52 protein-coding genes (1 of these 52 only partly in view) are annotated in these 57,318 nt (G+C 67.0%); 37 read left to right on the top strand and 15 right to left on the bottom strand.

The annotated features are described in order from the left end of the window. The 16 genes from ACFU5V_RS25055 to ACFU5V_RS24980 all read left to right on the top strand — a co-directional run. Positions 1-652, top strand: the 3' portion of a protein-coding gene (locus tag ACFU5V_RS25055; RefSeq protein ID WP_378702794.1) for a phosphonate C-P lyase system protein PhnL. 86 nt of this gene lie to the left of the window's left edge; 652 of the gene's 738 nt are visible here — the last part of the coding sequence; its start codon lies off the left edge, out of view; it ends in the stop codon at positions 650-652. Next, positions 649-1,884, top strand: a complete 1,236-nt coding sequence (locus ACFU5V_RS25050; protein ID WP_378702793.1) for an alpha-D-ribose 1-methylphosphonate 5-triphosphate diphosphatase — start codon at positions 649-651, stop codon at positions 1,882-1,884. The genes ACFU5V_RS25055 and ACFU5V_RS25050 overlap by 4 nt, the downstream gene beginning before the upstream one ends. 165 nt (positions 1,885-2,049) lie before the next feature. After that, a complete protein-coding gene (locus ACFU5V_RS25045) occupies positions 2,050-2,994 on the top strand; it encodes a phosphate/phosphite/phosphonate ABC transporter substrate-binding protein (protein ID WP_378702792.1) in 945 nt (314 codons plus the stop codon). Between the two features lie 42 nt (positions 2,995-3,036). After that, on the top strand, positions 3,037-3,858 hold the full coding sequence (gene phnC / locus ACFU5V_RS25040) for a phosphonate ABC transporter ATP-binding protein (protein WP_378702791.1): 822 nt from the start codon (positions 3,037-3,039) through the stop codon (positions 3,856-3,858). 5 nt (positions 3,859-3,863) lie between these two features. Continuing rightward, complete coding sequence (locus ACFU5V_RS25035; RefSeq protein ID WP_378702790.1) at positions 3,864-4,532, top strand: PhnE/PtxC family ABC transporter permease; 669 nt, start codon at positions 3,864-3,866, stop codon at positions 4,530-4,532. After that, positions 4,433-5,593, top strand: coding sequence for a PhnE/PtxC family ABC transporter permease (locus ACFU5V_RS25030; RefSeq protein ID WP_378702789.1), 1,161 nt, complete (start codon positions 4,433-4,435; stop codon positions 5,591-5,593). The genes ACFU5V_RS25035 and ACFU5V_RS25030 overlap by 100 nt, the downstream gene beginning before the upstream one ends. 122 nt (positions 5,594-5,715) lie before the next feature. Further along, positions 5,716-6,543 (top strand): inositol monophosphatase family protein, encoded by an 828-nt coding sequence (locus ACFU5V_RS25025; protein ID WP_378702788.1) that lies wholly within the window; start codon positions 5,716-5,718, stop codon positions 6,541-6,543. 137 nt (positions 6,544-6,680) lie between these two features. Continuing rightward, positions 6,681-7,178: an Lrp/AsnC family transcriptional regulator gene (locus ACFU5V_RS25020; protein WP_378702787.1), complete on the top strand. Its 498-nt coding sequence runs from the start codon at positions 6,681-6,683 to the stop codon at positions 7,176-7,178. 830 nt (positions 7,179-8,008) lie between these two features. Further along, positions 8,009-9,109: an aromatic ring-hydroxylating dioxygenase subunit alpha gene (locus tag ACFU5V_RS25015; RefSeq protein ID WP_378702786.1), complete on the top strand. Its 1,101-nt coding sequence runs from the start codon at positions 8,009-8,011 to the stop codon at positions 9,107-9,109. A 31-nt stretch (positions 9,110-9,140) separates the two neighbouring features. Beyond that, positions 9,141-9,341, top strand: a complete 201-nt coding sequence (locus ACFU5V_RS25010; protein ID WP_378702785.1) for a ferredoxin — start codon at positions 9,141-9,143, stop codon at positions 9,339-9,341. Then, positions 9,341-10,525: an NAD(P)/FAD-dependent oxidoreductase gene (locus tag ACFU5V_RS25005; protein ID WP_378702784.1), complete on the top strand. Its 1,185-nt coding sequence runs from the start codon at positions 9,341-9,343 to the stop codon at positions 10,523-10,525. The genes ACFU5V_RS25010 and ACFU5V_RS25005 overlap by 1 nt, the downstream gene beginning before the upstream one ends. A gap of 41 nt (positions 10,526-10,566) precedes the next feature. Then, the gene (locus tag ACFU5V_RS25000; RefSeq protein ID WP_378702783.1) at positions 10,567-12,081 is read left to right on the top strand and encodes an APC family permease; all 1,515 of its coding nucleotides are present in this window, start codon (positions 10,567-10,569) and stop codon (positions 12,079-12,081) included. Between the two features lie 30 nt (positions 12,082-12,111). Continuing rightward, positions 12,112-13,164: an NAD(P)-dependent alcohol dehydrogenase gene (locus tag ACFU5V_RS24995; RefSeq protein WP_378702782.1), complete on the top strand. Its 1,053-nt coding sequence runs from the start codon at positions 12,112-12,114 to the stop codon at positions 13,162-13,164. 173 nt (positions 13,165-13,337) lie between these two features. Next, positions 13,338-13,673 carry a putative quinol monooxygenase gene (locus ACFU5V_RS24990; protein WP_378702781.1) on the top strand — a complete coding sequence of 112 codons (336 nt, stop codon included), beginning with the start codon at positions 13,338-13,340 and terminating at the stop codon, positions 13,671-13,673. Positions 13,674-13,727: 54 nt separating this feature from the next. Beyond that, positions 13,728-14,570 (top strand): mycofactocin-coupled SDR family oxidoreductase, encoded by an 843-nt coding sequence (locus ACFU5V_RS24985; protein ID WP_378702780.1) that lies wholly within the window; start codon positions 13,728-13,730, stop codon positions 14,568-14,570. Between the two features lie 334 nt (positions 14,571-14,904). Further along, positions 14,905-16,311 (top strand): DUF2252 domain-containing protein, encoded by a 1,407-nt coding sequence (locus tag ACFU5V_RS24980; protein ID WP_378433880.1) that lies wholly within the window; start codon positions 14,905-14,907, stop codon positions 16,309-16,311. Positions 16,312-17,220: 909 nt separating this feature from the next. Here the strand turns inward: ACFU5V_RS24980 and ACFU5V_RS24975 are convergent. Next, complete coding sequence (locus tag ACFU5V_RS24975) at positions 17,221-17,799, bottom strand: hypothetical protein (protein ID WP_378702779.1); 579 nt, start codon at positions 17,797-17,799, stop codon at positions 17,221-17,223. Positions 17,800-18,691: 892 nt separating this feature from the next. On the opposite strand from ACFU5V_RS24975, the gene ACFU5V_RS24970 reads away from it, so the two are divergent. Both ACFU5V_RS24970 and ACFU5V_RS24965 read left to right on the top strand, forming a co-directional pair. After that, complete coding sequence (locus ACFU5V_RS24970; RefSeq protein WP_378702778.1) at positions 18,692-19,090, top strand: hypothetical protein; 399 nt, start codon at positions 18,692-18,694, stop codon at positions 19,088-19,090. A gap of 395 nt (positions 19,091-19,485) precedes the next feature. Continuing rightward, complete coding sequence (locus ACFU5V_RS24965) at positions 19,486-20,757, top strand: cation:proton antiporter (RefSeq protein ID WP_378433895.1); 1,272 nt, start codon at positions 19,486-19,488, stop codon at positions 20,755-20,757. A gap of 128 nt (positions 20,758-20,885) precedes the next feature. Here the strand turns inward: ACFU5V_RS24965 and ACFU5V_RS24960 are convergent, their stop codons facing one another. The 3 genes from ACFU5V_RS24960 to ACFU5V_RS24950 form a co-directional block, all read right to left on the bottom strand. After that, complete coding sequence (locus ACFU5V_RS24960) at positions 20,886-21,647, bottom strand: class I SAM-dependent methyltransferase (protein WP_378702777.1); 762 nt, start codon at positions 21,645-21,647, stop codon at positions 20,886-20,888. A 65-nt stretch (positions 21,648-21,712) separates the two neighbouring features. Beyond that, the gene (locus ACFU5V_RS24955) at positions 21,713-22,153 is read right to left on the bottom strand and encodes a VOC family protein (RefSeq protein WP_378433884.1); all 441 of its coding nucleotides are present in this window, start codon (positions 22,151-22,153) and stop codon (positions 21,713-21,715) included. 301 nt (positions 22,154-22,454) lie between these two features. Beyond that, positions 22,455-23,033, bottom strand: a complete 579-nt coding sequence (locus ACFU5V_RS24950; protein ID WP_124394022.1) for a dihydrofolate reductase family protein — start codon at positions 23,031-23,033, stop codon at positions 22,455-22,457. Between the two features lie 402 nt (positions 23,034-23,435). On the opposite strand from ACFU5V_RS24950, the gene ACFU5V_RS24945 reads away from it, so the two are divergent. Beyond that, positions 23,436-23,963 carry a hypothetical protein gene (locus ACFU5V_RS24945; protein WP_378702776.1) on the top strand — a complete coding sequence of 176 codons (528 nt, stop codon included), beginning with the start codon at positions 23,436-23,438 and terminating at the stop codon, positions 23,961-23,963. Positions 23,964-24,004: 41 nt separating this feature from the next. On the opposite strand, the gene ACFU5V_RS24940 is transcribed toward ACFU5V_RS24945, so the two are convergent. Further along, on the bottom strand, positions 24,005-24,820 hold the full coding sequence (locus ACFU5V_RS24940) for a dihydrofolate reductase family protein (RefSeq protein WP_378702775.1): 816 nt from the start codon (positions 24,818-24,820) through the stop codon (positions 24,005-24,007). Between ACFU5V_RS24940 and ACFU5V_RS24935 the strand changes: the two genes are divergently transcribed. Continuing rightward, positions 24,732-25,358, top strand: a complete 627-nt coding sequence (locus ACFU5V_RS24935) for a class I SAM-dependent methyltransferase (protein WP_378702774.1) — start codon at positions 24,732-24,734, stop codon at positions 25,356-25,358. The two genes, ACFU5V_RS24940 and ACFU5V_RS24935, sit on opposite strands and share 89 nt — an antisense overlap. 3 nt (positions 25,359-25,361) lie before the next feature. Here ACFU5V_RS24935 and ACFU5V_RS24930 read toward each other — a convergent pair whose 3' ends face one another. From ACFU5V_RS24930 to ACFU5V_RS24915, 4 genes are all read right to left on the bottom strand, one after another. Continuing rightward, positions 25,362-27,869 (bottom strand): polynucleotide kinase-phosphatase, encoded by a 2,508-nt coding sequence (locus tag ACFU5V_RS24930; protein WP_378702893.1) that lies wholly within the window; start codon positions 27,867-27,869, stop codon positions 25,362-25,364. Positions 27,870-27,891: 22 nt separating this feature from the next. Then, on the bottom strand, positions 27,892-29,328 hold the full coding sequence (locus tag ACFU5V_RS24925) for a 3' terminal RNA ribose 2'-O-methyltransferase Hen1 (protein ID WP_378433889.1): 1,437 nt from the start codon (positions 29,326-29,328) through the stop codon (positions 27,892-27,894). 85 nt (positions 29,329-29,413) lie between these two features. Continuing rightward, on the bottom strand, positions 29,414-29,620 hold the full coding sequence (locus ACFU5V_RS24920; RefSeq protein ID WP_378433890.1) for a hypothetical protein: 207 nt from the start codon (positions 29,618-29,620) through the stop codon (positions 29,414-29,416). Next, entirely contained in the window at positions 29,617-29,871 is a 255-nt protein-coding gene (locus ACFU5V_RS24915) for a hypothetical protein (RefSeq protein WP_378433891.1), read from the bottom strand. The genes ACFU5V_RS24920 and ACFU5V_RS24915 overlap by 4 nt, the downstream gene beginning before the upstream one ends. Before the next feature lie 270 nt (positions 29,872-30,141). On the opposite strand from ACFU5V_RS24915, the gene ACFU5V_RS24910 reads away from it, so the two are divergent. After that, positions 30,142-30,330: a ChaB family protein gene (locus ACFU5V_RS24910; RefSeq protein WP_012687742.1), complete on the top strand. Its 189-nt coding sequence runs from the start codon at positions 30,142-30,144 to the stop codon at positions 30,328-30,330. 63 nt (positions 30,331-30,393) lie between these two features. On the opposite strand, the gene ACFU5V_RS24905 is transcribed toward ACFU5V_RS24910, so the two are convergent. Next, positions 30,394-31,119 (bottom strand): GntR family transcriptional regulator, encoded by a 726-nt coding sequence (locus ACFU5V_RS24905; protein ID WP_378433892.1) that lies wholly within the window; start codon positions 31,117-31,119, stop codon positions 30,394-30,396. 51 nt (positions 31,120-31,170) lie between these two features. On the opposite strand from ACFU5V_RS24905, the gene ACFU5V_RS24900 reads away from it, so the two are divergent. Continuing rightward, positions 31,171-34,020, top strand: a complete 2,850-nt coding sequence (locus ACFU5V_RS24900; RefSeq protein ID WP_378702773.1) for an FAD-binding and (Fe-S)-binding domain-containing protein — start codon at positions 31,171-31,173, stop codon at positions 34,018-34,020. A gap of 70 nt (positions 34,021-34,090) precedes the next feature. Here the strand turns inward: ACFU5V_RS24900 and ACFU5V_RS24895 are convergent, their stop codons facing one another. Continuing rightward, on the bottom strand, positions 34,091-35,482 hold the full coding sequence (locus ACFU5V_RS24895; protein WP_378702772.1) for an amino acid permease: 1,392 nt from the start codon (positions 35,480-35,482) through the stop codon (positions 34,091-34,093). Between the two features lie 221 nt (positions 35,483-35,703). Here ACFU5V_RS24895 and ACFU5V_RS24890 point away from each other — a divergent pair, with 221 nt between their 5' ends. Continuing rightward, positions 35,704-36,834, top strand: coding sequence for a PucR family transcriptional regulator (locus tag ACFU5V_RS24890; protein WP_378702771.1), 1,131 nt, complete (start codon positions 35,704-35,706; stop codon positions 36,832-36,834). A 19-nt stretch (positions 36,835-36,853) separates the two neighbouring features. Here the strand turns inward: ACFU5V_RS24890 and ACFU5V_RS24885 are convergent, their stop codons facing one another. Then, entirely contained in the window at positions 36,854-37,771 is a 918-nt protein-coding gene (locus tag ACFU5V_RS24885; RefSeq protein ID WP_378439811.1) for a LysR family transcriptional regulator, read from the bottom strand. A 171-nt stretch (positions 37,772-37,942) separates the two neighbouring features. Here ACFU5V_RS24885 and ACFU5V_RS24880 point away from each other — a divergent pair, with 171 nt between their 5' ends. From ACFU5V_RS24880 to ACFU5V_RS24860, 5 genes are all read left to right on the top strand, one after another. Next, positions 37,943-39,406, top strand: a complete 1,464-nt coding sequence (locus ACFU5V_RS24880) for a VOC family protein (protein ID WP_378702770.1) — start codon at positions 37,943-37,945, stop codon at positions 39,404-39,406. Continuing rightward, a complete protein-coding gene (locus tag ACFU5V_RS24875) occupies positions 39,407-40,963 on the top strand; it encodes an aldehyde dehydrogenase family protein (protein ID WP_378702769.1) in 1,557 nt (518 codons plus the stop codon). 36 nt (positions 40,964-40,999) lie between these two features. Further along, on the top strand, positions 41,000-42,148 hold the full coding sequence (locus ACFU5V_RS24870) for a Glu/Leu/Phe/Val dehydrogenase (protein ID WP_378702768.1): 1,149 nt from the start codon (positions 41,000-41,002) through the stop codon (positions 42,146-42,148). Positions 42,149-42,196: 48 nt separating this feature from the next. Next, positions 42,197-43,363 carry an NAD(P)/FAD-dependent oxidoreductase gene (locus tag ACFU5V_RS24865; RefSeq protein WP_378702767.1) on the top strand — a complete coding sequence of 389 codons (1,167 nt, stop codon included), beginning with the start codon at positions 42,197-42,199 and terminating at the stop codon, positions 43,361-43,363. A gap of 89 nt (positions 43,364-43,452) precedes the next feature. Then, complete coding sequence (locus ACFU5V_RS24860; RefSeq protein ID WP_378702766.1) at positions 43,453-45,990, top strand: ABC transporter; 2,538 nt, start codon at positions 43,453-43,455, stop codon at positions 45,988-45,990. 7 nt (positions 45,991-45,997) lie between these two features. On the opposite strand, the gene gvpJ is transcribed toward ACFU5V_RS24860, so the two are convergent. Then, the gene (gene gvpJ / locus ACFU5V_RS24855; protein WP_378439799.1) at positions 45,998-46,366 is read right to left on the bottom strand and encodes a gas vesicle protein GvpJ; all 369 of its coding nucleotides are present in this window, start codon (positions 46,364-46,366) and stop codon (positions 45,998-46,000) included. A gap of 1,009 nt (positions 46,367-47,375) precedes the next feature. On the opposite strand from gvpJ, the gene ACFU5V_RS24850 reads away from it, so the two are divergent. Beyond that, positions 47,376-47,705, top strand: coding sequence for an ANTAR domain-containing protein (locus ACFU5V_RS24850; protein WP_378442621.1), 330 nt, complete (start codon positions 47,376-47,378; stop codon positions 47,703-47,705). A gap of 64 nt (positions 47,706-47,769) precedes the next feature. Here the strand turns inward: ACFU5V_RS24850 and ACFU5V_RS24845 are convergent, their stop codons facing one another. Then, positions 47,770-48,036: a hypothetical protein gene (locus tag ACFU5V_RS24845; RefSeq protein WP_378702765.1), complete on the bottom strand. Its 267-nt coding sequence runs from the start codon at positions 48,034-48,036 to the stop codon at positions 47,770-47,772. On the opposite strand from ACFU5V_RS24845, the gene ACFU5V_RS24840 reads away from it, so the two are divergent. Beyond that, positions 48,029-48,658, top strand: a complete 630-nt coding sequence (locus ACFU5V_RS24840; RefSeq protein ID WP_378440246.1) for a hypothetical protein — start codon at positions 48,029-48,031, stop codon at positions 48,656-48,658. The two genes, ACFU5V_RS24845 and ACFU5V_RS24840, sit on opposite strands and share 8 nt — an antisense overlap. Before the next feature lie 26 nt (positions 48,659-48,684). Here ACFU5V_RS24840 and ACFU5V_RS24835 read toward each other — a convergent pair whose 3' ends face one another. Next, positions 48,685-49,698: an alcohol dehydrogenase catalytic domain-containing protein gene (locus tag ACFU5V_RS24835; RefSeq protein WP_378702764.1), complete on the bottom strand. Its 1,014-nt coding sequence runs from the start codon at positions 49,696-49,698 to the stop codon at positions 48,685-48,687. 205 nt (positions 49,699-49,903) lie between these two features. On the opposite strand from ACFU5V_RS24835, the gene ACFU5V_RS24830 reads away from it, so the two are divergent. The 7 genes from ACFU5V_RS24830 (at position 49,904) to ACFU5V_RS24800 (ending at position 57,195) form a co-directional block, all read left to right on the top strand. Continuing rightward, positions 49,904-50,830, top strand: coding sequence for a cyclase family protein (locus ACFU5V_RS24830; protein WP_378702763.1), 927 nt, complete (start codon positions 49,904-49,906; stop codon positions 50,828-50,830). A 41-nt stretch (positions 50,831-50,871) separates the two neighbouring features. Continuing rightward, positions 50,872-52,404 carry a long-chain-fatty-acid--CoA ligase gene (locus tag ACFU5V_RS24825; protein WP_378702762.1) on the top strand — a complete coding sequence of 511 codons (1,533 nt, stop codon included), beginning with the start codon at positions 50,872-50,874 and terminating at the stop codon, positions 52,402-52,404. 104 nt (positions 52,405-52,508) lie between these two features. Then, positions 52,509-53,747, top strand: coding sequence for an ABC transporter substrate-binding protein (locus tag ACFU5V_RS24820; RefSeq protein WP_378702761.1), 1,239 nt, complete (start codon positions 52,509-52,511; stop codon positions 53,745-53,747). After that, a complete protein-coding gene (locus ACFU5V_RS24815; protein WP_378702760.1) occupies positions 53,744-54,529 on the top strand; it encodes an ABC transporter ATP-binding protein in 786 nt (261 codons plus the stop codon). The genes ACFU5V_RS24820 and ACFU5V_RS24815 overlap by 4 nt, the downstream gene beginning before the upstream one ends. Then, a complete protein-coding gene (locus tag ACFU5V_RS24810) occupies positions 54,526-55,233 on the top strand; it encodes an ABC transporter ATP-binding protein (RefSeq protein ID WP_378702759.1) in 708 nt (235 codons plus the stop codon). The genes ACFU5V_RS24815 and ACFU5V_RS24810 overlap by 4 nt, the downstream gene beginning before the upstream one ends. Before the next feature lie 16 nt (positions 55,234-55,249). After that, positions 55,250-56,134, top strand: coding sequence for a branched-chain amino acid ABC transporter permease (locus ACFU5V_RS24805; protein ID WP_378440232.1), 885 nt, complete (start codon positions 55,250-55,252; stop codon positions 56,132-56,134). After that, on the top strand, positions 56,131-57,195 hold the full coding sequence (locus ACFU5V_RS24800) for a branched-chain amino acid ABC transporter permease (protein ID WP_378702758.1): 1,065 nt from the start codon (positions 56,131-56,133) through the stop codon (positions 57,193-57,195). The genes ACFU5V_RS24805 and ACFU5V_RS24800 overlap by 4 nt, the downstream gene beginning before the upstream one ends. The last annotated feature ends 123 nt before the right edge of the window (positions 57,196-57,318 follow it).

The raw sequence follows: 57,318 nt of genomic DNA, 5'->3' as shown, positions 1-57,318 counted from the left end.
CGGCGTCGACCTCGACGTCGCGGAGGGCGAACACGTCGCCCTCGCCGGGCCCAGCGGTGCCGGCAAGTCCAGTCTGCTGCGTTGCGTGCACCGCAGCTACCTGCCCGACGGCGGCACCGTCACCCTGCGCACCGACGACGGCTCCGTCGAATTGACGTCGCTGCCCGACCGCGAGATGGCCCGGCTGCGCGGACGCGAACTGGGGTACGTCTCCCAGTTCCTGTCGGCGCCGCCACGCACCGGCCCGATGGACGTGGTCGCGGCCGCCGGCCGACGGCGTGGGATGAGCCGGTCCGACGCCCGCGACGTCGCCGCCGACTCGCTGCGGCGACTGGCCCTCGACGAGGCGCTGTGGGACGTCGATTGCAGCGTCCTGTCCGGTGGTGAACGCCAGCGCGTGAACATCGCTGCGGGAACCGTCAATCCGCCGCGACTACTGTTGCTCGACGAGCCGGTGTCGGCGCTCGACCCGGCCAACCGCGAACGGGCGCTGGAGCTGATCGCGTCGCTGTCCACGCAGGGGGTGGCCGTGCTCGCCGTCTTCCACGACCTCGACGCGATGCGCAGACTGGCGTCGCGGGTGATCCGGTTCAGCGAGGGCCGGATCGCGCAGCAGGGCAGTGCGCTCGACGTGCTGGGAGCGGCGGCATGAGCGAGACGGCACCGACCCTCGAGCAGTCCACCACCTGGTCGCTGCAGCAGTCCCCCCGCGACTACGTGCTCGGGCACGTGCGCGCCGTGCTGCCCGGCGGCATCCTCGACGACGCCCGGATCGTGGTACGCGACGGCCGGATCGTGGAGGTCGGCGAACCAGCACCCGGCACCCGGATCGACGTCGACGGCGGCGGATTGTTCTGCCTTCCGGGCCTCGTCGACGTCCACTCGGACGGCCTCGAACGGGAACGCCTCCCGCGGCCGGGAGCGGAACTGCCGTGGATGTTCTCGATGATGTCGTTCGAGGGCAAGCTGCGGGCGGCCGGTGTGACCACCGTGTTCCACGGGGCGTCGTTCTCCGACCGCGAAGCCGCCAAGAACCAGCGCAGTGTGCACGCGGCGATGGAGATGTGCGAGGCGATCGCCGCGTGGAACGAACGCGACACCGACGGCCGGCTCGTCGACCACCGCGTGCTGCACCGGCTCGACGTCCGGTCCGCCGCCGGTCTGGCCGCGCTCCGCAACCACTTCGACCACCTGGTCGTGACTGAACAGGTCGGCGCGGACCTACCCGCCGTGATCTCGCACGAGGATCACACCCCGGGCATCGGGCAGTACGCCGACCGCACGTTCTACGAGCAGTACATGGCCGGGATCCGCGGCATCTCCTTGGAGGAGGCCCGGCTGCGGGTGGACGAGGTGCTGCGTGAACGGGAGGGCAACATCGCGGTGCGTGAGGAGGCGATGGACTGGCTCGCCGGTCGCGGCGCGACCGGCTCGGTCCGGATCTTCGGGCACGACCCCGAGTCCGCCGTCGAAATCGCGGATCTGGCGCGCCGCGGCGGCAACGTCGCCGAATTCCCGACGACGGAGGAAGCGGCCCGAGAGGCCCGCGACCGCGGCATGTCCGTGGTGATGGGCGGACCGAACGTCCTGCGCGGCGGCTCGCACTCCGGCAACGTGTCGGCGGTGGAACTGGCCCGGCTGGGGCTGGTGACCGCGCTCGCGTCGGATTACCTGCCGTCGTCGCTGCTCGGGGCGGCGTTCACACTCGCCGCCGACGACACGATGCCGCTGCACGCCGCGGTGTCGCTGGTCACCAGCGGTCCGGCCACGGCGGTCGGGCTCTCCGACCGCGGAGCGATCGAACCCGGGCAGCGCGCCGACCTGGTGCTGGTCGGTCTCGAACACCGATGCCCGGTAGTCCGGTCCGTGCTGCGCGCGCAGTAGGTGTGCGCAGCGACAACCCGCTGGTCTCGCCCATCGCCGTTTCGCGGCGGTTCACCCGGGGTTGCCATTGAAGTCACCGTGGCCGACGAACCTCGACCCGAACGCGCAGGATCTCGATGCGCGCCTGCCATGCCCCACTCAGGGCACCCGAAGGAGACAACTTTCATGGGTAGCTTCATGCGCCGATCGTTCACCGCTGCCGCGGTGGGCGCGGCCGCCGTCCTCACCCTGTCCGCGTGCGGATCGAGTGCCGCCGACAACTCGGCGTCCGGGAATCCGGACACGCTCGTGCTGGCGTCCATCCCGTCGGAGGATTCCGAGAGCCTGCAGCAGCAGTACAAGCTGGTGGGGGAGGTGATCGAGAAGGAAACCGGCATCCCGGTCGAATTCCAGAACGCGACCGACTACGCCGCCGTCATCGAGGGACAGCGGGCAGGCAAGGTGCAGATCGCCGGGTACGGACCGTTCTCGTATGTCACCGCGAAGGACGCGGGTGTCGCGACCACACCGATCGCCGTGCCCGTCGACACGGCCGACGCCGAGCCGGGCTACAAGTCGTACGCGATCACGAAGGCAGGTTCGACCATCAAGAGCCTCGCCGACTTCCGCGGCAAGACGGTGTGCTTCGTCGACCCCTCCTCCACCTCCGGGTACCTGTACCCGTCGGCCGGACTCCTCGAGGCCGGCATCGACCCGCAGAAGGACATCACCCCCGTCTTCGCCGGCGGCCACGACGCCTCGGTTCTCGCCGTCGTCAGTGGTCAGTGCGACGCCGGCTTCGCCTACGACACCATCGTCGACAAGGTCCTCGTCGACAAGGGGCAGATCAAACCCGGTGACGTCGACGTGCTGTGGAAGTCGGAGACCATCGCCGCCAGCCCCATCGCGATCAGCACCGAACTGTCCCCCGAACTGCAGAACAAGCTCACCGACACCTTCCGCACCAAGCTCAACCGGCCCGCCCTCGTCGAGGCGGGATTCTGCACCGACGAGAGCGGCTGCGCGCTGCCGGAAGGAGTCGAATACGGCTACGTCGCCGTCGACGACGCCTTCTACGACGGCGTCCGCAAGGTCTGCGACATCACGAAGGCCGCGGCGTGCCAGGGCTGACCGCCCGGCCGCAACCGAACCCGACACAGTAGGGAGACCCCCATGTCCGACCCCGATCACTCCGCGCTCGGCGAATCGATCGACCGCATCCTGACACCGACCATCACCCTCGACCGGGTCACCAAGGACTTCGGTCCGCAGATCCGGGCGCTCGACGACGTGTCGCTGCAGGTGTATCCCGGTGAGGTCGTCGCGCTGCTCGGGCTGTCGGGGTCGGGCAAGTCGACACTGCTGCGTCTGCTGGACGGTCTGCATCTGCCCAGCACGGGGTCGGTGACGGTGCTCGGCACGGACGTGGGCGCCGCCCGGGGGCGTGAACTCCGCGAACTGCGACGCCACGTCGGCTTCGTGTTCCAGCAGTTCCACCTCGTCGGCAGCATGTCCGTGCTCGAGAACGTGTGTACCGGGGCCCTCGGTGCGCTGCGCGGTCCCCGGTTCGGGCTGTTCAGCTACCCCAGATCGGTGCGCCGCGCCGCGATGGAACAACTCGACCGAGTGGGATTGGCGGACAGGCCGTTCCAGCGCGCCGACACACTGTCCGGCGGGCAGCAGCAGCGCGTCGCGGTGGCGCGGGCCCTGGTGCAGCGTCCCCGCATCCTGCTCGCCGACGAGCCGGTCGCGTCGCTCGACCCCGAGTCGTCCGCCCAGGTGATGGCGCTGATCTCCCGCATCGCCGCCGAGGACGACCTCACCGTGCTCTGCAGCCTGCACCAGGTGGAGCTGGCGCTGTCGTGGGGCCACCGCCTGGTCGGGCTGCGCGGCGGCAGGGTGGTCCTCGACAAGCCCGTGTCCGCCATCGATCGGAACGAAACGATGTCCATCTACTCGAGCGTCGCCTCGCCGACCTCGCCGCAACTCGTCTGACCGCTGTGACCGCCCTCCTGCCCCCGCGCCCGAAGGAACGAGAACCCGAGGCGCGCACCGTTCCCCGGCCCTCGCTCACCTCGATCGGTGTCACGGCCGTGCTCGCCGCATGGCTGCTCGCGTCGCTGTGGTCCGTGGCCTCGCTGAAGATCAACGTCGCCACGTTCGCCGACAGTCTCGGCAACGCAGCCGATTTCGTGTCCCGCATCTTCCCCCTCGACTTCCCGCCGCTCGCCGAGATCGTCACCATGACGGGGCAGACCCTCGCTATCGTCACCTGCGCCACCGCCCTGAGCGTGATCCTCAGCGCGGGAATCGCGCTCGCCGCGGCACGGAACACGACCCCCGCCACCCCACTGCGCTGGGCGGCCCGTGCGACCATCGTCGTCACCCGGGCGATCCCGGAAATCGTGCTCGCCATCCTGTTCCTGCGACTGTTCGGGCTCGGCGCGGTTGCCGGCATCCTCGCGCTCGGCATCCACTCCGTCGGCATGGTCGGCAAGATGTACGCCGACGCCATCGAGGACACCGACGCCGGACCGCGCGACGCCCTCCGCGCCGCCGGGGCCACCTGGTGGCAGCAGGTGGCCCCGGCGGCGTCTTCCCTCAGGCCCTCCCCGCCTTCGTCGCCACCGCCCTGCACCGCTTCGACATCAACCTGCGCGCATCCGTGATCCTCGGCTACGTCGGGGTGAGCGGCATCGGCATGGAACTGTCGCTGGCGATGAAGACGATGAACTACCAACGCGGAATGGCTCTGGCGCTGTTCGTCGTCGCGCTCTGCGTCGTGATCGAACTCGTCTCCGGCGCCGTCCGGCGCTCCCTGCTCGGTGACCGGGCGCCGAAGCGTCGCGGACTGTGCGAGCGGGTGCTGTCCGCCCGCGGCGGCTGGGTGGAGAACGGTGACGCGACGTCCGACAAACCCGCCGCCCAGCGCACTCCCGGTGGCGACTACCGGATCAGCCCACCCTGGACGGGCGAGCGGATCCGGCGCACCCTCTATCTCGGCGCGACCGTCCTGGCACTTGCCGCCGCCACGTGGGCTTCCGACATCGACCTGTCGCGGATGGCCGACGGCATCGCGTCGCTGCCCCGCACGCTCGATCTGTTCTTCCCGCCCGGCACCGGCGGAATCTGGGACGAGCTGTTCGCCCAGCTTCTCGTCACGGTGCAGATCGCACTCGCGGCAACGCTTCTGGGTCTGATCCTGGCCGTGCCGATCGGAATCCTGGCCGCCCGCAACGTGGCTCCCACTCCGGGTGTCGCGAAGTTCTCCCGCATCGCCATCGTGGTAGTGCGCGGCATCCCCGACCTCATCTTCGCGATCATCTTCATCGTCGTCACCGGACTCGGTGCCACCGCGGGTGCGCTCGCCCTGTCCGTCGGTGCGGTCGGGTTGCTCGGCAAGCTGATCGCCGACTCCCTCGAGGAAACGGATGTGTCCGTGCAGCAGGCGGTGGCGGCAGGCGGCGCCAGCCGCTCCCAGGTGTTCACCGCCGCCACACTCCGGCAGGCGGCGCCCGCCCTCGTCGCGCACCTGTTCTACCAACTCGACGTGAACATCCGCGCCGCCACACTCCTCGGCGTCGTCGGGGCAGGCGGCATCGGCTTCTACCTGATGAACGCCGCCCGGGTCCTGCAGTTCGACGTCGTCACCACCATCGTCCTCATGGTCTTCGCCGTCGTGATGGCCGTCGAGGGCATCGCGATGTGGATGCGCCGTGCGATGTCCTAACGATGAAATCTGATCCGTCTGACTGTCGAGTGCGCCGCGGCCGTTTCGGTGGCAGGGGCCGGACTCCGGATGAGCGAATCCTTGTGACTGATCATCAACTACCTGTGTGGAGGAATCTCCTGATGAACCCGACCAATACGATTCGGACCGAGGCACATTCAGGGCTGATGGCGGCGGCCGACGCCGCCGTGGACGCCTACCGCCATGCATTGACCACCTACTCCCGCGAGAAGCTGCGATCCATCGCGAAGCAGGGGGCGGACGGCACCCCGACCATGTTCGTGGACGTCGTCGTCGAGGACGCCATCATCGATGCCGCCACCGCGGCCGGGGTCAACGTGCTGTCCGAGGAGCGGGGCTGGGTCGACGTCGGCTCGGCCGTCACCCTGGTGGTCGACCCGGTCGACGGCTCGGCCAACGCCGCCGCCGGCGTGCCGCTGGCCTGCTTCAGTGCGGCCGTCGTCGTGGACGGTGAGTTCACCGAGGCCATGACCAGCTGGCTGCACACGGACGAGCGCTGGTGGGCGTCGCGGACCGGCTCGCCCTACCTCACCAGCGGCTGCCGGTCCGTCGCGGATGCCGCCGTGTCAATGCTGCGCCCGCACCAGCGCAACTGGGACGCGTGGACCCGCGTCGCGCAGAAGGCGACCCGCATCCGGATCCTCAGCTGCAGCACCCTCGACGCCGTCCTGGTGGCCACGGGAGCCGTCGATGCGTTCGTCGACGCCGGAAGCGACACGCACCGTCTCATGGACATCGCCGCGGCTGTTGTCCTCGTCGGCGCGTCCGGTGGCATCGTCCTCGATGCCTTCGGCCGGCCCGTCGAGTTCGACACCGACCTCACCCGCCGCTGGAGCGGGATCGTCGCGGCCACCCCCGAACTCGGCGAGGAGCTCCGAACCCTCATAGCAGATCTCCCGGCTGGCGGGGTGCCGCACTCGCGCGCTTGATTGCCCCGCACCAATCATGATTGCGCAACGCCAGCGTTGATCGACCGATACTGCTTCATCTGTGTGGGAGCTCGGGAAGTTGGGTGTGGATCACCCACTCCGGTATGCGTAGCGAATACACTCATGAGGTGCGCAAAATGACGGTCACCGGTAATCAGGAGTCCTCGCCCGTGCTGCAAGGGTCGGAAGGACTCGACGATGTCGACCGCGGGATTCTGCGGATGCTGCAGGAGGATGGCCGGGTGCCGTACCGGCAAATCGCACGGGAGCTCGGTGTCTCCGAGGGCACGATCCGGATCAGGCTGGGGCGGCTGCAGGACTCGGGTGTGCTGAATGTGGTCGCGATCGCCGATCCGTTCCGGCTGGGGTACCGGGTGTTGGCGTTTCTGCTGCTCCGGGTCGAACCCGGCCGGCAGGATCATGTGGTCGAGGCGCTCACAGGCTGGCAGGAGGCCACCTACGTGTCCTCCTGCATCGGCCGCGCCGACATCTACGTCCAGCTCGTGTGCCGTGACAACGACCACCTGCACGAACTACTCCACCAACGTCTCCCCGACATCGGCGGCGTCCGGGAATACGAGACCTTCATGGAGCTGAAGATGCACAAGGTGTCCTACGAATACTCGCCCGCCTGACCCACCGTGGACCCTTCGCATACGGTCCCGACGCAGAACCTCGGAATCTGAGCTTGTGAAGTGACGCCTCCGGCCTTTGATGGTCGCGACTCGAAGGCCTTCGGAGGGAATTCGCAGCCACTGGTCGGCATCGTCCGATAATGGTCCGCGCCACTCTGCACGCCGCATCGTCACCGGGTAGCTCGATGATGCCATTCCGTAACGCGCCGAACGCCACGACCAACTCGGTCGATGCGTCCGCGGTCACCGTCGCCGCGGAATGGTCGGTCAGGTGTGACGTCGACACAAACGTCAAGGTGATCCCGCGGCCGGCACACCCTCACCGCGACGCAGGCCTCGAAACCTGACCCACCTGGGAACGCTATCTGCCGCAGAGGATTCCACTGTACTGCGGTGCGTTCGAGTCATTGCGGTACTGCGCGCAGGCTGATGGTCCGAGCGGTCCCGTGGAGGAAGCGTCGGCTGCGTCGGACCGAGGCCGCCGAGCCGACCTCGGGATCTCCGAACACGCCACTTACATTGATTACCAACTCTTTTCGCTGTCACTGCATCCACTCGACGTGGCGCACCGACCGGCTGGCCGCGCTCGCTGCGGTACGGGTGGTGCATCACCGATGAGGAATGCGCTTCGATGCCTGGCCTGCTGTCGGCGGCCTCCGTCTCGCTGGGTGGACCGCCGGCGAGACTCAACAGAATTGCAGTTTGCGTAGTAAGTATCGTCATAGTATTGACTTTGCGTAATTGATAGCTCATGCTTTTACGCAAGCTCGTGTGATCGGGGTTACATGAGGATTCGAGTCAGTTGAAGGGAACGGGATCCAATGCTGCAGATGGCCGACGTGCGGGAGCGGTACGCACTGCCGACGGAAAAGGAGATCCTCGCCGGCCTCGACGAGGGGGCGACGCTGCCGGCGGAGTTCTATCACGCGCCGGAGATATACGCGCTCGAACAGGAGAAGATCTTCGCCAAGTCCTGGCAGTACGCATGCCACGAGTCCGCGGTTGCCAAGCCGGGTGATTACGCGGTCACCAAGGCCGGATCCACACCCATCATCGTCACGCACGGAAAAGACGGAGAGCTACGGGGTTTCGTGAATGTATGTCGGCATCGCCTGCACTCGATCGCGGAGGAGAATGGAAGCAAACCGCTGTTGCAGTGCCCGTATCACGGCTGGACCTACGGCCTCGACGGAAAACTCAAGACCGCCCCCCGCTCGCAGCGTGAGGCCAACTTCGACTGCTCGACCATTTCGCTCGAACCGGTGGCCGTCGAACGGTGGGATCAGTGGGTCTTCGTCAATCCCGATCCAGCAGCCCCTTCGTTGGCGACCGTGACGGCAGACATGCGCGGATTCACCGATGACATCAACGCCGAACTCCGAGAGTACGAGTTCCAGGTCCGCTACGAATACGACATGACCTGCAACTGGAAGGTGTGGGCCGAGAACGCAGTTGAATGCTACCACTGCCCGACCCTGCACCAGTCGAGCTTCGGGAAGACGTACCACACCAACCCCGACGACTACGCTGTCAGATCCGGGGACAACACGATCTGGCACGACGGGCCGATCAAGTGGCTACCCGGCAATGTCGACCCCGCCGGACTTCGCGGCTTCCGATTCGCGTTCACGTTCCCCTCGTCCTTCTTCGCGCTCGACGACTACGTCGGATTCATCGGAAGCGTGCAGCCCGTTGGACCGGAAAAGTGCTGGGCGTTCGTCGACATGTACGCAAAGCCGGGTGCGGATCCGGTCGTGGTCAAGGAATGGCTCGAAATGTGGGACCAGACCCTGATCGAGGACAAGCGTGCGACCGACATCCAGCAGATCGGATACCGCTCCGGGCGCGTTCCGACCGGACGCCTGATGCTCGACAGCGAAAGCCCCTTGCAGGCATTCATGAAGACGACGCTCTCCGCGTTGTCGTTGTGAGGGCCCTCCCCACTGCACGAAGGACTGGACGATGGTGAAAATCTCCGTTGACCTGGACAAATGCCAGGGTTATGCCAACTGTGTCGTCGCGTCCCCCGATGTCTTCGACCTCTCGGACAACGGCAAGGTCGACCTACTGCAGACCCGAATCGCGGACCGCGACGTGGCCGAGGTCGAGGAAGCCGTACGCTCATGCCCCGCTGCGGCGCTGTCGATGACGGAGGAAGACTGATGCGCACCGTAGCCGTTGTCGGCGCAGCGTTAGCCGGTGTTCGAGTCGTGAAAGGACTGCGGAACAACGGCTTCGACGGCGCAATCACCCTTATCGGCGACGAACCGCACCTGCCCTACGACCGGCCACCGTTGTCGAAGGGTGTGCTCACCGATAACACAGGAATCGACACACTCGCCTATCACGCCCGCACCTGGTTCGACGACAATTCTATCGACCTTCGATTAGGGGAGAGCGCAACACATCTCGAGGTCGATGTGCGCCTGCTCACCACCGATGCCGGGACCGTACAATTCGATGACATCGTCATCGCCTCCGGCGCACGCGCTCGGAACCCATTCTCCGATGCCCCGCCCGGGGTCTTCACGCTCCGGACCTTCGACGATGCCGGACGAATCCGTGACGCCTTCAACAGCGCGGAACACGTCGTCATCATCGGCGGCGGATTCATCGGACTCGAGGTCGCCTCCGCGGCGCGAACGCGCGGCACCCGGGTCACGGTCGTCGAACTCGCGAAGATTCCGCTCTCCCGCAACGTCGGCGAGGATGTCGCGCCCACGCTCGGGGAACTCGCCCGCAGCCATGGCGTCGACCTCATCTGCGGACGAGTCGTCTCCGCCATCGAGGGCGGCTCCAGGGTCGAACGCGTCGTCCTCGACGACGGAACCGTGATCGCATGCGATGCCGTCATCGTCGGCGTCGGCGCCATACCGAACACCGAGTGGCTGAAGAATTCGGGACTCGACGTCGGACCGGCCGGAGTCCTCTGCGACTCCACCGGACGCGCGGGCCCCCAGGTGTGGGCGGCGGGTGACGCATCGGTCTGGCGCGACAGCGCCGGGGACCCGCATCGCCACGAGCACTGGACCTCGGCAACCGAGCAGGCGCGGGTGGTCGCCCACAATATCGTCGACAACGGCAACCGTACCGTCGATTCCGCCTCCTTCGTGTGGTCGGATCAGTTCGGCAAGCGCATCAGCATCGTCGGCGACACCACCGGCCACGACACGGTCCGCCTGCTTTCCGCCGGCACCGACGACCTCGCGGCACTCTATGCCCGCGACGGAATCCTCATCGGCGCATGCGTTGTCGACCAACTCCGATTGGTGCTGCGGTCCCGCAAATGGGTCGGCGCAGCAACCCTCACCTCCGAAATCCCCGAGTGGGACCTGGCTGACGCCTGACGGCGTTCAGTCGACCCGCAGAAGTCCCAAGGACAACCTCCATGAGTTCAGCGGAAAACCCTGAAACACCCCGACACGACAGCGCCAACGGCGAGTCCATGGTGCGGGCCCTCACCTGGCGCGACGGCTTTGTCTTCGCACTCAATATGCCCATCGGTCTGTTTCTCACCCTCGGCTACACGGTCGGCGCGATCGGCGGTTGGACTGCCATCGCCATCTGGGGCGTCGCCTGCGCGCTGGCATTGCTCCAGAACAACCTGTTCGCCGAGATGGCGGCCATGTTCCCCAACCGATCCGGCGGCATCTCGGTCTACGCATACGAAGGATGGAAACGACACTTCGCACCACTGGGCGCCATCGCCGCATTCGGGTACTGGATGGGATGGTCGCTCTCCCTGTCCGTCGAAGGCGTCGTCCTCGGAACCCTGATCGAACAGGCCTTCTTCCCCGACTCGCACATCGCCCTGCAGCTGCCGATCGGGCACGAACTGGGCCTGCCCTATCTGATCGCGATCGGGGCAATCTTCACCGCCTGGGCACTGAACTACTTCGGCGTGAAGATCGCCGCCGGCGTCGCCAAGATCACCGGCACACTCCTGGTGGTGGGACTGCTGGTCCTGATCATCGGGCCCTTCCTGACGCACGGCGACTTCGCTGCCAGTCGACTCAGCTGGACCGGTGCCAGCTCGCCGTTCGGGTGGAAAGAAATCGTGGTGTGGTTCTACATCACCGCCTGGACCACCTACGGCACCGAAGTGTGCGCCAGCTTCACCGCGGAGTACAAGGATCCGGTCAAAGACACATCGAGGGCCCTTCGCCGCTCCGCCGCCTTCATCCTCGGGCTCTACATTCTCGTCCCCTACGTCGTCGTCGGCGCGCTCGGCGAGGCCACGATCGGGCTGAACCCCGTCAACTACATCGGGCTTGCGTTCGATCAGATTCTCGGCGACTGCTCCTGGCTCGGCCAACTCCCCGTCATGGCAGCGTTCGTCATCGCCATGATGACCGCGACGGCGGACGGCGGACGCTCCCTCTACGGCATCTCACGCACCGGCGGCACCGTCAGGCAGCTCGGGGTGCTCAACAGATACGGAGTCCCCGGCCGGGCACTGACCACCGACATGCTGATCAACGTCACCGTGCTGGTCGTGCTCGGTGAGCCGATTGCCATCCTCCTGGCCAGCAACCTCGGCTATCTCACCGCAGTCACCCTCGCCGTCGGTGCCTTCGTCCTTCTCCGCCGAGACCAACCACACCTTCCCCGACCGATTCGACTCGGCCGACACTGGATTCCCATCGCCTGCACGCTCTTCGCGATCAACGTCTTCGCCATCGTCATCGGCATCTCCAATCCCAGCCTGACCGGATACGGCGGCCTCACCGAGACCGTCGCCGGCATCGGAATCCTGCTCTTCGCCTGCGTGCTCTGGTACTACCGCCAACGATTCCAGGACCGGCAACGCATCGAGTGGCGTGTCAAAGACCAACCGCCCCCACCAGCAAATCGGGGGCTGACCACCGCGACATCTGATGTCGTTGATCCCGAACGTATTTGACCGAAATCTCCAATCCGATAAGGACAGATCATGAAAGCAATCCGCGTCCACGAGTACGACCGGAAACCGTCCCTCGACGACGTCCCTGAGCCGGTAATCAAGAACCCGCTCGACGTGATCGTCAAGGTTCGCGGCGCCGGAGTGTGCCGCACCGACCTGCACATCATCGAGGGCCAGTGGCAGGACAAGAGCGGCGTCGCCCTGCCCTACACCATCGGCCACGAGAACGCGGGAACCGTCACCGAAATCGGCTCGGCGGTCACGAACATCTCCGTCGGCGACTCGGTGATCCTGCACCCACTCGCCACCTGCGGCCTGTGCCTCGCCTGCCGCAACGGCGACGACGTGCACTGCACCGCCTCCGACTTCCCGGGCATCGACGTCGAAGGAGGAATGGCCGAATACCTGCGCACCTCGGCGCGCAGCGTCGTCAAACTCGACCCCTCCCTCGAACCGGCCGACGTCGCGGCCCTCGCCGACGCGGGACTGACCGCCTACCACGCCGCACGCAAGGCCGCCGCACACCTGCGCCCTGGGCACAACGTGGTCGTGATCGGCGCCGGCGGACTCGGCCACATCGGCGTCCAGGTCCTGAAAGCCCTGGCCTCGGCACGCATCATCGTCGTCGACCAATCCGCCGCCGCCCTCGAACTCGCCAAGGACATCGGCGCCGACATCACCGTGGTCGCCGACGGCACGGAGGCGCAGCAGGTACTCGCTCTCACCGGCGGAGCCGGTGCCGAAGCAGTCCTCGACTTCGTCGGCGAAGGCTCCGCCCTGGCGTCCGGTGTCGCGATGCTCCGCCGCGCCGGAAACTATTACGTCATCGGCTACGGCGGCACGCTGGAAGTGCCGACCATCGACATCATCAGCACCGAAATCAACTTTGTCGGCAACCTCGTCGGCACCTACAACGACCTCGTGGAGTTGATGGTGCTCGCAGCGGAGGGCCGCGTGCACCTGCACACGGTGAAGTACCGTTTCACCGACTTCCAGCAGGCGCTCGACGATCTGCACCACGGTGCCGTCCGCGGCCGTGCGGTGCTGGTCCCCGACGACGAGTTCATCACCGCGTCTCACTGAACCCGGCGGCGTGGGTGCGGGTGAGGTGCCACCGGTAACGCGGATTCCTCGCCGGCACACACTCATCCGAACCGCCTACCTCGGCGGAATCCCACGCGCCCACATCGACGGGCCAACGCCGCCACGCCGGCGCGGCGCATCATCACACCACGCCCGAAAAGGGGAGCAGAAGAATGATCTTCATCGTCGTCAAGTTCAAGGTCCTTCCTGACTACAAGAACACCTGGCTGTCCACCACCCGCGAGTTCTCGGCCAGCACCCGCGCAGAGGAAGGCAATCTCTGGTACCAGTGGTCGCGCAGCGTCGACCATGACGACGAATACATCCTCGTCGAAGCGTTCCGCGATTCTCGGGCAGGCGAGGCCCACGTCGCCTCCGAACACTTCCGGAAGGCGTTGGAGGCGATGCGCCCCGGCCTGGCCGAAACCCCGCACATCATCCACACCGAGATCCCCGGGACCGACTGGTCGCGCATGTCCGAGCTCGCCATCGAGACAACCTCGCGCTGACACGCCTGCGCGAGTCGAATCAACCTGCATCACAACATATTGGATCGGAGAATCATGACAGGACGAGTAGCCGGCAAGGTCGCCTACGTCACCGGCGCCGCCCGGGGCCAGGGCCGCAGCCACGCTGAACGGCTGGCAGAAGAAGGCGCTGACATCATCGCCGTCGACATCTGCGGAAGCGTTGGACGCACATCCGACTTCTACCCGGCCGCAACCGAGGACGATCTCGCCGAGACCGTCAGGCTCGTCGAAAAGCATGGACGGCGCATCATCGCCTACACCGCGGATGTTCGCGACTACACAGCCCTCGAAGCCGGGCTGTCCTCGGCGGTCGCCGAACTGGGCCGACTGGACATCGTGGCCGCCAACGCCGGCATCTTCCAGTTCGGTGACGAGGTTCCCGACATCGGAGTCGACGACTGGCGCGATGTCATCGACGTCAACCTCACCGGTGTCTTCAATACCTGCAAAGCTGCCGTGCCGCATCTTGTCGGCGGCGGCCGAGGTGGATCCATCGTCATCACCTCGTCCGACGCCGGTGTCAAGGGCTTTGCCCGTTTCGGCCACTACGTGGCGTCAAAGCACGGTGTCATCGGACTCATGCGCACCCTCACCATGGAATTGGCACCGCACTCGATCCGGGTAAATGTCGTCGCTCCGACGAACTGCAACACCGACATGATCCAAAACGACGCCGTCTGGCGACTCTTCCGACCGGACCGCGAAAACCCCACATTCGAGGAATTCGCGGAGGCCTCCTCCACACTGCTCGCGCTGCCACAGCCGTGGGTCGAGCCAGTCGACGTCTCCAACGCGCTGGTGTTCCTGTCCTCCGACGATGCGCGCTACATCACCGGTGTCACGCTCCCGGTCGACGGAGGGTCCGCCGCGATCTGACACGCCGACGTCCCGTGTGACATGCGCACATGGTCCGCGCGCAGTCAGAGGACGGAGGCACCCGTGGCACTTCGTCGCTGGCAAGTCCGGCCGCAGACTCATGGGCCATGTGGTCCGGAAGATCGTGGTGCCACCTTCCGGACCACACGGCATGAACCGCAACAGCACGCGACCGTGGGCGGTGAGTGCCAGGTACGCGTCGATATGCTGCACGCATCCTTACTGCTGACAGCGAAGAGACGGTGATCGAGTTGTCTGATGCGCAACGTAACCAACCCGGACAGGCAGCACGCCGTGGCGGTCGGCCCATCCTCGACGTCGGCGCGCGGTAACCGTGGACGCGCACATCGTGTTGCCGACCATCGACGGGCAGTCGTTCGCGTCGTTGCGCCGCCGCGCCACGCCGAGAGCGGAGCGGTATTCGCTCGGCAAACGCCTGCGCAAGCAGACACCGCGGTCCGCTCTCGGCGAGTGGCGCGCACCGGACGATCGCCCCGATGTGGTGGATCAGATCGGTGTGTCGCACCGGGGTCGGGTGGAATCCCTGATACCGGTCAGGGTGGGGCGGATGGCGGCCTCGCCGTATGGCTTTCTGCGCGGCACCGCAATCGTGATGGCCCAGGATCTCGCCGGGCTGCCGGCGACCGGAATCCGGCCGGTGATCTGCGGGGACGCGCATCTGGGCAACTTCGGGTTCTACGCCTCGCCGGAGCGCGACCTGGTGCTGGACCTGAACGACTTCGACGAGGCGCATCCCGGCGGTTGGGAATGGGACCTGCGCCGCTTGACCGCGAGCATCTGGGTGGCGGGCCGGCAGAACTCGGCGACCGAGGGGCAATGCGAGAGTGCAGTGCAGTCCTGCGTCGCCACCTATCGCGAGCATGTGCGCTGGCTCGCGGATCAACCATTGCTGGCGCGCTCGTTCGAGCGACTCGACCTCGACCGGCTGCACGCGACGGCGTCGGACGAGTCGCTGCGCCATGAGATCACCCGCGCCGCGGAGCGGGCCCGGCGCCGTGTCAGTGACCGGGCGCTGCCCCGATTCACCGAGCAGGACGAAAAGGGCCGGCGCATCGTGGAGGAGCCGCCGCTGATCACCCGGGTGTCCGAGGCGGAGGCCGAGCATCTCGCCGCCGGGCTCGACGAATACCTCACCACGCTCCCCAGTCACTGGGCACGACTGCTCAGTGGCTACACCGTCGTCGACGTCGCGCACAAAGTGGTCGGCGTGGGCAGCGTCGGACTGCGTGCCTACGTCGTGCTGTGCGAAGGGAGCAGTGCCGACGACGTGGTGTTCCTGCAGCTCAAGCAGGCGCGTCGATCCGTCGTGGCGCGCTTCGTGCACGGCGAGTCCGCCTGGCACGACCATCAGGGGCGGCGCGTGGTCGAGTACCAGCAGGCCCTGCAGACGGTCAGCGATCCGTTGCTCGGCTGGACCACGGTGGAGGGCCGCCAGTATTACGTGCGGCAGTTCCGGAACATGAAGGGGGCGGTCCCGATCGACAACCTCAGCGCGGCTGCTCTGACCGACTACGCCGGCATCTGCGGGCGTCTGCTCGCGAAGGGCCACGCGCGGACCAGTGGTGCGTCGATGATCGCCGGCTACGTCGGAAAGTCGGACACGCTCGACGTCGCGCTGAGTCGGTTCGCGCACGCCTACGCGGATCAGACCGAACGCGACCACGCGACTTTGGTCGACGCGGTGAAGCGGGGGAAGGTGCCGTGTGAGCCGCCGAATTGAATCGGTGTGCCCCGCGCCCGCCAGAAACCCGACCCCCACCGAGACGATCGGCCCCTTGCGGGTCTGACCAACCGCCCGCCACGGTAGTCCGGAAAATGCCGGTGCGGTGAGATGAGCGCGCTGCTCGGCAGTCGGTCGAGGCCACGCGTGCCGATCTGGCGGTATACGGGACCCCGCCTTGCCATTTGGTGTCGGTTCTACACCGACACGGGCGAGGCGGGGTCGAGGTGCCACAGTCTGACGGTTCGTGATCGGTCGCCGCGACACTTCCTCAGCGTCGGCATCATCTAGAAGGGGCGGAGGCTACGTGTCAGGGAAGTCTGGGTGAACTTTCCCGCGCGCCTCGGGTGGCCGGATCCAGCGCTTGTCATTGGCCAGACGCGATCCGTGCCACGAAGTGCAAACCCTTCACCCGCTTGGCGGCGGTCGCGGGCATAGCCGTACTCGCTCCGGTGATGGGCAGCGGCACCGCGTCGGCCGGTATCGACAGTTCCGGTTCCGTGATCGACGCGGACGGCGATCGCACCGAGGTGATATCGGGACCGATCACTTCTCCGGTCCACGGCTGCCGTGGCCGGCCCGCCTGGTCGAGTAGCTGGTGCAGGTCGTCGCCGTAGGGGTTGGTGCCGTGCCGCCACAGGGCCAGGATGCGCCGAAGAGGGTGCGCGGACCCGGGCAGTCGGGGCGGCCCCGATCGATGCCGGCTGAGCGAGGCCAGCGCAGCGTCAACCGCCCGGCGGAGGCGTCGCCCAGTGGGAGCAGTTCGCCCAGGCAGGTTTCGGGCGTCATCTCGCCGCGTTCGAGCCCGTCGGCGGATTCAGGCGGCGGCGAGCGCCACCACACACATCACGACGGTGAGGAACAGCCGGCGCTCCTCGAGACACACCAGCCCGCCAGTGGGTGAGGAGACTAGTGCGCCTTGGCCGTTCCCTTCCTGCGCGCGGCGGTGTCCGGTCGTGCTTCCGGTGCGGATTCGTCGCGGGACTGCGCCGCCGAGTCACCGGCTGTCATGATCCGAGGTTTGCGGAGTCTGTGCGGCTTCGGCTGTTGCTCGTCGTGGACCGCGTCAGACGACGTTGTTTCCGTGCTCGAGCTCACGTCGACGGTGGAACCCTCGGGAGCCTGCGGGTGGGCGTGCCCGCGACGGCCGATCCTCTTCACCCCGGCGACCAGGTGCCCGCCACCGGCCGCGACGTGCGCGCCGCCCGACCGGAGGCGGTCGCGGAACGTGTCGACGTGCTCGCTGGTGGCCTCGGCCGTGGCGGCCGCCGTGTCGAGGAGCTCGTCCCGAACCGAATCGCCGAGTTCCGCGATCTCCGGAGACGAGGCCAGGAACTCGGATCCCTGTGCGAGCAGATCCTCAGGCCCTTTGGGGGACCGTCCGCCCGTTCCAGCGATCTTCACGGCCATCTTCAATTGGTGCGTGCGCCCCAGCAGGTATCCGGCGCCGACCGCTGCGGCAACCTCAACTCTGGTTTTGGTTTTCATTATTTTCATGATGGAACCCACTTGCTGTGTGTCGTCGCCACGCACTGCGTCGGGCGTCGGGAGCAGGTGGAGCTGTGGCGCGTCGGTGCGCACGAGGCGTACATCGTGACTACCCCGTGTGCCCGGTCCCCAATCGCAAATTGCATCGGAAGCCCGCTGTGCGGAGATGGCCACCATCCCCGCATACGGACCCCGCCCGGACAGGCGGAGTATTGAGCGCGTGACGTCCGACCCTCAGTGGTGTGTGCGGCGACCGATCACCGCCTTGACCACGAATATCAAGATCAGCGCACAGCCTGGAAGCTCCAACGACGCGCAGACTGAGTTGGCCGGTGTCCAGACGGTTCACAGTCTGGACGAGTGCCTCACGTGCAGGTTCCGCGACCGCTTCTTCGATTTCGGCATCGACGGCGCGGCCAACTTGCCCACGCGCAGGCGAGCGCTGCAATGTCGACCAGCTGGTAGGCGTCTCTGGCGAAGAGCGCGCAAGGCAGAAGGTCGTCGACGACCGCGGGCAGGGTGTTGATCGGGGATTCTTCGGCCGCCTGTAGCGGAAGGATCTGCGAGTGCGCGCGCGTTGGTAAGGACCATCTGTGCGGTCCACCCCTCCGGGCCCGGCTGCGCCAGTGTGAGCACTGTGCCATCCGTGCCGTTGATGACCGTGGGTCCCGGCGCGGGCGCGGAGAGTGCCGAGGGCCACGACGCTGACCTGACATTCCCGATGATGCCCGGACCCGCCTGGAAACGGCGCCCACGACATAGCGCCTCGAGGATGATCTGTTCCATCTCCGGAGGTCTGCTGATTGTCGTGCACGCGTGTCAGGCTTGATGGGACGGGCCGTCGATGACGCGTCGCGGCCCGCGGGAGGGCTCGACTCGAAAGGGAACGTTCATGTCCGAGCAATCGCTGGTCAAACAGGTTGTGGCACAGGGAACGTCGATGGGCGGGGCGGTTCTCCTCATCACTGTCGGCGTTCTCGAATTCCTTCAAGGGATCTCCGCGATCGCCAAGGACCAGGTGATCATCGCCGGCATCGAATATACCTACCAATTCGACGTCACGGCGTGGGGATGGATTTATCTCGTGCTCGGCGTGATCGTCACCGGGATCGGTGCCGCATTGTTCACCGGGGCCGGCTGGGCGCGTGTCGGCGCGATGACGATCTGCGCTGTATCGATCTTCGCCAACTTCCTGTGGCTGCCCTACTACCCGTGGTGGTCGATCACGATCATCGCACTCAACGCCGTCGTGATCTGGGCGGTCGCCACCTGGAATCCTGAGGCGTTCTGACCGCTGTCAGGACTCAGGAAGCGTCCGCTATGGATGCATTCGCGCTGTGCTCTGTGCGCTGGCAAACCCCTGTACAACCTGCTCTCCCTTCATGAGTGGCCGGAGGACCGGCACCGCAGGTGAATACGGAACGAGTGGCTTCGACCTTTCGCGCAGCCGGTGAGATGCGCCTCGTTCCGGGGCCGCGACGTCCGCCACTGGCGCGATGTTGTGCGATTCACGAGGCGTATGAGGTCGTCCGCTGTGGAACAGCGGTGGCGGACGTTATCCGAGAGCGGTTGGACGACCGCCGGTTGCTGGGTGGGATAGCTACCGGGGCATGTGACCGGCGTTTCGGAAAGGCGATTTCCGTGAACTCTTCTCTGTCCCCCTTTTCACGAAAGGTGCGCGGGATCATCGTGAATACCGACGTCGTCTACCTGTCCGCCGGTGTGGCGTTGCTGCTCGCCGCGACCGTTCCGCGCATCGTGCGCAACCGGGCGGTATCGGCGCCGCTGGTGGTGCTCGCGGTCGGAGCGGTGGTGGGAGTGTTTCTCGGAAACGCCGATCTGGTGTCGCCGGTGGCGCATCCCGCGGTGGCCGAGCATGTGAGCGAGGGCTGTGTCATCGTCGCGCTGATGGGTGTCGGCCTGGCGATCGACCGGCCGCTCGGCTTACGGTCGTGGAACTCGACGTGGCGGCTGCTGGGCATCGCGATGCCGCTCGGTATCGCCGCGGTGGCGGTCCTCGGTTGGTGGGCGGCGGCGCTGACACCGGCTGCGGCGCTGCTGCTCGGTGCGGTGCTCGCTCCGACGGATCCGGTGCTGGCCTCCGACGTCCAGGTGGAGGGACCGTCGTCGGGGGACGATTCCGACCGTGAGGACGACGAGGTGCGGTTCGCTCTGACGTCGGAGGCCGGACTCAACGACGCCCTCGCGTTTCCGTTCGTCTATCTGGCGTTGTTCCTGATCACGAAGGGTCCGGCCGAGGATTGGATCGCGCGGTGGTTCCTGTGGGAGTTGGTCGGCAAGTCCGTGCTGGGCGCGGCGATCGGCGCGGTCGCCGGGTACCTGCTCGGCCGGGCGGTGTTCCACTTCCCGATTCCGCATGCGCGGCTGGCCGAGAGTGGTGAACCGATCGTCGCGCTGGCCGCCACGTTCGCCGTGTACGGGCTCACCGAACTCGTCGGTGGGTATGGCTTTCTCGCCGTGTTCGCGTGTGCGGTCGCGCTCCGTCGGATCGAGCGGGCACATACGTATCACGCCGAGATGCACCGTGTGATGGAACAACTCGAGCACGTCCTGACCCTCGCGGTACTGCTGTTGCTGGGCGTCGCGCTCACGTCGGGCCTGCTGGATCACCTGACCTGGGGTGGGGTGCTGGTTGCGGTGGCGCTCGTCGTTGTGATCCGTCCGGTCGTGGGGTGGGTGGCGTTGCTCGGCTGCCGCGAGATGACAATCCAGGAGCGGCGGGTGACCGCGTTCTTCGGTATCCGAGGCGTCGGCTCGATCTACTACCTCGCATTCGCTGCCGCGGTCGCGGGCATCGATCAGGAGAGCGCGTTGTGGTCGACGGCCGCGTTCGCCGTGGTCCTGTCGGTGTTCGTCCACGGCGTCACCGCCACGACCGTCATGCAGTTGCTCGACCGGGGGCGAGGCGACACCGCCGACGACGGCCGAACCGGGTAGAGACGGTTCGGTCGGGCTGGGGCGGAGCGTTCCGCGGCATCTCGACGATGCCGCGGTGGTCGCGTGCACCATCGACAACCCGGTGACGGACGGCACGGCCTACCTCTGTCGGCTGCCGCCCCGCCGACCTACCGCCGATCCGCGCAGGGAATGTTGGCGGGGGTCAGCGCGACGAGCCAGGTCATGTAGTGCTCGACCACGGTGCCTCCGAGTTCCCGGACAGCGGCGGCAGCGCGGTCGGCCTCCTCCGCGGTCCAGTCGCTGAACGTCGAGAACAGCCGGAACACTTGCCGGTCGTTCAGCTCGATGTTCCACCGGAACGTGCGGACCACGTCGACGGCGAACAGGCCCGAACGAGTGAACTCCGCGGTGAGCGCTGAAACATCCTCCGGATCGGGTCCGGGGCGAGGTGGTGTGCGACGGTCCTGCACGATCCGTGCGACATGCTCCCGGAACGGAGTCCTGGCATCGGGGTCTCCGAAGACGTTCCGCCACACCAGGAACCTTCCGTTGTCGGTCAGCGTGCGGTGGATCTTCGGAAGAGCGATATCGAGGTCGATCCAGTGAATCGATGTCGCCGCGATTGCGATATCGAAGGCCTTCTCCGGAAGCTCGGCGTCCTCGACGCATTCGACGATGACGGCCGCTTCGGGATGTGCACGTCGAAGGTGTGCGGCGAGCCGGCGGCCGGGCTCCACCGCCGTGACGTTCAGGCCCGCGGCGATCAGGGGACCGGTCGCCTGCCCCGTTCCCGCTCCGATGTCCAGGGCGCGGAGGCCGGGCTCGAGAACACCGAGACCGCGAAGACTGTCCCACAGGGCAGGCGGATGCGGCGGCCGCGCCTCACCGTAGATGCAGGCGTGCGCCTCGAAATGCATCGGATCGACCACGCCCGACAGTCTAGATTCCTGCGCAGACCGGCATGGTCGTCGATCCGCTGTCGCAGGACGTGCCGTCAGCCGAGCTCCTCGGCCAACGCGACGATGATGCCCGCGGGCCCGCGGACGTAGCAGAGCCGGTAGCTGTCCTGGTACTGCGCTACCTCACCGACGAGTTCCGCGCCGTGGGCTCGCAGACCGGCGACCGTGGCGTCGACGTCGTCGACGGCGAACATGATGCTCCGTAGACCCAGCGTGTTCCCCAGTGCGTTCTTCGGCTCGGCGCTGACGGCCGTCGGGTGGTGGAACTTCGTCAGCTCGAGCCGGCCGTGGCCGTCCGGGGTCCGCATCATCGTGATGTCGACTCGGACGCCGTCGAGCCCGTTGATGCGGTCCACCCAAGGTCCCTCGATCTGCGCCGCGCCCTCCCGCTCCATGCCGAGTTCGACAAAGAACGCAATAGCAGCCTCGAGGTCGTCGACGACGACGCTCACGTGGTCCATCCGCTGAATCGCCATGTGGTTCTCCCTAGTGGTCGCGCGGCCTGTCGTGGCCGCTGGTGTATCTGGGACGGAGCCGGCGCCGCATTCTCGACATCCGTGTAGAGAGTCCAGCAGGCGAGTTCTCATCGGTGCGCTGTTTCAGGGCCGGTACGTCGTCAGTGGCAACGGGTGCTCGGCGGGCCACAGCTGCAGCAAGACCGCCACGTCACTCCGGTCGGCGTCCCGTCCTCGCCCGTGGACCCGGATGATGCCATTCGGTATGCCGATCCGTCGAAGACGGAGCGGAAATTCCACTCGCGCATCGGGAATCAGTAGGTCAATGGAGCGTGGGTCGGTAGATCAGCTCCTGGATGTGACCGTCGAGTGTCCGGTGCTCGATCAGTTCCAGGTCGAAGTCGGCCGCACCCTGGAAGATCGGGTCGTCACCGGTCTGACCGGTGATCACCGGGAACAGCGTCACCTGCAGGCGGTCGACGAGGCCGGCGGCCAACAGTGCCCTGTTCATCGACAGGCTGCCGTGGGAACGCAGCGGCACGTCGGACTCCTGCTTGAGCCGGGCGACGACGTCGACGGCGTCGCCGCTCACGATGGTCGCGTCCGGCCAGTCCAGAGGTCCTTCCAACGTCGTCGACACCACCGTTGCCGGCAGACTCCTCATCCGAGTGACCCACGGGTCACGCACTTCGGACTCTTCGGTGCTCGATTCCAGCATCTGTGCAAATGCCCGATACGTGTTGGCCCCGAAGACCATCCGCTGCTCCGACCCGTACAGAGAAAGGCGGTGGTCGAGCAACTCGGGGCCTTGCTTGCCCCAGTACCCTCCCCAGTCTCCGTCGCTGACGCCGCCGTAGCCGTCGAGGCTGGAAAAGACGTCGAAAGTGTAGGTCGCGGTCATGTCGTTCTCCTCGAGTCACGTTTTATCGATGTAGGTACTGACTGGGATCCAATGCAAAACTCATCGTCGCCGATGGGGCGCAGCGTCGCGCGGGGTTCCGTGAGGTGGCTCTCCGCCCGCTACAGCCCCGAGATCGCGCTGTGGCGGGCGGAGCGGATCGCCTCTGTCGGAGGGGCGAACTACTCTTACCATCGCGACGGGCAACAGGTCGCCACTCACTGCCCCAGACCGGTGATCTGATCACGGTCCTGATCTGCGGAGTTCCGCGGATTGGCAGGCGTGCGGCGACCTGTTCCTCTGTGCAGAGCGGACCACGAGGGCCGCCACAGACACCGCGATCCCGGCCACCGCTGCGGACACCGATACCCACTGTGCTGCCGACACCTGTGCTTCAATCGCGTTATGCGCAAGTCACTGCTGATAGTCGCGTTGATCGCATCCTGGTCGGTTGCCGGGGCTGTGCCTGCGGGGGCTGCACCAACGCAGCCGTCCTGGTCGGGGGAGTACTCGTTGAAGCGCTTCGCCGCGACGAAGACCGGTACGAGTCTGGCAGCGCGGCAGTGGGAGCCCGACTTCGCTGATACGTACCGATTCGAGACGAGTTGCACGGACGACTCCTGCGTTGCCACCGTGACCGATGGGCCCACGCCGGCCAATCCGACACTGCCGCTACCACCGCGGTACACCTGGGACGGGACCAGCTGGGTCCACACCTACGACTGGGAGTGGGACTGCTATCAAGGCGAGGGCGTGCCGAAGGTGTGGGCACCCGCGCACTCGGTTGCGTACTACACACCCCAGCCAGACGGGACGTTGACCGGTTCCTGGCGCACCGATATCGACAGCGGCCCGTGCGAGGGCTCGGTGGTCATGGACGTCGCCGCCTATCCCGTCGAGCCGCCAGCCGGACCATTCGGCAGCAGTTCATAGGACGGGGACACGGAGCGGCCACACACCATCTGCACCCTTGCCTAGCTGCCGACCTGTGAGCATGCCCAGCGCTCATAGATCACGCGCGAGCCGAACGTCCTGGTCTCGACGAGGTCCAGCGGAACGTTTTCGGTGACCGGCGGCAGGAACGGCGTGCCGCCGCCGACGACGATCGGATTGCGGAACATGCGCAGCTCGTCTACGAGGCCGAGCTCGATTGCTGCCGCGGCCAGGCCGGCGCCGCCGATCGCGACGTCCTTGTCGGTCGCGGCGAGCGCTGCGGCGATCTCGTCGGCCACCGACGCCTCGGCGAGCCGGGCGTTGCCGTGAACGCTGTCGAGCGTGCGGCTGAAGACGACCTTCGGGATAGTGCCCCAGACGTCGGCGAACGCGGCCTGGGGTTCGTGGTCGCGCATCGACGGGTCGGTTTCCCACGGAAGCATGGTCTCGTAGAGCTTACGGCCGCAGAGATAGCCGCCGAGCCCGCGTATCTGCTCGATGTGGAAACGGAACTGCTCGTCGTTGGGCACCGTCCACCCGAATCCGCCCTTCCGGTCGGCGATGAAGCCGTCCACCGAGACGCTCATCGAGTAGATCAGCATGGCAATGTCACCGTTGAGCTGGACATTCCGCTCTCCATCCTTCTGCACGCTGCTCAGCCACACACTGTGATCGATCGCGAGACGACGACGGTCCGTCGTGGGCGGTCCACGCGATCGTACGGCGGGTGTCGGCACATGCAGCACCCGATCGACGATCATGGACGGCATGGCGAACACGAGAACCCAGCCGGGCGAGATCGTCCGAGAGTCGTACGCGGCCAGATCCCGGGAGTACACGGATCTCTTCGGCTCCATGACGTCGACACACCCGTCCGATCGGACCCTGGTGAGCAGCTGGGCCGCCGCCCTGACGGGTCCCGTGCTCGACGCCGGATGCGGTCCGGGGCAGTGGACCGACTTCGTGGCCGCATGCGGAGCCGATGTGAGCGGGATCGACCTCGTGCCCGAGTTCGTGGAACGGGCTCGTGCGCAATATCCGGACCTCTCGTTCCGCGTCGGCAGCTTCGAGGCAATGGACGCCGCCGCAGAGTCACTGGGTGGTGTGTTGTCCTGGTACTCGCTCATTCACCACAGTTCACTCGACATCCAGCGTCCGCTCGCCGAGTTCGCGCGCGTGATCCGACCGGGCGGAGGGCTTCTGGTCGGCTTCTTCGAAGGAGCGACCGTGGAGAAATTCGATCATGCCGTGACCACTGCTCATCGTTGGCCGGTTGCCGAACTCGGACGGCAACTAGCCGAGGCCGGCTTCGAGGTGATCGAGACACATACCCGAACCGGGAGCGGCTGCAGGCCTCACGGCGCAATCACCGCACGCCGGCGGAGCATCCGGTGACGGCTACAGCCGTGGGTCCACCGGCTCGGACTCGAGCGCCAGAACCGCGAACATCGTTTCGTGGACTCGCCACAGCGGGTCGCCTTCGGTGAATCTGGTCAGCGCCTCGAAGCCGAGCGCATGTTCGCGCAGGGCCATCGATCGTTTGCGACCGAGTGAGCGGTCGCGGAGAACGTCGAGGTTCTCGGTGTAATCGGGGCCGTAGATGATTCGCAGGTACTCCCGCCCCCGCACCTTGATGCCCGGCTGAATTCTCCGGTGTGCCAGTGCTGCGGGTGTGGGGCCGAGTGGCTTGACCACCATGCCCTCGCCGCCGGCATCGGTCAGTCGCGACCACCAGGTGGTCGCCGCGTCCCGGGACTCGTCGGAGGTGAGATCGACGAACCGGTGCCTGGTCTCGGCGATGAGGGGATCGTCGAGTGCCGCGAGCTTCGCGAGGTGCCACGAGTGCGGTTCGGTGACTGCGGTTGCGCGGCCTTCACACGCAAGGATGTGGAACGGCGCGAGCCGCACCCCGTCCAGGCCGGTCACCGGCCGGCAGTACCGCGCGTACGCGTCCCTGAAACGACGGGCGTTGGCTGCGCGGGTTCGGCTGTGGGTCAACAGGTCTGCGACGTCCAACCCTCGCGCCGCAGCGGTTTCCAGTGCGGTGATCGCGTCCGGCAGCGCCGCACCCGCCGCGGCGCCGACCGATGCGTACTGGCTGCGGATCAGCTCTCCTGCCTTCGCCGACCACGGCAGCAGTTCGCAATCGAGCGCCAGCCACGACGATTCGAGGTCGTCCATCAGCGGCCCGCACGCGGTGCGGAGCCGGTCCACCAGTGCGCTCATGGTGGTCGGGTCGTCGAAGAACGGTCGGCCGGTGCGGGTGTAGACGATCCCCGAGCTTCCGTCGGTGACGCCGAACCGCTCCGCCGCGGTTGCGGCGTCGCGGGCCAGCACGGCGATCGCCCGCGAACCCATGTGCTTCTCCTCGCACACGATCTCGGTGACCCCACTTGCCGCGAACTCGGCGAAGGCCTGCGCGGGGTGCTCCAGGTAGCTGTCGAGGCTCGAGGTGGCCGGCGGAGCCATGGTCGGCGGCAGGTACACCAGCCATCGCGGGTCGACGGCGAACCGGCTCATGATCTCGAGCGCGGCGGCGGAGTTCTCCTCGCGCACCTTGATGCGTCCCTTGTGGTAGCGGACGTCGATGTGCCGTGTTCCGCGCACGTCGTCGACCGACAACAGGGCAGGATCGCGCTCCGTCCGACGACCCGGCGTGGCCGGCCCCGTGCCGAGTGGTCGCGCCGGTGCGAACCACGCCTGCTCCGCCGGAACGGACACGATGTCCTTCTCCGGGTATCGCAGGGCGGTCAGCTTTCCGCCGAAGACGACTCCGGTATCGAGGCAGATGGTGTTGTTGATCCACTCGGTCTCCGGCACGGGGGTGTGGCCGTAGACGACGACGGCCCGTCCACGGTACTCGTGGGCCCACGGGTACCGCACCGGCAGTCCGTACTCGTCGGTCTCGCCGGTGGTGTCGCCGTACAGGGCGAACGAACGCACGCGCGCCGATGCGCGGCCGTGGTAGGCCTCCTTCAGCCCGGCGTGCGCGACCACCAGATTGCCGCCGTCGAGTTCGTAGTGGCTGATCAGGCTGTCGATGAAGGCGTGCGCCGACGTACGGAAGCCGTCGGATTCCGCGGCGAGCTGATCGAGCGACTCCTGCAGACCGTGCGAGGCGGCGACCTTCCGGCCGTGCAGCGCCCGGGCGAGCTTCTGTTCGTGATTTCCCGAGACGCACAGCGCCGTTCCGGCCGCCACCATGCCCATCACCAGGCGCAGCACTCCCGGGGTGTCCGGTCCGCGGTCGACCAGGTCGCCGACGAACACGGCGGTCCGCCCCTCGGGGTGGTGGGCGCCGGCACCATCGGGCTGGAGCCGCCAGCCGAGTTCCCGCAGCAGCGTTTCCAGTTCGCTTCGGCAGCCGTGCACGTCGCCGATGATGTCGAACGGTCCGGTCAGATCCCGCTTGTCGGTCCAGGCCTTCTCGGTCGACACCGTCGCCGAGTCGATGGCGTCGACTCCGGTGAGCATGTGCACGCGCCGGAACCCTTCGCGTCCGATCTTCGGCAGTGACCGCCGAAGGTCCTTGTGCTGCCGTCGGATCACGTGTGCACCGAAGTCGCGGTCCGGTCGGGTCGCGTTGCGCGCGATCGCGACGTCGTCGGGAACGTCGATCACGATCGCGTCCACCAGGACGTCGTGGGACTTGGCCAGATCGATCAACGCCTTGCGCGCTTCACGCTGCACATTCGTGGCATCGACGACCGTGAGCAGACCGCGCCGCAGCCGGGTCCCTGCGATGTAGAGCAGCACGTCGAAGGCGTCCGAGGTTGCGGCCTGGTCGTTTTCGTCGTCGGCCACCAGCCCCCGGCAGAAGTCGGACGACAGCACCTGGGTCGGGGCGAAATGCCGTGCGGCGAAGCCGGATTTGCCGCTGCCGGACACACCCACGAGAACCACCAGCGACTACGCAGGCACAGAGATGTCAGGCATCGGCGCCACCCGCCCGTGCGAAGACCGCCATCTGGGTCGGTGGACCGACCTCGGGGTCGTCCTCGCCGACCGGCCGGAAGTCGGCGGTGTATCCGTGGATCCGGCAGACGGTGCCTGCCCACGAGCGGAATTCGGCCCTGGACCACTCGAAGCGGTGGTCGCGGTGACGCATTCCCTCGAGTTCGGGGTACCGCACGTTGTACTCGGAGTTGGGTGTCGTCACGATCACGTGCCCGGGCCGCGCGGCACCGAAGATCACCTGTTCGAGTGCGGTGAGCCGCGGCGGGTCGATGTGCTCGATGACCTCCATCAACACGGCAGCGTCGTAGCCGGCGAACCTGTGGTCGGTGTAGGTGAGGGCTGCCTGGAACAGTTGCAGACGCTCGCGGCGTCGCTCCGGCATCCGATCGAGCCGCAGTCGGCGTGCCGCGATCGTCAGCGCCCGAGTCGACACGTCGACGCCGGCGATCTCGGTGAAACGGGGATCGTTCAGCAGTGCGGCGACGAGTCGACCGGAACCGCATCCGAGGTCGATGACGGTGCGGGCGTCCAGTTCGCAGAGTGCGCCGAGGACCGCCTCGCGCCGAAGCAGGTTCAGCGGCGGTGCGGCCGTCGTGTCCGCCCCGCACACAATGCCCGCCGCGTCGCTGCCGGGCTCCTCGTCGACCGGTGGTTCCAGCTGCTCCGGGACGTCGTCGCCGAGTTCGGCGAGCCGCTCGAACGCCGAGCGCGTCAGGGCGGACTGATGCCGCAGGTAGCGGCTGGTGATGAGGTGTGTCTCCGGGTGCTCCGCGAGCCAGGATCCACCGGCCCGGATCAGCTTGTCGACCTCGTCGGAGGCGACCCAGTAATGCTTGGCGTCGTCGAGCACCGGAAGCAGGACATAGAGGTGATTGAGGGCGTCGGCGAGCCGGATGTCGCCGCGCAGGGTGAGCCGCACATAGCGGGAGTCACCCCATTCCGGAAACGCTTCGTCGAGTGGCACGGGGCGTGCCTCGACAGTCCACCCCAGCGGGGTGAAGAGGCGTTCGGCCAACTGCGGACCACCTCGACACGGCAGCGCGGGCAGCGAAATCTCCAGGGGGATCGGCGTGGCGGCCAACTCCGGCTTGACGGTGCATCGTCCCGCGCGGGCGGTGCGGAAGACGTCCGCCAACGCCACCGACAGCAGCGACGACGCGGCGTACGGACGGTCGTTGACGTACTGGCCGAGCGCGTAGTCGGCGGACCTGCCCGCTGTGCGGGCGAGCCGGATCGCATCGACATCGAGCAACAGTGCCGCCGTGCAACGATTCTCGTTCGCCTCGGGATAGAACACGCGTGCGACACCGCAGGATTGGGTGAACTCCTGAACCCGATCGGGGTGCTTGTGCAGCAGGTATCCGAGATCGGTTGCCGGGCGCACCGTCGTGGAAATCGTCAGGATCACCAGGCACAGTCTGCCGTAGCCAGGGCGTCCGCCGCACCCGGATTTCGGTCGGGTCGGAAGAGGCCGGACTCCGATGACGACGATCTCACATGCTGTCGAAGATGCGCTGTTCCGGGACGCCGGCGTTCTGTGCCGAGGTGACGGCGTCGAGGAGGTCGTCGGTGAGTTGCTCGAAGGTGGCGGTGCGGACCCGTTCCGGCGGCCGATCGCTCGGTTGGGTGGTCAGGAAGCAGTGCAGCATCGCGCAGGTGTCGCGCACGTGTTCGAGCGCCCGGCGTTGGTCGTCGTTCATCGCAGGTCCGATTGGCGTTCGACGCCGGGCGTCGGCGTCTCGTGGGGTTCCCTGGGCGGGCAGGCGTGGTCGACCGCCCGCAGCAAATCGTGGGTGAGTCGTCGGTAGGTGGAGAGCCATCGGTGGTCGACGGGTTCGTCGCGCAGATACGCAGTCAGGGTGGCGGTGTTCTCGCCGGTATCCAACCATCGGCGCAGGTCGGTGGTGCGATCCTGGACGTGCTGCAACAAAGTGTGTGGCGAAACGGGCATCGAGTCTCCTCTGGTGTGGAATTCCCTTCGGCGAGAATGAATTTCACGTGGCGGCGAGCTTCCCGAGCCATTGTTGCGTATACCGGTGTCCGATGCCGGTGTTTCCCGGTCTGTGCCACCACGGCCGGGGTCGGACCAACTCGTGACTGCCGACGGCTGATCGGTCGGCCCGCGCCGGAAAACTTGCTCGACTCCGGTTCCGTCGCGGTGGTGGCGGGCGGACAATCGATGGGTACGACATCAAGCCCATGACCGAGAAGGAGTGGAGCCGTGAACCGGACCGACCTCCCACAGACACTGCGGAGATCATCGAAGGAGGTGCAGGCCGCTTTCGCTACGGCACACGAGACAGCCGTTCGGCGGTACGGCGAGGGCGAGGAGGCTCAACGAGCGGCGTACGGGGAGCTCAAACAATCGTACGAACTCGTGACCGACCACTGGGTGCCCAAGCAGGACTGATGTCGCACCCGTGAGTACTTCTCAACCGCCGGACGTTGACAAGTGCTCACGGGTGGATGGGCCTCAGACGACGGCTGACCAGATCTCGTCGACGGACCGATCGGAAGCGTCGGTGCGGAGAGCCTGAGCGACGAGCAGGCGTCCAGTGTTTTCCAGGTGCCCGCGCATCGCGGCTTCTGCCTCGTCGGGGTGCCCGGCGATGATCGCGTCGATGACCGGTGTGTGCTCGTCGTCGATGTCGGTGAGGGTTCTGGTCTTGTCGGCGGTGTTGGCCCCGAGGAGCCTGGTGGTCTCGCGCAGTGTCTTGACGATGGCGCGGGCCCGGCTGTTGTCGGCGGCATCGAGGATCAGGTCGTGAAGCCCGAGGTCATGGTGGGCGAACTGGTGTTCGTCGCCGACGGCGGCCGCGTCCCGCATCAGGCGCTGTTGGCGTAGTAATGCGTTCGACAGGGTGGGGTCGGATGCGGTCGCGGCCTTGCGGACGGCGGGAAGTTCCAGCGCCAATCGGACTGCGAAGATCTCGGCGATCTCCTTGGGCTGGGGGAGCAGAATGCGGAATCCCTGCCGGGCCTCGAACTTGATGAGTCCCACTTCCTCGAGGCGGAGCAGCGCGTCGCGCACGGGGGTGCGGGAGATGCCCAGGCCCTCGGCTAGTTGGTAGACCGAATACTTCACTCCCGGCTTCATGCGGCCGTCGTCGATGGCTGCCCGCACGGCCGCGACGGCCTGCTCCATCCGTCGTCCCGGGAACGGGGTGAGCGGTTCGAGTTCGAGCGCTTCGTCTGCCACCCGAACACTGTAACAACACGGGACTGTTCGTAGCATGCTAGAAGCTGTAGCATGCTACGAATGATCACCGCTGAATCACTGGCCGCTGAGCTGCGCAGTTCTGGAGTGAGCGATGTTCTCTCCGACGGCACGACCCGCGCCGCCTATTCGTCCGACGCTTCCCTCTACCGGGTGCGGCCGCTGGTCGTCGCGCGGCCACGACACGCCGACGAGGTCGAGGCGGCGCTCGCGGTGTGCCGCCGGGAGGGCGTCTCCCTGACCAGTCGTGGGGGCGGCACCTCGGTGGCGGGCAACGCGGTCGGGACCGGACTGATCCTGGACTTCAGCCGGCACATGAACCGGGTGCTCTCCGTCGACCCGGACGCACAGACCGCCACGGTGGAGCCGGGCACGATCCAGGTGGTGCTGCAGCAGGCCGCTGCCGCCCACGGGTTGCGGTTCGGCCCCGATCCGTCGACGTTCACGCGCTGCACGATCGGCGGCATGATCGGCAACAACGCGTGCGGGTCCCGCACCCTCGGATACGGCCGGACCTCGGACAACGTGACGGGCCTCCACGTGCTCACCGGAACCGGGGAGTCGCTGCGACTGGGCGCGGCGGGTGAGCTGCCGGCATCCCCGGCGCTGAGGGCATTGCAGCAGGTCACCCGCGGCGGCTTGGCGACCATCCGCACCGAACTCGGCCAGTTCGGCCGTCAGGTGTCCGGCTATGCCCTCGAACATCTCCTGCCGGAGAACCGGTTCGACGTGACCCGCATGCTGGTCGGTACCGAGGGCACGCTCACGGTGGCGACCCAGGCCACGGTACGACTGGTGTCCGAGCCCGCCCACCGCGTTCTGGTCGTCCTGGGATACCCCGACATCGCGTCGGCGGGGGACGCGACCCCGCTGGTGCTGAAGTTCGATCCGACGGCCTGCGAGGGGATCGATTCCCGGATCGTCGACGTCGTGCGTGAGCGTCGCGGCCCGGAGGCGGTGCCGCCGCTGCCGACGGGGGCGGCCTGGTTGTTCGTCGAGGTCGTCGGCGAACAGCTCGACGAGACGATCGCCCGGGCTCGGCAGGTCGGACGGGACTGCGGCGCCGTGGACAGCCTCGTGGTCACCGACGCCGCCCGCGCCGCCGAGTTGTGGCGGATCCGGGCCGACGGAGCCGGGCTTGCCGGGCGCAGCCCCGCCGGACTGCCCGCGCATGCGGGGTGGGAGGACGCGGCGGTGCCACCGGCGATGCTGGGCAACTACCTCCGCGACTTCGATGCGCTGATGAACGAATACAACGTCACCGGCCTGCCGTACGGGCATTTCGGTGACGGTTGCCTGCACGTGCGCATCGACTGGCCGCTCGACGAGCCCGGCGGCAGCGGCATCTTCCGGGAGTTCCTGGTGGCGGCAAGCACACTGGTCGCCGGCTACGGCGGTTCGCTGTCGGGTGAGCACGGTGACGGCCGCGCCCGCAGCGAACTCCTCCCGCTGATGTACTCACCGGACGCGATGACACTCTTCGCCGCCGTCAAGCACGTGTTCGACCCGGACAACATCCTCAACCCGGGTGTCGTCGTCGATCCCCGCCCGGTCGATGCGGATCTGCGGGTACCTGCTGCCCCGCTCGTGCGCCGTCGACTCGCGATGGCCTATCACCACGACGACGGCGACTTCACCCAGGCCGTGCACCGCTGCACCGGCGTCGGGAAGTGCCGGGCCGACAACACCGCCACCGGGGGCGTGATGTGCCCGTCGTATCAGGCGACCCGGGAGGAGAAGGACTCCACCCGCGGCCGCGCGCGCGTTCTGCAGGAAATGATCAACGGCACCGCCGTCGACGGAGGCTGGCGTTCGCCGGAGGTCCACGACGCCCTCGACCTGTGCCTGTCCTGCAAGGGTTGTTCCTCGGACTGCCCGACCGGGGTCGACATGGCCGCGTTCAAATCCGAAGTGCTGCACCAGAGCTACAAGGGTCGTATCCGCCCTGCCTCCCACTACTCGCTGGGGTGGCTCCCACGCTGGGCGAAGATCGCCAGCCGAGCCCCCGGCCCGGTCAACGCCGTGATGCGCATACCCGGCATCGGACCGCTGGCATTGTCGTCGGCCGGAGTGGACAGGCGCCGCACCATCCCACCGTTCGCGAAGCAGACGTTCCGGTCCTGGTTCAAGGCCACCGAGAACGACCGTGCCACCACCGGTGACCCGGTGCTGCTGTTCGTGGACTCGTTCACCAACTACTTCACTCCCGAGGTCGGGCACGCCACCGTGCGGGTGCTCGAGGCCGCCGGTTACCGACCGCAGTTGACCGACAAGCAGCAGTGCTGCGGACTGACCTGGATCTCGACCGGTCAACTCACCGCGGCGAAGAAGATCCTCGGACGCACCGTCGACGCACTGTCCGGCAGCGCCGCGGCCGGAGTCCCGATCGTCGGCATGGAGCCGTCCTGCACCGGGGTGCTGCGTTCGGACGCCGCGGAACTGCTGGGCAGGGCGGTCGCCGACCCGGTCGCCGGGGCCACCCGCACCCTGGCGGAGCTGCTGACGGACCGAGGGTGGGAACCGCCGTCTCTGGAAGGCAAATCGGTTGTCGCGCAGCCGCACTGTCATCACCATTCGGTGATGGGGTGGAGTCCGGACGCGCAGCTCCTGGAGAACGCCGGTGCACAGGTGCAGCGGTTGGGCGGATGCTGCGGCCTGGCCGGGAACTTCGGCGTCGAGAAGGGACACTACGAGGTGTCGGTGGCCGTCGCCGAGCAGCAGCTCCTCCCGGCCGTGGCCGGAGCCGATGCCGACACCACCATCCTCGCGGACGGCTACTCCTGCCGCACCCAGCTCGCTGATCTGACCGATCGTCGCGGTGACCACCTGGCGCAGCTGCTCGCTGCGCAGCTCGACGCCGATGCTGCACGGCGACGGGACTGAACGTCGCGTGCGCGCACGACAAGGGGCGGCGGCGGGAGACGGTGTGTCTCGCCTGCCGCCGCCCCGGGTGTCAGTTCGTGGCGGGTGCGGGGTGAGTGGTGACGGGTGGGTTGATGCGACGGCGAAGCCGGTAGGCGATCAGAGTCGCGACAAGGGCTCCGACGCTCAGGGAGATCTGCGAGCGCGACGATTCGACGTAGAACATCGACACCAGCACGGCGAGGATGCCGCCTGCGGCGAGGATGGACAGGTAGGGGAACAGCCACATCTTCAGGCGGAGTCGGGCGACTTCGTCCCGGGTCATCAGGCCACGCAGTTTGATCTGCGACATCGCGATCATGAGGTAGACCATCAGGATGGTGGCGCCGGAGGCGTTGAGCAGGAAGGCGAACACGGTGTCGGGGGAGAGGTAGTCCAGGCCGATGCAGGCGAAGCCGACGAGGGTTGCGAGGAGCAACGAGTTGCGGGGGACGCCGCGGCTGTCCAGCTTTGCGATGCTTTGTGGCGCATCGCCTTTGTGCGCGAGGGTGAAGAGCATCCGCGAGGACGTGTAGAGGCCGGAGTTCAGGCAGGAGAGTACGGCGACGAGCACCACGGCGTTCATGATGTCGGGTCCGCCGGGGATGCCCATCTGGGCGAGGGCGTCGACGAACGGCGACTGGCCAACCGTGACGTCGGTCCAGGGGACGATGACGGCGAGCAGCAGCACGGAGCCGATGTAGAAGAACCCGATGCGGGCGATCACGGAGTTGGTGGCCTTGGCGACGGCCTTCTCCGGCTCGGCGGATTCGGCGGCGGCGATGGTGGCGATTTCGGGGCCCACCATGGAGAAGACGGCGACGACGACGCCGGAGAGGATGACGGTCCAGCCGTTGGGGGTGAAGCCGCCGTGATCGGTGAGGTTGGAGAAGTCGGCGGAATGGCTCGGCCACAGGCCGAAGACGTAGGCGGCACCGAGGGCGAGGAACAGCAGGATCGCGGCGACCTTGATCCCTGCGAACCAGTATTCGAACTCGCCGAAGTTGCGGACGGAGCGGAGGTTCGTGGCGACCATCGCCAGCAGCAGGACGACCGCCATCACCCAGGAGGGCAGGTCGATCCAGCGTTGCAGCAGTTTGCCGCCGATGACGGCTTCGGCGCCGACCGCGACGACCCAGAAGAACCAGTACAGCCAGCCGGTGGTGAAACCGGCCCACCCCCCGAAGGCCTTGCGGGCATATCCGGCGAACGATCCGGTCGACGGGTTGGTGGTGGCCATTTCGCCGAGCATGCGCATCACGAGGACGATGACGACACCGGTGATGGCGTAGGACACGAATGCTGCGGGGCCGGAGGTGTGCAGCAGGGCGCTCGAACCGACGAAGAGGCCGGCGCCGATGACACCTCCGATCGCGATCATGGTGAGGTGTCGTTGTTTCAGAGACTTCTGCAACGTCTCGGGCGGTTGTTCGGGAGTGGACATCACACGCTCCAAAGGTCGAGTCGGACACGAGATCGAAAGCGCGAGCTGAGGCGAGATGGCGAACTTCCGATCGTGTGTGATCAACGTAACGGCCGCCCACGTAGCATGCTAGGGACAGGCGCCAGAACTTTTCGCCCCGTCGGTCAGACACTTGTATGGCCGACTCGGAATGATCGCCGTACGTATCGCCTACGAAACACGCTGTTCACGGAGATGGTGAAGTGAATCTCGATGAAGTGGTCACCGAGGTGGCCGAACGACTGTCGGCGTCGGTGGTCCTGGTCGACCGGGCCTTTTCGTTGATCGCCTACAGCACCCAGTCGCCTGACGTCGACAAGGATCGGGTGCAGTCGATCCTCACTCGCAGTTGCCCGCCGGACGCGCGCGCGTGGTACGAAAACTTCGGGATCGCCAATACCACGCGCCCGGTGATCACGCCAGAGAATCCGGATATTGAAGCGTCGCCGCGGATCTGTCTTCCGGCTCGCCACGCAGGCGCGGCGTACGGGTATCTGTTCGTGCTGCCGGATGAGAACAGCGCCGTGTCCGACGGCGATCTCACCGCCGTCATGTACCTGGCAGGCCAGGCCGGCGCACAACTCGCACGAACCGCCCGCGGTCGTGACGATCTGGCGGTCGCCGTCACAGACCTCCTCGAAGGCGACCGAAAGGCGTTCGCCCGTGCGACTACTCGCATCGAAGACTCCGGGCTCTTTCCGGACGGCTGCGTGTTGACCGTGCTGGCCGTCGACGGTCTCCTGCCCGCCCCCGGCGCACGCGCTCTGCTGGCACCGATCGGGTCGCTGACCGCGGTGATGATCCCCGCCGGCGACGGCGCCGTCGATCCCGTTCGGTCCGTTGCCGAAAGCGGTGCGGGTGCCGGGGCTCTGGTCGGGGTGGGGGGTGCGTGCCAGGGGTTGCGGTCTGCCCGCCGCAGCTGGCAGCAAGCCAAACTCGGTGTCCGGGTCGCCCGGCACGACGAATCGATGGGGCCGATCGCGTACTGGGAAGAACTCGGCATCTACCGGTTGGCGTCCTGCGGGCCCAGCGGCGTCGTCGCCGATGCGGTCCTCACGCCGTCGGTGCGGGCCCTGCTCGACCACCGCAACGTCGACCTGCTCGTCACCGCACGGACTTACCTGGACCAGGCCGGTGACACCGGCGCAACGGCCGGTGTCCTCGGCATTCACCGTCAGACGCTGTACTATCGCCTCGCCAAGATCGAGGACATCACCGGCCTCGATCTCTCGGTGGGTGCGCAGCGCCTCGAGTTGCACGTCGGTCTCACGCTGGGGCGCTTCATCTTCGAGCGCCAGGGTGCACGGGACCCTGTCACCGGCCAGGAGAACTGACTTCCCCTCGGAGGAGTTCTCACCGCGTCTCGGCCGTGTTCACCACGGCTCGCACGATCTCGGTGACGGCCCGCACGGTGGGCCGGGTCTCCGAGCCGGCGAGGCGCAGGAGCACGATCCGCCTGCCGATCTCCTGGGCGAGGTCGACCCGGACGATCGGCACCGAGCTGTTGAGCCTGATCATCATGTCCGTGACCGGAGCCGCACCCAGCCCCTTCGCGGCCAGCGCCAGGGAGACGGCGGTGTCGACGATTTCGTGACGTGTGATCGGTTCGAAACCTTCCTGCCGGCAGGCGATTCGGATGGCGCGACCGAACTGGGTTTCCGTGGGCGGCAGAATCCAGTCCCACTCCGCGGCCTCGCGCAGATCGATCGTGCACTCGGTGCGGATGCCGTATGCACCGGACGAGACGGCGAGTCCGAATCGCTCGCTGCGCAGGGTGATCATCTCGATATCCGGAGTGCGGGGCATCGGCGAATGGGGATAGTCCAGCCCGAACGCGACGTCGACCTGTCCGCGCTGGACCGCGGTGGCGGCCTCGTCGACGTCGAGTTCGCGGCTGCTGAGGGTGAGGTGCGGGTACTCGCGCTGCGCGGCGGCCACCACCGGCGGCAGCAGCGCGGCGGCGGTACTGCCGAAGGTGCCGAGCAGAAGGGGCGCGGCCACGTCGTCGTGGACTGCGCGGAGCGCGTCGAGGGCGGACTGTTCCGCGCCCAGGATCTTCACGGCGTGTTCGGCCAGGACGACGCCGGAATCGGTGAGGACGACGTTGCGTCCCACCTTGGTGACGAGCTGCGAGCCGACGGCCTTCTCCAACGCTGCGATCTGCTGCGATACGGCGCCGGCGGTGTAGCCGAGTTCTTCGGCGACCGCGACCATCGTTCCGCGGCGGGCCAGTTCCCGGAGCGTGACGAGGTGGGCCAGACTCATATTCATATAGGGATCCTAAACGGTTGTGGCTAGTTTTCTTCGCTGGTGCTATTCGATCCGGCACGCCACGATGAACGAGCGAGAACGAAATGTCGAACCGCTGCACAGTTCGAAAACCTTCCGCACACTACGAATTCGCTCTCGCACCCGATCCCCGTCGACCCTGGAGCTGCACGCATGCCGATCACCCAGCAGTGGGAACTGCGCGCCGAGTTCGCTCGCCGCCTCTCGCACCTGTACGGGAAGGAAGTTCCCGCCTACACCACGTTGCTCGAGGTGTCGCAGGCCGTCAACGAGGCGGTGCTGTCGCGGCCCGGCTCCGATGCCGAGCGACTCGGCTCGGTCGCCCGGCTCACCGCGGAACGCCACGGTGCCATCCGCGTGGGCACCCCGCAGGAGATGGCGCAGGTGGCCCGCGTGTTCGCGGCCATGGGCATGTACCCGGTCGGGTTCTACGACCTGCGTGAGGCTGCTGCCAGTTCCGTCCCGGTCGTCTCGACCGCCTTCCGGCCCACGGACCCGGACGAGCTGGCGCGCAACCCCTTCCGGGTGTTCACCTCGATGCTCGTGCCCTCGGACCGCCGCTTCTTCAGCGAGGATCTGCAGCAGCGGCTCGAGGGTTTCCTCGCCAGGCGCACGCTGTTCACCCCCGAACTGCTGGTCCTCGCCGACAGGGCCACCGAATACAAGGGATTGAACGCCGGGGACGCGGAGATGTTCCTGACCCTCGCGACGGCGGCATTCAAGCTCTCCGCCGAGGCCGTCGACCGCGCCTGGTACCGCGAACTCGAACAGGTGTCCTCGGTGGCCGCCGACATCGGTGGTGTCACCAGCACCCACATCAACCACCTGACCCCGCGGGTACTGGACATCGACGATCTGTACGCCCGCATGGAGCGTCGCAGCGTCGACATGATCGACACTATCCAGGGACCGCCCCGGTGGGCCGGGCCGGATCTGCTGCTGCGTCAGACCTCGTTCCGCGCCCTCGCCGAGCCGCGGGTATTCCGCGAATCAGACGGCAGCGTCGAGAAGGGTTCGCTGCGAGTGCGTTTCGGTGAGGTCGAAGCCCGCGGCATCGCCGCCACCGTCCGCGGCCGCGCGGTCTACGACCGGCTGACGGCCGAGACCGAGCAGGCGGTCCGGGAGGCCGCCGCCGCCGCGCCGGTGTCGGCCGAGGCGCGTAATCAGATCGCCGCGGAGTTGTGGAATCAGCAGATGCCTGCCACCGAGCAGGGGTTGGCCCTGCACGACCTCGCCTACTTCACCTACACCGTGAACACCGGCAAGCAGCGGAGCGGGCACACCCCGTCCCGGTCGCTGCCGGATCTGATCGACCAGGGCTGGGTCCGCCCCGAGCCGATCGTCTACGAGGATTTCCTGCCGAAGTCCGCCGCGGGGATCTTCCAGTCCAACCTGACGTCGGATGGCCGCAAGGACACCACGCAGTCGGTCACCGCGGTCGACGCCGCCTGGATGGAGGGAGTTCTGGGTCGACCTCTGCACGACCCGTATGCGCTCTACGACGGGATCCGCCGCGCATCCCTCGACCGTGTTGCCCACCAATTGGGAATCCGTGGACCCGTCGAAGAACCGGCACCCATCGCTACCTCACCCATCGCTACCCAGGGAGTCAAGTAAATGAGCACCGCTGTCGCCGCCACCATCACCCTGCCCACCACCGACGAACTGCGCACCCTCGCACGCACCAGCCTGCAGCGATGTGGGGTCGACCCGGCCGTGCTCGACACCGCCGGGGTGAAGAACACCATCACCGCCCGCACCCCGGTCACCGGGGAGAGCCTGTTCGACTACCCGGCCGCCGGCGCCGCCGACGTCGAGGCCGCGATCGACGCCGCCCACGAGGCGTTCCTGCAGTGGCGCACCGTTCCCGGCCCGGTCCGCGGATTCCTGATCAAACGCCTCGGCGAACTGCTCACCGAGCACAAGGAAGACGTGGCGAACCTGATCAGCATCGAGGTCGGCAAGATCCGCTCGGAGGCACTCGGCGAGGTCCAGGAGATGATCGACATCTGTGACTTCGCGGTCGGACTGTCCCGGCAACTCGACGGCCGCACCATGCCCTCGGAGCGCCCGGGCCACCGCCTGATGGAGACCTGGCACCCGCTCGGTGTCGTCGGCGTCGTCTCCGCGTTCAACTTCCCGGCCGCGGTGTGGTCCTGGAACCTGGCCCTGGCCATCGTCTGCGGTGATGCGGTGATCTGGAAGCCCGCGCAGCTGACCACCCTGACCGCCGCCGCCTGCTCGGCGCTGTTCGACCGTGCCGCAGAAGAATCCGGTGCCCCGGCCAACCTGAACGTTCTCGTCTCGGCGAGTGCCGCGGACACGCAGGCCCTGATCGACAGCCCGAAGGTGCCGCTGATCTCGGCCACCGGTTCCGAGCGGATGGGGGAGCAGATCGCCCCGCGCGTCGCCGCCCGCTTCGGCCGCGCCATCCTCGAACTCGGCGGCAACAACGCCGCGATCGTCACCCCGTCCGCGGACCTCGACATCGCCACCCGCGGCATCGTGTTCGCTGCCGCGGGCACCGCCGGTCAGCGGTGCACGTCGATGCGCCGCATCATCGTGCACGAATCCATCGCCGACGAGCTGGTCGACCGGATCTCCCAGGTCTACGGCCGCCTCCCGATCGGCGACCCGTTCGCCGACGGCACCCTCGTGGGCCCGCTGATCGACGGCAAGTCCCACGCCAACATGACCGCAGCCCTCGACAAGGCCGTCGCGCAGGGCGGGCGGATCCTCGTCGGTGGTCGACGCCGCGAGAGCAGCGACAACTCGTACTACGTCGAGCCCGCGATCGTGCGGATGCCGACCCAGAGCGAGATCGTCAAGGACGAGACGTTCGCACCGATCCTCTACGTGCTGACCTACGACACGTTCGAGGAGGCGATCGCCCTGCACAATGACGTCCCGCAGGGTCTGTCGTCGTCGATCTTCACCACCGACCAGCGGGAGGCGGAACGCTTCATCGCCGCCGACGGTTCGGACTGCGGCATCGTCAACGTCAACATCGGCACGTCCGGCGCCGAGATCGGCGGCGCGTTCGGCGGGGAGAAGACCACCGGCGGCGGCCGCGAATCCGGTTCGGACGCCTGGCGCGCCTACATGCGCCGCGCCACCAACACCATCAACTACTCCCGTGAGCTGCCCCTGGCTCAGGGCGTCAACTTCGGCTGACCTCCCCCCTTTCGAATCGCACGAGGAGCAACGACGATGTTCGAATTGATCGACGAATGGGGCCCGGAGAAGGTTGTGTGTGTCTCCGACGCGCGCACCGGCATGCGCGGCGTTCTGGTCATCGACAACACCGCCCGCGGCATGGGCAAGGGCGGCACCCGCATGTCCACCACCGTCAGTGTCGGCGAGGTCGCCCGGCTGGCCCGGAACATGACCTGGAAGTGGGCGGGGGTCGACCTGTTCTACGGCGGCGCCAAGGCCGGCATCTGGGCCGACCCGCACGCCGAGTCGAAGGAGGCGGTCCTGCGGGCGTTCGTGCGGGCCCTGCGTAACGAGGTCCCCGAGGAATACGTCTTCGGACTCGACGTCGGACTGACCGAGCAGGACGCCGCGATCATGCTCGACGAGGTCGGTGGCCGCGGCGGCGCCGTCGGCACCCCACACGCGCTCGGCGGACTGCCGTACGACCAGCTCGGCGTCACCGGGCACGGAGTCGCGGAGTCGGCCGACGCCGCCGCGCAGGCGATCGGCCTGTCCACCGGTTCGCTGAGCGTGTCCATCCAGGGCTTCGGAGCGGTCGGCGCGGCGAGCGCGAAACGCCTCGCCGAACTGGGCGCCACCGTCGTCGCCGTCTCGACGTCGCGGGGTGGCATCCACAACCCGAACGGCCTCGACGTCGCCGCCCTGCTCGACCTGCGCGAGCAGTACGGTGACGGACTGGTCGACCAGTACTCCGACGCCAAGCCGCTCGCTGCCGGCGAAGAACTCTCGGTGACCGCGGACATCCTGATCCCGGCGGCATTGCAGGACGTCATCGACGCCGATCTCGCCCGCACATTGCCGGCCAGAATCGTCGTCGAGGGCGCGAACCTGCCGAGCAGCCCCGAGGCACAGTCGGTGCTGCATGGCCGCGGCGTGACCGTGGTTCCGGATTTCATCGCCAACGCCGGCGGTGTGGTCGCCGCCGCGGTGGCCATGGACGCGCGCTACTCCGGTATCCGTCCCGAACCCGCCGCGGTGTTCGACAACATCTCGAACAAGCTGCGCGCCAGCACCATCGACACACTCGATGCCTCGAAGGCCAGGGGCCGCACCACCCACGAGGTGGCGCGCGCCACCGCCCAGGACCGCGTGCGCGACGCCATGGTGTTGCGTGGGCGAGCTCCGCGGAACGCAACGTTCTAGAAGCCGGTCCGGCATAACATAATCACTCTTCAGGAAAGAAGAAGCGACATGAGCAAGGAACTCCCCGAGCAGGCGTCCGTCGTCGTGATCGGCGGCGGCGTCATCGGCGCCAGTATCGCGTTCCACCTCGCCGAATCCGGGGTCTCCGATGTCGTCCTCCTGGAAAAGGACGAGTTGGCCTGCGGCTCGACCTGTAAGGCCGCAGGCGGCGTCCGGGCGTCGTTCAGCAACGAGGCCAACATCGCGATCGGTCTGCGCGGCCTCGAGGTGTATTCGCGTTTCGCCCAGGACTACGGTCAGGAGATCGACTTCAGCCGTGACGGCTACCTCTACCTCCTCTCGGACCAGACCAACGTCGAGATCTTCACCGACAGCGTGGCGCTGCAGAACCGGCACGGTGTTCCGAGCCGGATGATCACTCCCGACGAGGCGAAGAAGATCTCGCCGCTCATCAGCACCGACGGACTCCTCGCCGCCTCCTGGTCCCCTCAGGACGGCAAGGCCACGCCGGAATCGGTGGTGATGGGATACGCCGCGGCTGCTCGTCGCCACGGTGCCCGCATCATCCGGCACTGCGCGGTCACCGATATCGAGAGCACGGGTGGCACCATCACCGCCGTCGTCACCGAGCACGGACGCATCAAGACCGACACCGTGGTCTGCGCCGCCGGAGCGTGGTCGGCGGAGATCGGCACCATGGTCGGGGTGAACATCCCCGTGGTCCCCGTGCGTCGGCAGATCGCGTTCACCGAGCCGCTGTCCGAACTGCCCGAGTTCTCGCCGTCGCTGACTATCGACTTTCCCTCGAACTTCTATTTCCATCCCGAAGGCAAGGGGCTGTTGCTGGGCTGGTCCGACCCGAACGAGCCCGAGGGATTCAACCTCAGGTTCGAACTCGAGGACTGGCTGATGGGTCTCGGCGCGATCGCCGAGACCCGGGTGCCTGCCGTTCTGGACTACGGCATCAGCACAGGCTGGGCCGGACTCTACGAGGTCACTCCCGACCGCAACCAGATCATCGACCGCTCCACCGACGTGGAGGGCCTGCTCATCGCCACCGGTTACTCCGGCCACGGCTTCCTGATGGGACCGGCGACCGGCGAGATCGTGCGCGACCTCTACCACGGCAAGGAACCCGGGTACGACATCAGGTCGTTCGCTCTGCGCCGCTTCGCGAAGACCGGTATCGGCGCAGGCGAGACGAACATCGTCTGATCGGACGGCACCACCGGGACGCCCGTTCCATCCCTCGAGGAAGACTGGGAGCCGACCTGTCCGAGCACGAACCGACACCTGGAGCTGTAGTGCCGACCCTCGATCCCGGACCGCCGGCCGCACCCGCCCGGGATTTCTCCGGCATCGAAGTGTTCGATGCCAGTGAACACAACCTCGCTCACGTCGATGTGTTCATTCCCCGGGACTGCATCGTCGCGTTCACCGGGGTGTCGGGATCGGGGAAGTCGTCGTTGGCCTTCGGCACCATCTACGCCGAAGCGCAACGACGCTTTCTCGAGTCCGTCACCCCGTACGCGCGCCGATTGATGGATCAGGTCGGAGCACCCCGGGTGGGGGACATCACCGGGCTTCCACCCGCGGTCGCGTTGCAGCAGGCCCGCGGTCACACCTCCGCCAGATCGTCCGTCGGCACCCTCACCCACATCTCCAACGTGCTGCGCATGCTGTTCTCCCGGGCAGGCGTCTATCCGCCGGATGCCGCCATCCTCGACTCGAACGCCTTCTCGCCCAACACGCCGGAAGGAGGATGCCCGACCTGCCACGGACTCGGCCGCACCCACGACGTCGACGTCGACGCGCTGGTGCCGGACCCGGGCCGCAGTATCCGCGACGGCGCCGTCGCAGCGTGGCCCGGTGCGTGGCTGGGCAAGAACTACCGCGACATCCTCGACACCCTCGGCATCGATGTGGACCGCCCCTGGTCGGAACTCCCTGCAGACCAACGTGAATGGATCCTCACCACCGACGAGCAACCCACCGTGACGGTGTCACCGATCCGCGACCCGGGCAAGATGGTGCGTGACTACCAGGGAACGTTCTCGAGCGCCCGCACCTACGTCCTGCACACCTTCGCGACGACGAAGAGCACGACCCAGCGGGCAAAGGTCTCGCGATACCTGGTCTCCCGTCCCTGCCGCGCGTGCGACGGCAAGCGGCTGCGACCGGAGGCACTGGCGGTGCGGTTCGCCGGTCTCGACATCGCCGACGCGACCGAGCTGCCACTGGCCGATCTGGTCACGGTCCTCGAAACCGCTGTCGCATCCCGCAGTGCCGCCGCCGACGACGCCACCGAGCGGGCCTCGGAGGCGTTGGTGGACAACCTGCTCGGACGCCTCCGGGGTTTGTCCGAGCTCGGCCTGGGGTACCTGAGTCTCGGTCGATCGACCACCACCCTGTCGCCGGGAGAGCTCCAGCGTCTGCGACTGGCCACCCAGCTGCAGTCGGGCCTGTTCGGCGTGCTGTACGTCCTCGACGAGCCGTCCGCGGGCCTGCATCCCGCCGACACCGAGGCTCTGGTCGCCGCCGTGCGGCGGCTTCGCGCCGCAGGCAACTCGGTCTTCGTCATCGAACACAACCTCGACGTCGTGCGGGCGGCGGACTGGAACGTCGACGTCGGCCCCGATGCCGGGGAGCACGGCGGGAGGGTCCTCTACAGCGGACCGGTGAACGGTCTCGCCACGATTGCCGAATCCGTCACCCGCCGATACCTTTTCGAACGACCGGACACCTGCCCGGAGCCCGCGCAGCCGAGCACGTGGATCGAACTCTCCGGAATCACGATGCACAATCTGCAGGATCTGAGCGTGCGGATCCCGCTCGGGGTGCTCACCGCCGTCACCGGTGTGTCCGGATCGGGCAAATCGACACTCGTCAGCCGTGTGCTCACGGATGTCGTGGCCCGTCACCTCGGCGTCGACGACGAACCCGGCCCCGACACCGTGGGCGACGACGCCGACGACTCCACAGCCGTCCTGGCCGACGGCCGCGGCACCATCGAACCGACGGTGGTGTCGTCCCACGGGCTCGGGCACATCGACCGGCTGGTGCGCGTGGACCAGACCCCGATCGGGCGGACTCCACGCTCGAATCTCGCGACCTACACCGGACTCTTCGATGCGATCCGGAAACTCTTCGCTGCACACCCCACCGCCCGCGAACGCGGTTACAGCCCCGGTCGTTTCTCGTTCAACGTCACCGGTGGCCGATGCGAGGAGTGCGAGGGCGCCGGCACGATCACCATCGGCATGCTGTTTCTCCCCGAGGCCTCGGCCCCGTGCCCGGCCTGCTCAGGCGCACGGTACAACTCCGAGACTCTCGAGATCCTGGTCGACGGCGTGTCGATCGCCGACGTCCTCGCGATGACCGTCGACGATGCCCGGGACATCCTGAATTACGTCCCGGCCGCGAAGAAGAGCCTCGACATGCTGATAGAGGTGGGTCTCGGGTATCTGCGGCTCGGCCAATCCGCCACCACTCTGTCGGGTGGCGAGGCGCAACGCGTCAAGCTGGCCAGCGAACTGCAGCGCGTCCGATCCGGGCACACGCTCTACGTGCTCGACGAACCCACCACCGGACTGCATCCCGCCGATGTGGACCGGCTCATGGTGGTGCTGCGCCGTCTCGTCGCGGCGGAAAACACCGTCGTCCTGGTCGAGCACGACATGTCGGTCATCGCCTCGGCGGACTGGATGATCGATCTCGGGCCCGGCGGCGGGGACAACGGCGGCCGCATCATCGCCGCGGGTGAGCCGGCGATCGTCGCCGAGACGGCCGACTCCGCCACCGCCGCCTATCTCGGCCGGCATCTCGCACCGGCCGACGGGTAGGTGCGGTTCATGTCCGCTTCCGGCGTGGTGCCGGTTCGCGTTCGCTGCCCGATCCGCCGAGCAGCTCGCTGAGCGTTTCGCCGACTCCCTCCAGTACGCCCTTGGTCTTCGACTTCGTGCTGCCGCTGCCCTTGACGTCGGACACGAGATCGGTCAGGCCCTTCGGCTCGCTCCCGATCGCGAGCCGGTTCGCCGCTTCGGCGAAGCGCAGGTAGGTGTCGACGCTGGCCACGACCACCCGGGCGTCGACGGTGAGCAGTTCGATCCCGACCAGCGAGACCCGGACGTAGGCGTCGATGACCAGGCCCTTGTCCAAGATGGTGTCGATGACGTCGGCCAGGCTGCTCGAGCTCGGGCCACCTCCTGCTGTGGTCATCGTTGTCGACTCCCTTCACCCGGATCGGCAACCGTCACTCGACGAAACCAACCCGAATCCGACTACCCCCAACGGCGGATCTTCAATCGGTCGAAAGCCTGAAGTGACCGGGTGACTCGGACGGCGGTCGAAGTCCTCTTTCGCGCAATGAAAAGAATGGGCCGACGTTGGTGGCGTCGGAATTCCCGGCGATCGCGCTGGAAAATCGCCAACCGTGCCGGTCGAATTATTCCGACCCGCAGCAGGAGTACATTTATGGTCGTGTGCCCGAGTCCACGCGCCGACGTGACTCCGCCGCCGAAGAAATTGGAATTCTTGCGCACAGATCGGAATGGTGGCCAGGCTGTCCCCAGGTGAGCCTGGCCACCGTTTGTGGGACCTCTCCGGTGGTCAGCCCAGTCCGATTCCGCCGCCGAAGGTGAGGCTCAGCCATTTCAGGAACGCCTCGAATGCGACGTTGACGTCGATTCCTGCAGAACCCATGAGAATTCACTCCTCTGCTGATGTTGAAAATCCACGGGATCGTCGATCGCCGCTTACTTCCTTTATCGCGTTCGCGATCTCGGGTCGTTTCACTGAATCGGAGTATTCTCACATGGTGAAATTTGACAACCGTCCATTTCGCTCCGAAGAATGGAGCGAGAACTCGACGTTATTTCTGAAAAGGTGTGCGTGTTTCTCGTGGGGAGGCCGACGCATCGGCCTCGCCGCACCGGCGAGGACCCGGCTTTGCCGACATGGTGGTCAAGTCGGTGCAATCCCGCCCGGAGGTAACGCTACCGTGTGGTTCAGGTCACAAGTTGGCATCGTGATGTTAGCGGCGAATCACGCCGCGTGCCGCACTACCAGGGCAAACGGGGGAGGAGCTGGACATGCGTCTAGATGACAGGTGCGGCTCGGTCCGCTACAACTGATCGTGCATCGACAGTGACGTGACTCACATCTCGCGTCCGGACGGGATCGTCGGCACACCGGCGGCAAATGCACGAGAGCGAAGGAGTACTGCGGAATGATCGAGGACGGCACCGAACCAACCCTCACTCCAGTCCCCAGCCCGACGCGCCTGATTCCGCGGAGGCGTCCCGATGGCCGAGAACTCCTCGGCACCGCGAAGGGAATTCTGATTGCAGGCCGCGGCTGCACCGACGCCCAGGCGTTCGACGAACTTCTCGACGTCGCACGACGCCATCACTTGACCGTTCTCGGAGCTGCGCGGAGCCTGGTCGAACTGGCTGCCGGTCCCTCATCCCGACCGCGCAGGGCCGACACCGCCCGATTCGACGAGTGGGAGCAGTTGGTCGCCCAACTCCCTCCCCGCCGACACGCTCAGGCAAGTTGACCCCGCAGGGGGCGGTGGGCGGCATTCAGGCCGATCCCGAAAAGATCACCCGAACCGAATCGGGTCACGTACGCGAAACCGCGTCGTCGCCCACCGACGACGCGGTCGTGTGGCCGGACCCCAGTCCGCTCGATTCGTGGTGGAGGCGTGTGGTCATCGACCACGCGACCGCACTTGCCGAGGGTGAGCCCTCGAGGCGGTCCGAGTAGGCGTCCGGGTTTTCTCGCCGATCGCCGTCGATCATTGTCTCGTCCGGGTCGGGGGAGGAGTGTGAGAGATGGGGATTGGCCGTCGGCGCCGCGCGGCGCCGCCCGAGGAGAAGGATGCCCATCGTGTATGCACGCTCTTCCACCTTTGACGCGCACCCGTCGTTCATCGACGAGGGGATCAAGCACGTGCGCGACACCGTGATGCCCGCGCTCGCCGACATCGCAGGATCCGCCGGAATGTCCTTGCTGGTCGATCGCGGCTCCGGCCGATGCATCGCCACCAGCTCCTGGACGGACGACGAGGCTCTGCGCGCGAGCGAGGCGCCGGTTCGACAGCTGCGTGACCGCATGGCCGAGGTTTTCCACGCCACCGCGACCGTGGCGCGGTGGGACATCGCGGCCCTGCACCGTGACCACCGGTCACGTCATGGCGCCTGGGTGCGGGTCGCGTGGCTTCACGTCGAACCGGGCCATCTGGACCGTGTGATCGACGTGTACAAGATGTCGTCGCTGCCCGCGATGCACGGCCTCGAGGGATTCTGCAGCGCGAGTCTGCTCGTCGATCCGGCCGCCGGTCGTGTGGTGTCGTCGATGACCTTCGACAAGGCCCCCACGGAGGGCGGCACCGGTGAAGTCGCCGAGAGCATCGGAACGGCGGAGATCCGTGAGTCCGGCGCCCGGCTCCTGGAGGTCGGGGAGTTCGAATTGGCCATCGCGCATCTGCACGTACCCGAGATGGCGTGATGCCACAGTCCTGCAGCGTAGGACGGTCACATGGTGAGGACCATGCGATAGCGTGCCCGCCCTTCCTCCATCGCGGCGTAGGCCTCCGCGGCTTCGCTCAGGGGCCGCTCCTCGATCCGTGCCCGCACGCCGGACAGCACCGCGAATTGCATCGTCTCCTCGACATCGCGGGCGGTGCCGGAGGGGTGACCGGTGACGTTGACCCCGGGTGTGATCAGCTGCAGGGGACTGATCGGCAGCGGGTCGGGCGTGACACCGACGACGGTGAGTTCACCGAGCGGAAGCAGCCCGCCGACCACGGCACCCATCGCCTTCGAGTTCGCCGCGGTCCCCAGAACGACGGACACGCCACCGAGTGCACGTAGTGCTTCGCTGACGTCGCCGGCGGTGGAGTCGATGTAGTGATGGGCGCCCAGCCGGCGAGCGTCGTCGGCTTTGTCGGCGCCACGAGCGATGGCAATCGTCTCGAATCCCATCGCCCGGGCGAACTGCACCCCGAGGTGGCCGAGCCCGCCGATGCCCAGGATGGCGACGCGGTCGCCCGGAACTGCTCGTGTCTTCCGCAGCGCGTCGAACGTGGTGACTCCGGCGCAGCCCAGGGGGGCGGCCTCGGTGAAGGACAGTTCGCTCGGAATCCGTGCGAGCGCGTTGGCGGGAACCGTCACGGATTCGGCGTATCCGCCGGGGTACTGCCAGCTCGGCACCTGCAATTTCTCGCAATAGATGAAGGTGCCCTTGCGGCACGGAATGCACTGGTTGCAGTGCCCACCGAACCAGCCCACCCCGACGCGGTCGCCGACGGCGTAGTTGTCGACGCCTGCGCCGAGTTCGGCTATGGTTCCGGCGATTTCGTGTCCCAGTGTCAGTGGCCACGACATCTCGGGGAACGCGCCGCCGACGAACGCGTGGTCGGTGCCGCACACGCCGCACGCGGAGACGGCGATGCGGACGTGGTCGCGCGGTGGCGATTCCGTTTCGACGTCGACGAGTGTCAGCGGCTCGCCGGGGGCCTGGACGTGAACTGCCCGATGGGTTGGCATCTGCATCATTCCTGTCTGTCGTCGTGAGCGATCGAGACCCACGTTTCAGTCAAGACCCTCGGCGGAGCTCCTGACAAGGGTCGACGAAAGTCCTCCGGTCACGTCTCGCCCGCCCGGTATTGACACCGGGGGTGCCGGAGGTCACAATTCACAAAGTTGACATGACTGTCACGTCATACTTTGGTCGATTGCCCGAGGAGGCAGGATGACGACGTCCATATCCGACATGCGAGAGCTGGGCCGGCGGTTGAGCAACTGGGGTCGTTGGGGTGCCGACGACGAGCGGGGAACCACGAATCTCATCACGCCCGAGCGAGTGGCGGCCGCCGCTGCGCTGATTCGGACCGGCACGATCTTCGAACTGGGCATTCCGCTCGACGGGGACGGGCCCCAGCCGGGAGGCAATCGGATCAACCCGATCAGGCTGATGGCCGAGAACGGGCAGGAGCAGGTACTTCCCGGCGGCTTCAAATGGGCCGACGACTACGTCTTCATGCCGTTGCAGGCGGGCTCGCAGTACGACTCCCTGTCCCACGTGCACTACGACGATCAGTTGTACAACGGTCATCCCGGTTCGGGGGTCACCGTCAAGGGTGCCGACAAGTGCGGGATCCACACTCAGGCGAACGGCATCGCCGGTCGCGGCGTGCTGCTCGACGTCGCCCGGGCGCGCGGTGTGGACTGGCTCGAGGCCGGGACGGCGATCACACCGGACGAACTCGACGCCGTCGCCGCCGCTCAGAACGTCGAGGTCGGTCCGGGCGACATCGTGCTCATCCGCACCGGTTGGCGCGCAAAGTTTCTCGCCGACCGCGATCCGGCGGGATTCATGGCCGGCGAGCCGGGTCTGAGTCTGTCGTGTGCGACCTGGCTGAGAGAGCGCGACGTCGCGGTGGTGGGCTCGGACAACTGGGCGGTCGAGGTGATGCCCGGCGAGAATCCGGGGGCATTGTTCGAGCTCCACATGGTGCTGATTCGCGACATGGGCATGACCCTCGCCGAGTTGCTCGACTTCGAGGAGCTGTCCGCCGCCTGCGCTGCCGACGGCGTGTACGACTTCTTCTACGCTGGACCGCCGCTTCAGTTCACCCGTGGGGTGGGGTCGCCGATCAACCCGCTGGCGATCCGGTGAGCGCCGAGTCCACCACCTCTTCCCGACCAAGGAGACACTGAATGCTGGTCTGCGACATCGTCGAGTACGGAGCACGCAAGCATCCCGATCGGATCGCGCTGCGATTCGAGGACGAGGCAGTGACGTATGCCGAGCTGCGTGATCGCAGCCGGCGGCTCGCCGGCGCACTGCTCGGTGTCGCCGCCCCGGGTGACCGGGTCGCGATCCTGTCCACCAACTGCACGGAGTACTTCGACTGCTACTACGGTGTGCCGATGGCCGGGATGGCCCTGACCATCCTCAACTTCCGCCTGCATCCCGACCAGATCGCCGCGTTGATCGAGCATTCCGGTGCGACCGTGCTGATCGTGGCCGAAGAGTTCGCCGGCGCCGTCGAGCAGATTCGCAATTCGATCCCGTCGGTGCACACGGTCGTCTCGATCGGGGCCGCCCCAGGAACCGTCGGCTGGGACGAGTTCGTCGGTTCCGGTCCCGCGCACGCACCGGCGGTGCGGCCGGCGCCGGACGACATCGCGTGGCTGGTCTACACGTCCGGCACGACCGGCACGCCGAAGGGCGTGATGATCAGCCACCGCAACCTGGTCAGCGGGATCACGTCCTCGGCGTTGCAGTGGGCACTGCCGGAGGACACCGTCTTCCTGTTCTGTTTCCCGCTGTGCCATGTCGGCGGGTACGTGACGTTGCTCAACCACTTGATGGGGAGCACCGTCGGCATCGTCCGCGCCTACGACAATGCGACGTTCCTGCGTCTGGTGGAGCAGTGGCAGGTCACGCAGACCGGGCTGGCGCCCACGATGATCAACTTCCTGCTCCAGGATCCTGCCCTTGCCGACCACGATCTCAGCACCCTGCAGGCGATCGGGTACGGATCGTCGGCGATCCCGGCACAGGTGCTGCGGCACGGACTCGAACGTCTCCGCTGCGACTTCTATCAGGGCATGGGCATGACGGAACTCGCAGGAAACGTGCTCCACCTCGACTACGACGCGCATCGGCACGCCGCCGGCGGTGAGAGCGAATTGCTGGCCGCAGCAGGCAAACCCATGCGCCTGGTCGACATCCGCATCGTCGACGACGCCATGCGGGACGTGCCCACCGGCCAGGTGGGGGAGATGGTGGTCCGCGGCGATCAGGTCATGACCGGCTACTGGCGCGATCCGGACGCGACCGCGGCCGCGTTCACCGATGGCTGGTTCCACACCGGCGACCTGGTGCGACGGGACGACGAGGGCTTCGTCTACATCGTCGACCGGAAGAAGGACCTGATCATCAGCGGCGGCGAGAACGTCGCATCCCTGACCGTCGAGCAAGCCCTCTACCGTCACCCGGCGATCGCCGAGGCCGCGGCGATCGGCGTCGAGGACGAGACTTGGGGTGAACTGGTGTGCGCGGTCGTCGTTCTCCGCGACGGCGTTACCGCCACCGCCGACGACATCATCACCGCCTGCCGGGATCAGCTCGGCGGATTCCAGGTGCCCCGCCGGGTCGAGTTCGTCGACACCCTGCCCCGGAACGTCACCGGGAAGATCCTCAAACGCGACCTGCGCGAACGTTTCTCCCACACCACGGTCTGATCCCACACACCGCGCACGGCGGCGACGAATCTCGTCGCCGCCCGCCGCGCGCTGCCGAAACACTCGAGCTTGTCCCTCTCCTGCCTTCCCTCAACGGAGCAACCATGAAACGAATCCTCGCCACGGGCCTGACCGCCCTGTGCGCCACCGCGGCTCTGACCGCATGTTCTGGCCGAGACGACGCCGCGACCGCCGTGGACGGCTGTGACCCCGGCATCTCCGATACCGAGATCCACTTCGGCACCAGCCTGGTCCAGTCGATCGCGGGACCCCAGGCGACCGCGGCGTCTGCCCTGTTCGACGAGATCAACGCCGCCGGCGGCGTCGCGATGGGCGACGGCAAGTCCCGCAAGATCGCCTACACCGCACTCGACGACGGATACGACCCGGCGCGCACGGTCGGCAACGTCCGATCGCTGGTCGAACAGCAACAGGTCTTCGCGATCCAGAACCTGATCGGCACCGCCTCGACCCTCGCGGTCGTCGACTACCTCAACCAGAAGAACGTCCCGTTGGTGTTCCCCATGACCGGCACCGACGAACTGCTCACCACCCTCGACGAGCGGCCAGTGGTCGCCGGCGCGGTGAACCCACAGACCGGCTGGGAGGTCGCCGAGCGGGCGAAACAGATCCTTCGCGACCATCCGGACGGCAAGGTCGCGGTGTTGTACTCGAACGACAGTCTGGGCAACGGCAGTCTCGACGCACTGAAGTCCGCCTTCGAGGGCAGCAGCACCCAGATCGTCGCCGAGCAGGCGTACGAACAGACCACACCGTCCGTGGACTCGCAGGTGGTCAACCTCGCGAGCTCCGGAGCCGACGTGTTCGTCAACTTCGCCACGGCCGGCTTCGTGACCCAGTCCCTGAAGAAGGCCCACGAATTGAACTGGACGCCGGAGACGTACATCTACTCCGGCGCCACCGACACCAACTTCGTCCTCGCTCCGGCCGGTCTCGACGCCGCCGAGGGCGTGCACTCCTTCTACTGGATCTACGACGTCAGCAGCACCGACCACGACCAGGTACCGGGCGTGCAGGAATGGCGCGCATTCGCCGATCGGCACGCCGGCGCCTTCAAGTCCTCCGACACCATCGCCGCGACCGGGTACAACACCGCTCAGCTGCTGGTCGCCGCACTCGAACAGATGAAGGGGTGCACCCGCGCCGATCTACTGGACGCGGTCCGGAATCTGCACGCGGTCACCACCGACCTGTCCATCGACGGTGTCACGTTCGACACGAGCGCGGACTACCCGTACGCGATCACGTCGATGGCACCGATGACGTTCCGCGACGGTAGCTGGCACTACGACGCTGTGGTCACGCGCAGCGCCGAACGATGACCGCCCGGCCACCGGACGTCCCGCCGCTGACGGTCAGCGACGTCCGGTTGCGGTTCGGAGGAGTCGTCGCCCTCGACGGACCGTCGTTCACGATCGAGCCCGGACAGATCGTCGGGCTGATCGGGCCGAACGGCGCGGGGAAGACCACCCTCTTCAACTGCATCAGCAGACTCTACGAACCGGATTCGGGACAGATCACGTTCGGCGGCGCCGACCTGCTCGCGCTGTCGGCGGACGCGGTCGCCGACGCCGGGATCGCGCGCACGTTCCAGAACATCGGGTTGTTCCCGACGATCTCGGTGCTCGACAACATCCTCACCGGGGCCTACTCGCGCACCCGGGCGGGCTTCCTCGCCACCGCGCTGGGACTGCCGCGCACCCGCAGGGAGGAGGCAGGCGAACGGGACGAGGCCTGGGCACTGCTCGAGTCGATGAATCTCGCGCACGTCGGCCGCGAACCGGCAGGCAACCTGCCCTACGGCACCCTGAAACGGGTCGAGCTCGCACGGGCACTGATGCAACGGCCTCGCCTGCTGATGCTCGACGAACCGGCGAACGGACTGATCCACGAGGAGGTCCTCGAACTCGCCGACACGGTCCGCCGGTTGCGCGACGAGCGAGGATTCTCGGTGCTGCTCGTCGAGCACCACATGGCCATGGTGATGTCGATCTCCGACCGGGTGGTGGTGCTGAACTTCGGTCAGAAGGTCACCGAAGGGGAACCTGCAGAGGTCGCGGCCCACCCCGAGGTCATCGAGGCGTACCTGGGCGGTGCGGCATGAACCTGCTCACCGTCGAAAACCTGCATGCGCGATATGGCCGCGCGGAAGTGCTGCACGGCATCGACTTCCGGGTGCCGGCAGGAGAGGTGACGGTGGTACTCGGCGCGAACGGCGCAGGTAAGACCACCATCCTCCGATCGATCTGCCAGATGGTCCGCACCAGCGGGAGCATCAGGCTCGACGGTCGCGACATCACCGGCATGCGCACCGACCGGATCGCCCGGCTCGGTGTGGCCCACGTTCCGCAGGGCCGCGGCACCTTCGGCAACCTGACTGTGGAGGAAAACCTTCGCGTCGGGGGATTCACGACGTCGGCGGCGATCACCGACCGGGCCGTCGAGCACTGGTACGACTTCTTCCCGCGACTACGCGAGCGACGCCACCAGCAGGCGGGCGGGCTCAGCGGCGGTGAGCAGCAAATGCTCGCTATCGCCCGCGCACTGGTGGCCGGGCCACGTCTGCTGTTGCTCGACGAACCGTCCCTCGGTCTGGCTCCGCGCATCACGCAGGAGGTTTTCCGTGCGCTGGGCCGGATCAGCCAGGAGACCGAGACCACGATTCTCGTGGTCGAACAGAACGCGCACCTCGCCCTGGACATCGGCACGTCCGCGGTTCTCGTCGACGCGGGCCGTGTCGTCGCCCAACGCCCCGCCGCCGGATTGGCGCACGACGAGTCGGTGCGGCGCGCCTACCTCGGCTACTGAGCACAGGAGAGTGGTCATGGATGTATTTCTTCAACAACTGGTGGACGGGCTCATGTGGGGCGCCCTGTACGGCGCGTTCGCGCTGAGCATCGTCCTGGTCTACCGCGCATCGGGAATCGTCAACTTCGCGCAGGGCGAGATGGCGATGTTCTCCGCGTTCTTCGCCTGGCAGTTCCACGCGTGGGGGGCGCCGCTGTACTTCGCCGTCCTCGGCGCGATGGCGGTCGCCTTCGTCGGCGGAGCCGCCACCGAACGGGTCCTGATCCGGCCGCTGGCATCGTCGTCGAATCACATGCCGCTGGTCATCATCACCCTCGGCCTGATGCTGGTACTCAACAGCGCCGCCGGCTGGATCTGGGGCGTGCAGAGCAAGGAGTTCCCGGCGATCGTGTCCGGGCCGGTGCTCACGCTCGGTCCCGTCGCGGTGTCCCAGCAGTCGCTGGTCATCGTCGCCGCCGTCGTCGCGGTCGCGGCGCTGCTGTTCGTCCTGTTCCAGCGAACGAAGGTCGGGCTGGCGATGCGGGCGGCGGCAGACAACCCGGACTCGGCGCAACTGATCGGCGTGCCCGTCGGGCGGATGCTCATGATCGGCTGGGGCCTCGCCGCGACCATCGGAGCCCTCGCCGCCTCCCTCGCGGCGCCGCAGCTGTTCCTGCAACCGAACATGCTCGTCGCGTCGCTGATCTACGCGTTCGCCGGCGCGGTCCTCGGCGGCCTCGACAGTCCGGTCGGTGCCCTCGTCGGCGGATTGTGCGTGGGTGTCGCGGAAAACCTTGCCGGCACCTACATTTCCTGGATCGGCCACGACTTCAAACAGGCCGTGGCATTGGCCCTGATCCTCGGTGTGTTGCTCCTCAAACCCGAGGGTCTGTTCGGTGCACGGAAGGTGGCCCGAGTATGAGAATCGTCGAACTGCTTCGCCGTCCCCGCGCCGAACTCGATCCACCACGGTGGCTGGCGAGATCGACGGTTGCGGTGGTGATCCTCGTGACGGCCGTGGCGCCGTTGGTGTCGGCGCCGTACGTGAACTTCGACCGATCCATGGTGCTGGTGTACGTGGTGGTCGGGCTGGGACTGAACCTGCTGACCGGCAACACCGGTCAGATCTCTCTCGGCCACGGCTTCTTCTTCGCCGTCGGTGCGTACCTCAGTGCCGTGCTGGTCGAGAATCACGACGTCCCGTACCTGCTGCTCCTTCCGGTCGCGTTCGCGGTCTGTTACGTGATCGGGTACCTGTTCGGCCTGCCGGCCCTGCGCCTCCACGGACTTCAGTTGGCGCTCGCCACTCTAGGGCTGGCACTGGTCACCCCGGCGGTGATCAAACGGTTCGAGCACGTCACCGACGGGCAGGCGGGGATCAACATCGCCGGCGCCGAACCCCCGGCCTTCAGCGGACTCGAACGCGACCAATGGGTGTACTACCTGTGCCTGGTGGTGGCGCTGATCGCCTTCTTCGTCGTGCGGCGACTCTCCACCGGCCGGATCGGCCGATCACTGATCGGGATCCGGGACTACGAGGCCGTCGCCACCACGCTCGGTGTCCCGGCCACCCGCACGAAGACGACGGTGTTCGCGCTCAGCGCGGCCTTCGCCGGCGTCGGCGGCGTGCTCTACAGCTTCGTGGTCCAGTACGTCGGCCCCGAGGCATTCGGGCTCCCGTTGGCGATCGCCTTCATCACCATGATCGTCATCGGTGGCCTCGGCACCGTCCCCGGTGTGGTGTTCGGGGCGTTCTTCGTGCAGTACGTGCCGCAGTGGACGGCGGAGATCAACCAGTCGGCGGCGGGCATCACGTACGGTGCGGCGTTGATCGTCTTCATCTTCGTGATCCCGTACGGGCTGATCAGTGTGGTCCGGTGGGTGCTGGGGCCGCTGGTGAGCATCATCCCCGGCGCTCGCCGACACAGGCGGGCCGCGTCTTCGGTCGACGAGGATCCACGGGAGCTGGTCGCCTCCCGCTGACGATCTGTGGTGGGCTCGAAACGGGAAGTGGAGGGGGGAGGGAGCCGCCGGGGAACTCCCGCTTTTTCCAACCTTCCGGTTCTTCTTCGGAGGGTGGTCACCCACAAGCAGGCCACAAAAACA

It is taken from the genome of Rhodococcus sp. NPDC057529, from assembly GCF_042802055.1.
Lineage (GTDB): Bacteria > Actinomycetota > Actinomycetes > Mycobacteriales > Mycobacteriaceae > Rhodococcus_F.
This window is presented reverse-complemented; position numbering and strand designations above follow the sequence as displayed.

Excerpts from the sequence above, each read along its gene's own strand:
- ACFU5V_RS25050 (WP_378702793.1), top strand. The coding sequence starts at position 649 with ATGAGCGAGACGGCACCGACCCTCGAGCAGTCCACCACCTGGTCGCTG.
- ACFU5V_RS25045 (WP_378702792.1), top strand. The coding sequence starts at position 2,050 with ATGGGTAGCTTCATGCGCCGATCGTTCACCGCTGCCGCGGTGGGCGCG.
- phnC (WP_378702791.1), top strand. The coding sequence starts at position 3,037 with ATGTCCGACCCCGATCACTCCGCGCTCGGCGAATCGATCGACCGCATC.
- ACFU5V_RS25025 (WP_378702788.1), top strand. The coding sequence starts at position 5,716 with ATGAACCCGACCAATACGATTCGGACCGAGGCACATTCAGGGCTGATG.
- ACFU5V_RS25020 (WP_378702787.1), top strand. The coding sequence starts at position 6,681 with ATGACGGTCACCGGTAATCAGGAGTCCTCGCCCGTGCTGCAAGGGTCG.
- ACFU5V_RS25015 (WP_378702786.1), top strand. The coding sequence starts at position 8,009 with ATGGCCGACGTGCGGGAGCGGTACGCACTGCCGACGGAAAAGGAGATC.
- ACFU5V_RS25010 (WP_378702785.1), top strand. The coding sequence starts at position 9,141 with ATGGTGAAAATCTCCGTTGACCTGGACAAATGCCAGGGTTATGCCAAC.
- ACFU5V_RS25005 (WP_378702784.1), top strand. The coding sequence starts at position 9,341 with ATGCGCACCGTAGCCGTTGTCGGCGCAGCGTTAGCCGGTGTTCGAGTC.
- ACFU5V_RS25000 (WP_378702783.1), top strand. The coding sequence starts at position 10,567 with ATGAGTTCAGCGGAAAACCCTGAAACACCCCGACACGACAGCGCCAAC.
- ACFU5V_RS24995 (WP_378702782.1), top strand. The coding sequence starts at position 12,112 with ATGAAAGCAATCCGCGTCCACGAGTACGACCGGAAACCGTCCCTCGAC.
- ACFU5V_RS24990 (WP_378702781.1), top strand. The coding sequence starts at position 13,338 with ATGATCTTCATCGTCGTCAAGTTCAAGGTCCTTCCTGACTACAAGAAC.
- ACFU5V_RS24985 (WP_378702780.1), top strand. The coding sequence starts at position 13,728 with ATGACAGGACGAGTAGCCGGCAAGGTCGCCTACGTCACCGGCGCCGCC.
- ACFU5V_RS24975 (WP_378702779.1), bottom strand. The coding sequence starts at position 17,799 with ATGAAAACCAAAACCAGAGTTGAGGTTGCCGCAGCGGTCGGCGCCGGA.
- ACFU5V_RS24970 (WP_378702778.1), top strand. The coding sequence starts at position 18,692 with ATGTCCGAGCAATCGCTGGTCAAACAGGTTGTGGCACAGGGAACGTCG.
- ACFU5V_RS24955 (WP_378433884.1), bottom strand. The coding sequence starts at position 22,153 with ATGGCGATTCAGCGGATGGACCACGTGAGCGTCGTCGTCGACGACCTC.
- ACFU5V_RS24950 (WP_124394022.1), bottom strand. The coding sequence starts at position 23,033 with ATGACCGCGACCTACACTTTCGACGTCTTTTCCAGCCTCGACGGCTAC.
- ACFU5V_RS24945 (WP_378702776.1), top strand. The coding sequence starts at position 23,436 with ATGCGCAAGTCACTGCTGATAGTCGCGTTGATCGCATCCTGGTCGGTT.
- ACFU5V_RS24935 (WP_378702774.1), top strand. The coding sequence starts at position 24,732 with ATGGCGAACACGAGAACCCAGCCGGGCGAGATCGTCCGAGAGTCGTAC.
- ACFU5V_RS24940 (WP_378702775.1), bottom strand. The coding sequence starts at position 24,820 with ATGGAGCCGAAGAGATCCGTGTACTCCCGGGATCTGGCCGCGTACGAC.
- ACFU5V_RS24920 (WP_378433890.1), bottom strand. The coding sequence starts at position 29,620 with ATGAACGACGACCAACGCCGGGCGCTCGAACACGTGCGCGACACCTGC.
- ACFU5V_RS24915 (WP_378433891.1), bottom strand. The coding sequence starts at position 29,871 with ATGCCCGTTTCGCCACACACTTTGTTGCAGCACGTCCAGGATCGCACC.
- ACFU5V_RS24900 (WP_378702773.1), top strand. The coding sequence starts at position 31,171 with ATGCTACGAATGATCACCGCTGAATCACTGGCCGCTGAGCTGCGCAGT.
- ACFU5V_RS24895 (WP_378702772.1), bottom strand. The coding sequence starts at position 35,482 with ATGTCCACTCCCGAACAACCGCCCGAGACGTTGCAGAAGTCTCTGAAA.
- ACFU5V_RS24885 (WP_378439811.1), bottom strand. The coding sequence starts at position 37,771 with ATGAATATGAGTCTGGCCCACCTCGTCACGCTCCGGGAACTGGCCCGC.
- ACFU5V_RS24880 (WP_378702770.1), top strand. The coding sequence starts at position 37,943 with ATGCCGATCACCCAGCAGTGGGAACTGCGCGCCGAGTTCGCTCGCCGC.
- ACFU5V_RS24875 (WP_378702769.1), top strand. The coding sequence starts at position 39,407 with ATGAGCACCGCTGTCGCCGCCACCATCACCCTGCCCACCACCGACGAA.
- ACFU5V_RS24870 (WP_378702768.1), top strand. The coding sequence starts at position 41,000 with ATGTTCGAATTGATCGACGAATGGGGCCCGGAGAAGGTTGTGTGTGTC.
- ACFU5V_RS24865 (WP_378702767.1), top strand. The coding sequence starts at position 42,197 with ATGAGCAAGGAACTCCCCGAGCAGGCGTCCGTCGTCGTGATCGGCGGC.
- gvpJ (WP_378439799.1), bottom strand. The coding sequence starts at position 46,366 with ATGACCACAGCAGGAGGTGGCCCGAGCTCGAGCAGCCTGGCCGACGTC.
- ACFU5V_RS24850 (WP_378442621.1), top strand. The coding sequence starts at position 47,376 with ATGATCGAGGACGGCACCGAACCAACCCTCACTCCAGTCCCCAGCCCG.
- ACFU5V_RS24840 (WP_378440246.1), top strand. The coding sequence starts at position 48,029 with ATGCCCATCGTGTATGCACGCTCTTCCACCTTTGACGCGCACCCGTCG.
- ACFU5V_RS24845 (WP_378702765.1), bottom strand. The coding sequence starts at position 48,036 with ATGGGCATCCTTCTCCTCGGGCGGCGCCGCGCGGCGCCGACGGCCAAT.
- ACFU5V_RS24835 (WP_378702764.1), bottom strand. The coding sequence starts at position 49,698 with ATGCCAACCCATCGGGCAGTTCACGTCCAGGCCCCCGGCGAGCCGCTG.
- ACFU5V_RS24830 (WP_378702763.1), top strand. The coding sequence starts at position 49,904 with ATGACGACGTCCATATCCGACATGCGAGAGCTGGGCCGGCGGTTGAGC.
- ACFU5V_RS24825 (WP_378702762.1), top strand. The coding sequence starts at position 50,872 with ATGCTGGTCTGCGACATCGTCGAGTACGGAGCACGCAAGCATCCCGAT.
- ACFU5V_RS24820 (WP_378702761.1), top strand. The coding sequence starts at position 52,509 with ATGAAACGAATCCTCGCCACGGGCCTGACCGCCCTGTGCGCCACCGCG.
- ACFU5V_RS24815 (WP_378702760.1), top strand. The coding sequence starts at position 53,744 with ATGACCGCCCGGCCACCGGACGTCCCGCCGCTGACGGTCAGCGACGTC.
- ACFU5V_RS24810 (WP_378702759.1), top strand. The coding sequence starts at position 54,526 with ATGAACCTGCTCACCGTCGAAAACCTGCATGCGCGATATGGCCGCGCG.
- ACFU5V_RS24805 (WP_378440232.1), top strand. The coding sequence starts at position 55,250 with ATGGATGTATTTCTTCAACAACTGGTGGACGGGCTCATGTGGGGCGCC.
- ACFU5V_RS24800 (WP_378702758.1), top strand. The coding sequence starts at position 56,131 with ATGAGAATCGTCGAACTGCTTCGCCGTCCCCGCGCCGAACTCGATCCA.